This is a genomic window from Bacillus sp. REN16 (assembly GCF_020731355.1).
Lineage (GTDB): Bacteria > Bacillota > Bacilli > Bacillales > Bacillaceae_L > Ferdinandcohnia.
In genome coordinates, this window is sequence record NZ_JAJFZK010000009.1 from 1 (window position 1) to 57,671 (window position 57,671).

The following is a 57,671-nucleotide window of genomic DNA, read 5'->3' on the forward strand; positions in this document are numbered from 1 at the left end:
ATACTTATCTCAAGTATTGCCATTTTGGAGGTGTTTTATATTGTCTCACTATTTTAGGTTAGTCCAGCTCCCTGTGGAAACACCCTCATTTTTTAGTATTTAATCAAGAAGTATTTTTTCTTGCCGCGACGGATTACTGTAAATTGACCTTCGATTCGATGCTGCTCTGCAAGAACTGCATCTGCCTCTTGGATTCTCTCACCATTTACAGAAATGGCTCCATTGCCAATATCCTCACGCGCCTGGCGCTTTGATGGTGATATTTTACTCATGACTAGTAAATCAACTAAGCTAATCTCAGCTTCCCCATTAAATTCATAAGAAGGGACATCTTTAAACCCTTGCTTAATCTCCTCAACACTTAATTCACTAATCGAACCACTGAATAATGCCGCAGAAATCTTCACCGCTTGCTCCAGGGCAGCCTCTCCGTGAACTAGTTTTGTTACCTCTTCTGCCAACGTCTTTTGTGCTATGCGTTTTTCAGGCGCATTTTGGATTTCTACTTCAAGATTTTCAATTTCCTCTTGTGAAAGGAATGTAAAATATTTTAAATAACGAACAACATCACGGTCATCTGTGTTAATCCAGAATTGATAAAACTCATATGGTGACGTTTTTTCCTTATCTAACCAAATGGTTCCACCTTCTGTTTTACCAAATTTCGTTCCATCTGACTTTGTAACAAGCGGAATGGTTAGACCAAATGCTTTTGCATCCTCGACTGACTTACGAATTAATTCTAGTCCTGCTGTGATATTTCCCCATTGATCACTTCCGCCGATTTGAAGTCGACACCCTTCATTTTCATAAAGTTTTAGAAAGTCGTAGGATTGCAAAATCATATAGCTAAACTCTGTAAATGAGATGCCAGCATCTATACGTGATTGGACAGAGTCTTTAGCAAGCATATAATTTAATCCAAAACTCTTACCGATATCGCGTAAGAAAGTGATTAAGTCTAAGCTCCCGATCCAATCATAGTTATTTGCAATTTCTGCTGGATTCCCTTCCGCTTCAAAATCTAAAAAGCGAGAAAGCTGTTCCTTGATGCTATTGCTGTATTGCACAACAACCTCTTTCGGATTCAGCGTTCTTTCCGCTTTTTTTCCACTTGGGTCACCGATTAGCCCGGTTGCGCCTCCAACTAAAGCAATTGGTTGATGTCCAGCTAACTGAAATCTTCTCAAAGTCAAAATCCCCACTAGATGTCCAATATGTAAGCTATCTGCGGTCGGATCAAATCCACAATATAATTTTATCTTTTCATTTGCTAAAACATGCTGTAAACCCTCTTCATCGGTTACTTGATTGATAAGGCCCCTATATGTCAAATCCTGAATAACATCCATTAAATTTCAATTCTCCTTTTTAGCATATAATAAGGTTTTTCTATCACACTTTGTCTAATATTGTCAAATTAAAAACTGGAAATTCATAAAATAATACTAAATCCGCCATGGTATATGCTATAATAAACTTGGATTTTTAGGGGGATGATTATGAATTTTAATAGATCACAGATATTTGAAAAAATTAGCTCTTTTTGGCAAAGAGTCACTTCGAATAAAGTAGTTAAAGCAATGGCAGGAAAGAAAACCCGTAAAAGTGTAAGAGTTACTTACGGTGTTGTATGGAATTTATTATTGATTTTCTTTATCATTGCGATACTTGGAATTGGCTTTGCCGGAGGGGCAGGTGCTGGATACTTTGCCTCCCTAGTAAAGGACGAACCAGTTCGAAGCTATGATAGTTTGCAGAAAGACATCTATAATTACGAAGAAAATACAGAAGTATACTTTTCAAACGAAGTCTACCTTGGTCAGTTGCGGGCAGACCTTCAACGTGAAGAGGTATCACTTAATGATATATCTCAATATATCAAGGATGCTGTAATTGCAACCGAAGATCAGTACTTTTATAAGCATGATGGTGTTGTTCCTAAATCAATTTTACGTGCGATTGTCCAGGATGTAACAAGTTCACCAATTCAAACTGGAGGAAGTACACTTACACAACAATTGATTAAGAATCAAATTCTAACAAATGAAGTTTCGTTCGATCGTAAGGCAAAGGAAATCTTAATTGCATTACGACTTGAAAAGTTTTTTGATAAGGATGAAATACTAGAAGCATATCTAAACATCATACCTTATGGCCGTAATTCATCAGGTCGAAATATTGCTGGTGTACAAACCGCAGCAAAAGGGATTTTTGGAGTAGATGCGAAAGATTTAAACCTGCCGCAAGCAGCTTATATTGCTGGTCTGCCTCAAAACCCATATGTATATACTCCTTTCTCCAATCAGGGAGGAAAGGTAAAAGAAAACTTAGAACCAGGACTTAATCGAATGAAAACGGTCTTGGAGCGCATGCTTACAGGTGGCTTCATCACTCAGCAACAATATGAGGAAGCACTCGCGTATGACATTCCGGCAAACTTTGCACCACCTAAGTCTGAACCTACTGAGAAATATCCTTGGCTGACTGCTGAAGTAGAAAAACGTGCCACTGATATTTTAATGAAAAAATTAGCTGAAGACGATGGCTACGAAGAAAAGGATCTTGAAGAAAACGAGGATCTAGAAAGTCATTACTGGGAACTAGCTGATAAAAACCTTCGTCAAAATGGCTATAAGATCCATACCACAATTGACAAAGAAATTTTTGACACCATGCAAGAGGTGGTAAAAAACTATCAATATTATGGTCCAGATCAACCTGAAACAAAGGTTATTGATACCGAAACAGGTGAAAAAGGAAAGGTAATGGAACCAGAAGAGACGGGTTCAGTTCTAATTGAAAATAGTACAGGAAAAATTATTAGTTTTACAGGTGGACGTGATTTCGAGCGTGAACAAACAAACCATGCTATAAGTCCTCGTCCAAATGGTTCGACCATGAAGCCTTTATTGGACTATGCCCCGGCAATGGAATTAGGATTAGTACAACCTGGAAGTGTCATAGCCGATGTAAAATTCACGTATGGGAATTACACTCCACAGAACGTTGGTGGTAAATACGACTTCGATGGGCTAATGACTGCTAGACACGCTTTAAAGATTTCAAAAAATATACCGGCAATCAAAACTTATTTAAAAGCGTTTGATCAACGTCCAATTACGTTTTTAGAGAAAATGGGATTCACTTCCTTAGATGAAAGGGATTATCACGCACCCTCACTCGCCATTGGCGGGATGACATATGGTGTTTCTGTTGAAGAGAATACGAATGCCTTTGCAACGTTTGCGAACGAGGGTAAATTTATAGATGCTTATATGATTGAAAAGATTGTTACAAATGACGGTGAAGTTGTATATGAACATGAAGCTAAGCCAGTGGAAGTATTTTCACCACAGACTGCATATTTAACGATTGATATGATGCGCGATGTTATTAATGGCGGTACTGCTGCATCCCTAAATGGTTATTTAAAGTTTAATGCAGACTGGGCAGGTAAAACAGGTACAACTAACTATGTTAATGATGTATGGTTTGTTGCGACGAACCCTAATGTAACATTCGGTATTTGGATGGGGTATGATACACCTAAGTCTATCCCACCATCTTATAAGGGATTATCTTATTCAAGAAGAAGTATTCTTCTATGGGCTCAACAAATGAACGCTGTCTATGATATTAAGCCAGAACTTGTTCAGCCAAATGAGAACTTTAAAATGCCAGGTGGTATCGTATCACGTTCGTACTGTGGTATTTCCGGCTTACTTCCATCTGATTTATGTCGTGAAGCTGGTCTAGTACAATCTGACATTTATAATGCAAAATATGTTCCTACAAAGGTTGATGACAATCTTGTCAAAGGTAAGTATATAGAAGTAGACGGCAAAGCCTATCGTGTTCCAGCAAGTGCCCCTCAGGAATTTGTCCAGGAAGGCATTATGATCAAGAAGGAATTTCTGGAGGAGCATGACTTGAAAGATTCTAGTGCTATTGCGCAGTTACTTCCAAAAAATAGTCGTTGGAGCAATCTAGTCATTACGGAAACAGCAGAACTTAATGACAATGGCTCGGTTCCTTCCCAGGTTCAAGGTGCTTCGATTTCTTCAGGCATATTGAAATGGGCAAAACATGAACACAACGATGTGATTGGTTATCGAATTTATAGTGCGGCTAATTTCACCACAGATTTCAAGAAGATTGGAAGTATACCTGCTACAAAGGATTTACAATTTAATGTTGGAAATGCCGTAGCAGCCTATTATGTCACTGCTGTTGATGTCACTGGTAAAGAAACACCTCTTGGAAATTCAACATTAATTAAGAGTGGCGACTATAAACCAGAGAAGGAAGTTGTTACTCCTCCACCACCAGCTCCTCCAGCAGATGGAGGAAATGAAAATGGAAATAATGGTAACAATGGGAATAACGGAAATGGTAAGGACAAAGAAAACGGTGGAAATTAGAGGAAAGAAAAAGAGGTGGTCCATTTGGATCACCTCTTTTCTTTATGTCTAGCTCCAGGCACCATCGGCTCGAGGTCACATGCCAATCGCTTCTGAAGGCAAAGAGCGCCTTCTGTCAGCGCTTTTCTTGTGCTTGACTTGCACAGGAAGTGCTGACATCGACGTTCGCCACAGGACGTGGCGGTAGTTAGTCGATGTTCCTCAATCCGGGCGCCTTGCACTTTTCTTGTTAGGTTTTAATTTTCCATTGTGGAAAGGTCACCGGTTGGCAAATCAAGCTCCCATGCTTTAAGAACACGTCTCATGATTTTCCCGCTGCGAGTTTTTGGAAGTTTATCCTTAAACTCAATTTCACGAGGTGCAGCATGTGCAGCTAATCCCTTTTTCACAAAATCTCGAATTTCTTCTTTTAATTCTTCAGTCGCTTCATAGCCGTCGATTAACGCCACGAAAGCCTTGATGATTTCTCCTCGTACAGGGTCCGGCTTTCCGATCACACCTGCTTCAGCGATGGCTGGGTGCTCTACGAGTTTACTTTCCACTTCAAATGGACCAACACGCTCACCAGACGTCATAATCACATCATCCACACGGCCTTGGAACCAGAAATAACCTTCTTCGTCCATATAGGCTGAATCCCCTGATACATACCAATCACCAGGCATAAAATAAGATTCATATTTAGCTGGATTATTCCAAATTTGATACATCATGGACGGCCAGCCTTTTTTAATCGCCAAGTTCCCCATTCGATTAGGAGGTAATTCATTGCCCTGATCGTCAACAATGGCTGCTTGGATTCCTGGGAATGGTTTACCCATTGATCCTGGCTTAATTTCCATACATGGATAATTACTAATCAGTTGTGCTCCAGTTTCCGTCATCCACCAGTTATCATGAATACGTAAATTGAAGACCTTTACGCCCCAACGGACAACTTCAGGGTTCAGAGGCTCACCAACACTTAATACATGGCGTAAAGAACGTAAATCAAATTGTTTTACTAATTCGTCTCCAGCACCCATTAACATTCTAAATGCAGTTGGCGCGCTATACCATACGGTGATTCCATAATCCTCAATTGTTTGATACCAGTTTTCCGGTCTAAAACGCCCTCCTACGATGACGTTAGAAGCTCCATTTAGCCAAGGACCGAAAATACCATACGAGGTTCCTGTTACCCAACCAGGGTCAGCCGTACACCAATAAATGTCATCCTCTTTTAAATCGAGAATCCATTTTGCTGTTTGATATTGTTGTATCATCGCATTATGAACATGCAAGACTCCCTTTGGCTTACCAGTAGAACCAGAAGTATAGTGTAAGAGCATGCCATCCGTTCTTTCGACCCACTCAATTTCTAGTTCCTTACTTGCTGTTTTTAATCGACTGAGAAAATCAATAAACGTGCCATCCTCTGTTACATTTTCCCCAACTAAGACAATATGCTTTAGTGCAGGTAATTCATTAAAAGGAATGCGGTCTACTAAGTCTGGTGTTGTGACAATCACTTTCGCTTCACTATCCTCCAGACGATCACGTACAGCTCCTTCCATGAATGCTTCAAATAATGGGCCAACAATTGCCCCTAATTTAATCGCTCCTAATACTGTAAAATACAATTCAGGAGAACGAGGCATAAACACAAATACGCGGTCCCCTTTTTCAACATCAGCAGCCTGCTTTAGGACGTTAGCTGCACGGTTTGTATATTCTTTCATTTCCTTAAATGTATACTTCTCATCACGTTCCGGATCACGATAATAAAGGGCAATTTTATTTTTCCTTACACCCTCAGCATGGCGGTCAATCGCTTCATAGGCAATATTTACTCTACCTGTTTCGGACCAAGAAAAATTCGTTTCTACCTCCGCCCAATCAAAATTCGCATATGCTTCATCATAATCTTTTAAATTATAATTACCTTTTGTTGCTGGCAGCGCTTCCACTTTCACTCTACATTTCCCCTTTATGTAAGTTATTTACTATTCTATTATAAAATAAAACTCATCTATTCTCAATTTTTTAAATTTTATTTATATATTATTTTTCTGTAAAATTGTATAATAAGTGTAACAATAGCTGAAAACGCTTCATTTTTCCTAGATTCATGTATAATAAATGATAGTGAATTTAAGTATGGTGGTGACATTGTGGAGCATAAGAAAACGTATAACGCTAAGGAACTTAAAACCCCTTATGGTACGCTCATTATCGAAGGTCCCATAACTGGAGAGGCCATTAAAAGCCATGAATTTCACGAGGACCTAGTCGCTTTTCGTACCCCAAACCAGCAACATAAGGCATTGATTGAAATTGCCGATCTGCCAGAAGGAAGAATTATTATTGCAAGAGAGCATAACACGATTGTTGGGTATGTTACATATCTTTATCCAGATCCACTTGAACGCTGGTCTGAGGGAAAAATAGATAATTTAATAGAGTTAGGTGCAATAGAAGTGATTCCAAAGTTTCGGGGCAGCCGAGTAGGTAAAAATCTATTACTTGTCTCAATGATGGATGAGTGGATGGAAAACTATCTGATCATTACCACTGAATATTATTGGCATTGGGACTTAAAAGGAACAGGATTGAATGTTTGGGAATATCGAAAGGTCATGGAAAAAATGATGAGTGCTGGCGGACTTGAATGGTTTGCAACTGATGATCCTGAAATTAGTTCACATCCCGCCAATTGTTTAATGGCACGAATTGGAAAAGGAGTTAACCAGGATACGATTGAAAGGTTTGACAGGCTGCGCTTTATGAATCGTTTCATGTATTAAGTGGACTAGGGGGATCTACATGATTGTTGAAGAGATAATGAAAAGAACTGTAACCACTTTATCGGCTGATGATACCATTTCAACTGCGATAAAACTAATGGACGAAAAAAAGATTCGTCATATTCCCATCATAGATTCAAGTCAACGAGTGATTGGGCTTATAAGTGACCGTGATATTCGTGATGCAAAGCCCTCTATCCTAGACTTTACCAACGAAGATAAAACCCTTGAGTCACCGATTAAAAAGATTATGGTACAAGATGTGATAACCGGTCATCCTCTAGATTTTGTTGAAGAAATCACTGCTGTCTTTTCTCAGCATCGGATTGGCTGCATGCCGATAGAATCAAATGGAAAATTGGTAGGAATCATTACCGAAACGGATCTGCTTCACACCTTTGCACAATTAACCGGTGCCAATCAACCTGGCTCCCAGCTTGAAATTAAGGTACAAAATCGGGCAGGTACGCTTGCAGAAGTTGTCAACGTCATTAAAAACCATAAAGTTAATATTCACAGTATTCTCGTGTATCCTGATAAGGATGACCAATATAAAATACTTGTATTGCGAGTTCAAACAATGAATCCGAATAAAATCATTACAAATCTAAAAAATGAAGGCTACACTGTGCTGTGGCCAACACTACCAGGGCTGTTATCATGACGAAAGAATCAGTTTTTGTCTATTCAGATCAATTGTTAAACTATCGTTTTAGTCATGACCATCCCTTTAATCAAACAAGGGTAAAGCTTACATACGATCTACTTAAAAGTTTGAACTCGTTAGATGACTCGGATATCATACCACCTAGAATTGCAACCGACGAAGAATTGGAACTTGTCCATGACCCCAGATTCATCGAGGCGGTTAGATTAGCTGGGGAAGGAAAGCTCTCCGAAGAAGTGGGACAGAGTTATGGTATCGGCACTGAGGACACCCCTATTTTTCCAGGGATGCACGAGGCAAGTGCCTTATTAGTTGGTGCTACTCTTTCTGCGGTTGACCATGTCATGTCTGGTAAGTCAAAGCATGCTCTTAATCTTGGTGGCGGTTTACATCATGGATTCCGTGGGAAAGCCTCCGGTTTTTGTGTGTATAATGACAGTGCTGTTGCAATTCGCTATATGCAAAAGAAATATAATGTAAAAGTACTTTATGTTGATACAGATGCACATCATGGTGATGGTGTTCAATGGACGTTTTATGATGATCCTGATGTATGCACACTTTCCATTCATGAGACAGGAAGATATCTGTTTCCTGGTACAGGAAACGTGACTGAGAGGGGCTCAGGCAAAGGCTATGGCTTTTCCTTTAATGTACCCTTAGATGCATTCACCGAGGATGAATCATGGTTACACGCCTATACTGCTGCTTTTACAGAGGTAACAGAATTTTTCAAGCCGGATGTCATCTTAACACAAAACGGGGTCGACTCCCATTACTATGATCCATTAACCCACTTGTCTGCAACAATGAAAATCTATCGGGAAATTCCCAAGCTTGCCCACAAGCTCGCTCATCAATTTTGTAATGGTCGGTGGATTGCAGTTGGCGGCGGTGGATATGATATTTGGAGAGTTGTACCAAGGGCATGGTCTTTGATTTGGCTTGAAATGATTGAAAAATCGGAGATAAATGGTCCTCTTCCAATCGATTGGATTAATAAATGGCAGCCGAAGGCAAAATTGACACTGCCTGCATTTTGGGATGATGAACCTGCTATTTATCCGCCGATTCCTAGAAAATCAGAAATTGAGGAAAAAAATGCACTAACCGTTAAAAAAGCCCTTTATCCGATTCGGAATCAATAGAAAAACACGGCAGACGCCGTGTTTTTTACCCTATTGTTTCGTTGAGTTTCTAAATTCAATACGATGTGGTAATACAACGATTTGTTCATCTACATTTTCTTTGTTCATGAACTTCGTTAATAATCTCATTGCAACAGCACCAATGTCATACATTGGCTGAACTACTGACGTAAGCTGTGGACGTACCATCAGAGCTAAACGTGTATTATCAAAGCCAATTACTTCAATATCATCAGGAATTGAATAGCCCAAATCTTGTGCACTATGGATAACACCTAATGCCATTTCATCTGAACCAACAAAAACAGCTGTTGGCTTATCAGCTAATTCATGTATTTTCTCGAAACCTTCAATACCTGAATCATATGAGTAATCACCTTCGATTACATATTCTTCATTGAACGAAAGTTCTGCATCTTCAATTGCACGTTTATAGCCAGCTAATTTCTTTTCACCATTGATTGGTTCAGTTAATAGCCCGCTGATAAAGGCAATTTTCTTATGGCCCTTTTTCGTTAATTCAGTCACCGCATCATAGGATGCCTGTTCAACATCAATTGTAACAGCTGGGACCGAATTTGTGTTTTCCACTGAGGCAGCTAAAACAATTGGCACAGGAGATTTTTCGAACTCCTGAACATGTTCATCTGTTATATTTCCGCTCATAAAAACGATACCGTCAACCTGCTTACCAAGCATTGTATTTAAAAGATGAAATTCTTTTTCCTTATTTTGGTCCGAGTTGCTAAGGATAATATTATATTTATACATTGTCGCAATATCTTCAATCCCACGAGCTAGCTCCGAATAAAAAATATTTGAGATATCTGGAATAATAACTCCGACTGTTGTCGTTTTTTTACTAGCTAGTCCACGAGCCACAGCATTTGGGCGATAGCCTAACCGTTCAATTGCTTCTTGTACTTTTTTTCTGGTAGTTGGTTTTACATTTGGGTTACCATTTACAACACGGGATACCGTTGCCATGGACACATTGGCTTCCCTTGCTACATCATAAATTGTCACATTCATTGACAGCACTCCTTATTTCAAGTTACCACTTATATGTAGTATGAACTTTTTTATACAAACAAATGTCAAATTTGCTTACTTTATGTAGATTATCATACGCTACTTAGTTTATTAGGGCAATTACTTTGTGTAATTATTAACAAATTCGCAACAAAAAGCCTTCAAAAAACCTCCCACTATATTAGTAGGAGGTTTTTATGAAAACTATACACGAACAGCTTGAGATGCTTTTAGTTCTGTAATCCATTTTTCAAATTGATCAAAATCCATTTGCTGTGCTGAGTCAGATAAAGCAACTGCAGGATCTGGATGTACCTCCGCCATGACACCATCTGCTCCAATAGCAAGAGCGGCTTTTGCACATGGCAATAATAAATCACGACGTCCAGTTGAGTGTGTTACGTCAACAAATACTGGTAAGTGTGTTTCCTGTTTTAAGATTGGAACTGCAGAAATATCTAAAGTATTACGAGTTGCTCTTTCGTAAGTACGGATACCTCTTTCGCAAAGAATGATCTGGTCATTCCCTTGTGATATGATATACTCAGCTGCATTTACAAACTCATCAAGCGTAGCAGCCAAACCACGTTTTAATAATACAGGCTTCTTAACTGAACCTGCTGCTTTTAATAATTCAAAGTTCTGCATGTTACGTGCACCGATTTGAATCACGTCGATGTATTCACAAGCAACATCAATATCAGCTGGGTTGACAATTTCACTGATAACAGCCATGTCAAACTCATCAGCAACACGTTTTAAAATTTGTAATCCTTCAAGTCCTAAACCTTGGAAGTCATAAGGTGAAGTTCTTGGTTTGAAGGCACCGCCGCGAAGTAAACGTAATCCATATTTCTTCGCCTCTGCCGCAACGGCAGCCGTTTGCTCATAGCTTTCAACTGCGCATGGCCCAACGATAAATTGCTGTGCGCCATTTCCAATTTTAACACCTTTCACATCTACAATTGTATCTTCAGGCTTTTTCTTACGTGAAACAAGCAGAGCTTTACGATGATCATCCTCTTGAATCTCAAGACCTGCTTTAAAGATTTCTTTAAAGATATGTTGAATAGTTGATGTTTCAAAAGGTCCTTCATTATGTTCTAAAATGTTATTTAACATTGTTCTCTCACGTACTGGATCATAGCGATTAACACCTTGTGTTTCTTTTACTTTTCCAATTTCTTGAACCAATTTACCGCGTTCACTAATAAGTTTAAGAATTTCAAGATTAATTTCTTCCACTCTGTCGCGAAGGTTATCTAATTCTACTGCTTTACTCATCTCTCTCTTCCTTTCCTACTATAAGCTTTAAGTTGTCGCAATTTAACCGAAAATATGATACATTTCAAGTAATTAGAATTCATTATAAACGAATTTATTTAATATGTCACTAAATTTTTTATTACTTAAACGCTTTTAAGCAATAAAGTAATCTTTTATTCCTGAAAACATAGGTGAATAACACAATGGAAAAAAATCCAACAATTTTTGCACTTGATATTGGTACACGTTCTGTCGTCGGACTTATTGTAAGACAAACGGGTTCTTCTTATAAAATAATCGACATCGTCATTCGTGAACATAAGGAAAGAGCCATGGTCGATGGTCAAATTCACGATGTTATTGCTGTCTCTAATGTAATACGTGAAATAAAGGAAACGCTAGAGGAAAAGCATGGTAAATTAACTAAAGCCGCTGTTGCCGCTGCAGGAAGAGCCTTAAAAACGGAACGTTCAAATGAAACCATTCAGATCTCCTCAAAGCCCCTGATTCAAAAAGAGGACATTTTACATTTAGAATTAAGCGCTGTTCAAAAAGCTCAATATGCATTAGCTGAAAAAAATCAATCAGAAAAAAGCTATGATTACTACTGTGTGGGCTATTCTGTTATCCATTACTACTTAGACAATCAAGAAATAGGCAATCTAATCGAACAACAAGGAAATGAAGTCAGTGTTGAGATTATCTCGACTTTCCTTCCAAAGGTTGTCGTCGAATCATTAATTTCTGCTTTGCACCGAGCCGGCCTTGAAATGCAGGCCTTAACCCTTGAGCCAATTGCCGCAATCAATGTCCTCATTCCACAATCAATGCGGAGATTAAACGTGGCATTAGTTGATATTGGGGCAGGGACTTCTGACATCGCTATTACAGATGAAGGAACTGTTGTTGCATATGGCATGGTACCTATTGCGGGGGACGAAATTACGGAAGCAATTAGTGACCATCTTCTCCTTGACTTTCCACTGGCCGAGCAAGCAAAGCGTGATTTATTAGCAAATGATACCATTCAGGTTGTCGATATTCTTGGCTTTGAAACTGAAATAGGCAAGCAAGAAGTAATAGACAATATTTGTGACTCAATTGATAGATTAGCAGAATCGATTCGAGATGAAATTCTAAGTTTAAATAAAAATAAATCACCAAAAGCTGTTATGCTCGTTGGTGGGGGCAGTTTAACTCCCCAACTTCCAAAACGGCTCGCAGCCTTACTGGATTTACCTGAAAACCGTGTTGCGATTCGCGGAATTGATGCAATTAATCAAGTTGAAATGACCGAAGATATTCAAAGCGGGCCTGAACTCGTTACACCAATTGGTATTGCCATTGCATCAAGTCAATCACCTGTTCATTACGTCAATGTAACAGTCAATCAAAAATCAGTGAGACTTTTCGAAATGAAGCGTCTTACTGTTGGAGATAGTTTACTTGCAGCTGGTATTAAAATGTACAAGCTTTATGGAAAACCAGGGATGGCGATGATTGTGAAGGTGAACAATCAATCCATCACAATACCTGGTGGACAAGGGGAATCCCCTATTCTATTAAGAAATGGCGAGCCATGTTCATTTGAAACTGAAATTACAAATGGGGATGAGATCATTGTTAGCAAAGGAAGAGACGGTGCCAAAGCAACTGTGAGAGTTAAAGAACTAATTGATGATATCCCTCAAAAAAAGATTTACGTAAACGGCGAAGAAATGGTTATAACTGCCATTATCAAGCAAAATCATCAACTGGCTGACCTAGAAAATTTTGTTCATGATCATGATGAAATCACATTTTATTTTCCTGAAAGAATCGACGAAATCATTCAAACGAGCACTTTTCCATTACGTGATGAGATCATAAACGAATTTACCCTTTCTTTAAATGAGCAAACCTTTCAACTAGAACAGTTTTCTGCCAAATTACTGAAAAATGGAGCTAAGGTTTCCAAACATACACCTATTCAAGATCAGGATTCCTTTGAAATTGTTCTGGGGACTGCTCCTACTTTACGTCTGTTTGCAGACTCTCAAAAACTTAAGCTGGACTATTCAATCCAGGTATTCTTTCAGGAGAAAATGATATCCCTCAATAAGCCATTATATGAATTTTATCGAAATGGTGAAATACTTCATGAGGATGATCATCTTAAACATGGAGATAAGCTTCAACTGAAAAGAAATGAAGTGGAGCCGTTTATTTTTCAGGATTTATTTCGCTTTGTCGATATTCAATTACCTACCGCTTCAGCTGGCAGATTCATGCTCTTGAAAAATGGTGAGGAATGCACATTTTTTGATGTCCTTTCACCAGGGGATCATTTAGATATTATTTGGCCAAAAAGGTAATATCATAGATCGAAAAAGTCCATGGTGGGTTGCCATGGACTAATTTTTTATTTACCTGCTGTAACTAATGATTCTTTTGTAATGCTTCTATGTGAGGCATTCCATTTGACCTTACCATCGTCAAACAGAAGTGCCTGTGGTGATTCATGTTTAATTTCGAAGTGTTCCGCAATATGGTTAGAGAGTTCCCTCGCCTCTTGAACATAAAGATAGTAAGTTGGTACATCTTGATGTTCCGCTACAAATTGCTCATATTCATCAAATGCAGCTTTACTGATTGGACATGTTAAACTGTGTTTAATTAATATAAAGTGATTCTCTTTTTCAAGAACTTGGTTAAATTCTTCAATTGTTTCAACTTTTACTTTCCCCATGTTTTCCATCTCTCCTATGAATTCGTTGTTTGTGTACTTTTTTCTGCTTCTGTTAAAGCTTGCTGTGCTTCGGCTAGCTTTTCCTGGAATAATTCTTTATTTTCAGCATGGTCCTCAAGATTAGTTTCTGTAGGTGCGGCAGTAGAATCATCGGCTTCTAGTTCTTGGTTGACTTGTCCTAAATCAGGCTCATTTTGACCAGCAGGAGCTTTAAAATCTTTTACTTTTGTTAAAATTTGATTAGACTGGTCAGAAATAGTTTTAGTTAACGTATTTGTTTTTTCCTTTACAACAGAAGCTTGATCATTAATCTGCTTACGTAAATCCTGACCTGTTTTTGGTGCTAGAAATAGTGCTGTTGCAGCTCCTACCGCAGCACCTACGATTGTACCAAGTATAAAATTTGATCCGCTATTTTTTCCCATTGTAATCCCCTTTCATTAATTAGAAATTTCTTTGTCATGCTTTTGTTTCTTATCTTTCCATTTATCCCACATCTCTATTACAGCATTGCCTACTTGAACTACCTGTGAGATTTTGGTTTTGTTTTTCTCCAATTGTACAGCAACCTCTTCTGTCACATTTCCTACTGATTGATTAAAGCGTTGCAATGATGTTCCAACATCCTTAACAGCGTAAACGACTGTATTCAAACTTTCGGACTTCTGCTGAATATCTTCTGCAAGCTTATTTGTTTTATGCAAAAGTGCCGTCGTTTCACTTGTTACACCCTCCATCTGTTTTTCTAACCCAGATAAAGTTCCCGCCACATTGTCCAATGTTATTTGAAGAGAACGAAGTGTTCTTGAGAGATAAATTACTAAAATTAAAAATGCCACGGCAATGACTGCAACGCTTATGTATACGATAAGAATCATCGTGATGCACCTCCTTCTATCTTTCTTACCCGATTTTACCATTATTAATCATATACCCCTATTGTTTTACTTTCGACATTTTCTATTGAATTCCTTCACAGAATTTGACTCATATATAATTAGTAAACAATTTTCTTGTATTAGGTTACAATAAGATTGTACATAAGCAAAGGATATGGAGGCAATAAATCATGAAAGATCAGCGTATTGAAACACTTGCTCGAAATTTAATTAATTATTCTGTACGCCTTCAAGAAGGTGAAAAAGTACTAATTGAAAACTTTGGTTTACAGCGTGAACTTGTCATCGCGTTAGTTAATGAAGCATATAAAGCGGGTGGGTATCCATTTGTATCGTTAAAGGACCATCAGGTTGACCGCGCCCTCTTGCTTGGGGCACAGGAAAAGCAATTTGAAATGAAAGCGGATTTCGAAGCAAAAGTCATGAGTAAGATGGATGCTTATATCGGCTTACGTTCAGGTGATAATATCAATGAATTTGCAGATATACCAGACGATAAAATGAAGATTGAAGGAAATACAGTCGGTAAAAAGGTTCATCGTGAAATTCGTGTTCCAAAGACAAAATGGGTCGTACTACGTTATCCAAATTCTTCAATGGCCCAGCTTGCAAAAATGAGCACAGAAGCATTTGAAGATTTTTATTTTGATGTTTGTAATTTAGACTATGGAAAAATGAGCAACGCTATGGATGCTCTAGTTGAACTAATGGATAAGACAGATAAGGTTCGCCTTACTGGTCAAGGTACTGACCTTACTTTTTCGATTAAAGGAATCAAAGCAATTAAATGTGCTGGTGAGATGAATATACCAGACGGTGAGGTATATACAGCACCTGTTCGTGATTCAATCAATGGTACCTTAACCTATAATACACCTTCACCATATCAAGGCTTTACGTTTGAAAATGTTTCACTTACCTTTAAGGATGGAAAAATTGTGGAAGCGACTTCGAACGATAATGAGCGTATTAATAAGATTCTTGATACAGATGAAGGGGCACGTTATATCGGTGAGTTTGCAATTGGTGTAAACCCATATATCCAGCATCCAATGCAGGATATACTATTTGATGAAAAAATCGATGGCAGCTTCCACTTTACACCTGGGCAAGCATATGATGATGCCTACAACGGAAATAATTCAAATATCCACTGGGATATGGTGAATATCCAACGACCGGAATATGGCGGTGGAGAAATCTATTTTGATGATGTGCTGATTCGGAAAGATGGCCGTTTCGTCATCACTGAACTTGAGCCATTAAATCCGGAAAACCTAAAATGATTGAAAAAGGACCTTTGCGAGTTATTCGCAAGGTCCCTTTTGACTCTTAAACTAAAGCTTCTTCGTATGCTTTTTGAAATTTTTGAATGTCTCCTGCTCCCATAAAGATCAACACACTGTTCTCATGTTTTTTAAGTACAGACGTATTGTCCTCCTTAATTAATTCGGCTCCAGGGATTTTACCTTGCAGGTCAACGATGGAAAGTTCCCCTTTATTCTCACGCGCTGAGCCAAAAATATCACAAAGGTATACTTGATCCGCTTTTGCCAAGCTTGCAGCAAAGTCATCTAAAAATGTTTGTGTTCTTGTAAACGTATGTGGTTGGAAAATCGCGACGATTTCACGGTCAGGGTATTTTTGCCGTGCTGCTTCAATGGTTGCATTGATTTCGGTTGGATGATGTGCATAATCATCAATAATTATTTGATCTCCAACCCGCTTCTCAGAGAATCTGCGCTTCACACCTTGGAAGCTTAATAAACGATCTTGAATGATGGACACATCAATATTTTCATAATGGCAAAGTGTAATCACACCCAATGCATTTAACACATTATGATTTCCGTATCCATGGATAGAAAAAGTTGCAAAAAAAGTATTACGTACAAACACATCGAAGGTCGTACCTTCCGTGCTTTTTTGAATATTACGTGCCTGGAAATCATTTTCTTCACCGAATCCATAGAAAACAACAGGAACCTTTGCCTGAATACTTTGAAGATACTCATCATCTCCGCAAGCAATAATTCCCTTTTTCACCTGAAGGGCCATTTCCTGGAAGGCATTGAAGACATCGTCAACATTTGCAAAATAATCCGGATGATCAAAATCGATATTTGTCATAACGCAATAGTCAGGGTGATAACTTAGGAAATGACGTCGGTATTCACATGCCTCAAACACAAAGTTCTTATTATTCTCAGAACCCCTCCCACTTCCATCCCCGATTAAATAGGAAGTAGGCTCAGCTCCCTGCAGGACATGTGCAAGTAAGCCTGTCGTCGACGTTTTTCCGTGGGAGCCTGTTACGGCAACACTCGTATATTTCTTCATAAATTCACCTAAGAAACGGTGATATCGAATAACAGGTAGCCCCATTTCATTCGCTTTTGCTATTTCTTCATGAGTATCAGGATAGGCGTTCCCGGCAATTACAGTCAGACCTTCATGAATATTGTCCTTATCAAAGGGCAAAATCTTTATTCCTCTTTCCTCTAAGGGCTTTTGTGTGAAATAAAATTTTTCATGATCAGACCCTTGAACTTCATAATTCATATCATGAAGTATCTGTGCCAATGAACTCATGCCAGTACCTTTGATTCCAACGAAGTGGTAAACTGTCATATAAAGAACCTCCAACAATGTCTATCTGTAAGACAGTATATGAAATTCATCTAGTTTTGATAATTGTACCCATGATTTTGAGATTGGTGCCAATGAATTTTTATGTATATATACAATCATCTCACATTTTTTCATTATAGCACTAATCATTGGTGAAGACCATTACGAAAAAATGACTAGAGTTTTCTTGAAAGTTATGTAGTATGTCCCAGAATCTAAAGAATTGAAATGGGATGAGTTATCCTTATTATGAACGTAGGACCATAGAAATAACCTTTGCTAAGTTGATTTTGTCCCGTTTAACCGTGATAGGTCTTTTTGACTATCTATATAAAAAAGCCGATAACAAATGTTATCAGCCTTCATGCAGATCTGCTAAGTCTTCTTCGGTTATTAGAACTTCACGTGGTTTACTTCCACGTGATTCAGAAATAATCCCCTGTTCCTCCATCATATCAATAAGGCGAGCTGCACGATTATAGCCAATTCTAAAACGTCGTTGAACACTTGAGGTAGACGCTCCTCCATGCCCTAAAACAAACTCACATGCCTCTAAAAATAACTCATCCTCATCATTTGAAATGGAAGATTTCTTTAAAAGCTCTTCTTGTTCAAACATATAGCTTGGTTTCATTTCATCTTTTACAAAATCAACAACAGCTTCGATTTCATCATCCGAAACAAAATTTCCTTGAACACGGAATGGCTTTGAAGAGCCATTTTCAAGGAAAAGCATATCCCCTTTACCAAGCAGCTTCTCTGCTCCACTTGAATCGATGATTGTTCTGGAATCAACCTGTGATGACACTGAAAATGCAATACGAGTAGGAATATTGGCCTTGATTAATCCTGTGATGACATCAACCGATGGTCGTTGAGTTGCTAGAATTAAGTGGATTCCGCACGCTCTTGCTTTCTGTGCAATTCGACAGATTGAATCCTCCACATCACCTGGTGCAACCATCATCAAGTCAGCTAACTCATCAATGATAATGACGAGATATGGAAGCTTACCACTTTTTTCATCATGCTTTTTCACCATTTCATTATATCTGCCAATATCACGAACTCCGGTATGGGCAAATAATTCATATCGTCTTTCCATTTCCTCAACTGCCCACTTAAGAGCAGCCGTTGCAGCCTTCACGTCTGTTATAACAGGACTTACAAGATGCGGGATATGATTATATGGCGCAAGCTCTACCATTTTTGGATCAATCAACAGTAACTTCACTTCATCTGGAGAAGCCTTATAAAGTAAACTAACTAGCATTGCATTAATACATACACTTTTACCTGAGCCAGTAGCACCGGCGATCAATCCATGTGGCATCTTTTGCAAATCCGTTACAATTGGCTTTCCTGAAATATCAAGACCCATTGCCACAGTTAGAGGTGATTTATTCGATATAAATTCTGAACTTTTGATAATTTCCTTTAAAAGTACAGGCTTGCTTTGTTTATTTGGCACTTCGATTCCAATTGTGTTTTTACCGGGAATTGGCGCTTCAATTCGAATATCCTTAGCAGCCAAACTTAATTTTATATCATCTGATAAGTTGGTAATTTTATTTACTTTCACTCCAGGTTCGGGATGCACTTCAAATCTAGTAACTGCAGGCCCCTGGGTTACATTCACAACTTTTGCACGCACTTTAAAATTCCGTAAGGTTTGGTCTAATATATGTCGCTGTTCTATAAGCCACTGACTATCATCAAGCTGCTCATCGGGTGGTGCATTTAAAAATGATAGACCGGGGAACGTATATCCTGGGAGCAGCTTTTCTTCATCGATAAGCAATTCTAATTCCTGCTTCTTTGGTTGTTCCTGTTGTTTAGTTGTTTCCTGGGGTAGCATTTGTTCCTGTTTTTCCTCAGATTTAACCGGTATTGTAGAAGCTGGTTGACTTAATTGTTTCGTATCCTTTTGTGACAATTTCTGTTTATCCTTTTTAAACATTAATACATTAAAAGGAATATTTGATCTTCTCGGCTTCGGCCTTGTCTCTTCTGGTTTTTGTGTCTGTTCAACCTGAGGAGCGAGATTTTTAACGGAGTCTTCATTGATTTCCGCCACCGAATCCACATTTACTTCAACATTATCAATTTCATCAGTCGATTGTTGGAGTGATTCTGCAATCACATTTTCTGGCTGTTTTGTATCCTGTTCTATCAAATTTGGTTCTGGTTCAATCGAAACCACGGGCTCTTCTATCCTAATAACTTGTATAGGCATTTCCTCAGTAGTAGAGTCTAAGGAAAATGGCTCAGTAATAACGGGTTCTTCCTTAGGTGATTCTTCTTCCCAGATTAACTGATTTACGAAGCTAGCAACCTTTTCCTGGCTTTCTTCATCAGAAATTCCCTGAAGTTTCAGTTCAACTTCCTCATTTAGTAGAATTGCAGGGGCAACCTCTTCATGCGCTTCTTTCCATGCCCTAGCAATTGATTCTGTATCCGTGATAGGTGTTGCAGGAAGTTCAAACTCAATAATTTCATGAGGCTTCGGCTTACTTAAACCATATACGGGAGATGGCGTTTCTGTCGGGCGAAAAGGTTGTTTCTCTTGTAACTTAACAACAGGTTTTGGATTTGAACTCTTTTTTGGTTGTGAAGTTCTTGTAGGCTGCGTAATTCTTGTTTCCTGAGTAGATCTCGTTTGCCGAGTACGCCCCGTTTTTATATTTTCCTTTTTTCTGATTTCCTTATCCTGATCTGGAATGACTGGAAATCGGAAATTCCCTTTTGGGTACTCATATGTAACTCTCGCCTCAATATGTTTTTGTTGTCGGATTTGAGTCGTTTTTATTTCAATTGGATCATCCTCGTCCGTCTGTAAAAAATGCAGTAATTTTTTTATCCAATTCACAACTATCACTCTTCCATTTTGATTCTAAACCTTATTGTAACAAAAAAGCCGCTAGATTTCCTAGCGACTTTTGGGTAAAGTATATTTAATTTCGTGGTCGATTTTTCCCAAGGATAAAAATAGGTTCAAGTTTACCATCTTCATAAAGAAATGATAATGCTGTAATCGGTACACGTCCACTTGCAAAAAAGCTCATTGTCATCTGTGCAAGAATGTCATACCCTGTGTCATTCTGAATATCAACTAAAATCAGGACATCCTGATGTGGAACAGCCACTGCCATAGTCCCTTTCATTTGCTGGCTCATTTTTTGTAAAAATGAATCATTCAGAATACGGCTAGCATCATACCCATCATTTTTATTGATAAAATAAAAAGTATTTCCTGCAACCTCGTCCGTTTTATATGTAACATCTAATGAACGAAGATTGAATCTTGCAATTTCACGGATTCGTTCAAACTTCCATTTTTCTTTTTCAAGCAATTTCTGATCAATCAATCGGTACGTTGTTCCTAAATCAAGCGCATAATAAATTCTTGTTTCTGCCGTATGATCATCGTATACTAAATCATTTCCATCATTTGATTGAGTCGGAAACGATGTTGAACGAATAACAGGAAAAATATTCTTTTCTTTTCCTTCAAGTTCAAGTTCACTATTCATTACCATTAAGGATTCTTCAATATAGTAGATGACTTCATCAATACTAGCTGGACCCTCTTCCTGATATTTCGCAACAATTCCCGGAAGTGTCACTGTCATTCCTTTTTTCGTTTCCTTATCCTCAATACGCAGTGTATCCTTTTTGGGATCGAAGGAAAAATGCCAATTATGCTTTGAAAGTTTATCTTGAATAATTTTCTTTATTTTTTTCGAGTCCATTTTCCTGCTATTTTTTGAGTCCATACGATCATTCTCCTCTCTTTTCTTTGTTCTTAAGAGAGCCCATTAATGAATTTTTCAATTTCTTCCTTTGTTTTACGGTCTTTACTTACAAATCGGCCCGATTCTTTTCCATCCTTATATGCCACAAAGCTAGGAATACCAAAAACACTTAGAGTCGAACATAAATCGATAAATTCATCTCGGTCTACATAGTAAAATGTAAAGTCAGGGAATGAGCTTTCAATTTCGGGTAAGAATGGGTCGATAAAACGACAATCTGGACACCAATCGGCCGAAAACATTAGAATGTTCTTTCCGTTTTGGATAATCTCTTGGTATTGATCTATATGTTCAAGTTTCTTCATGTTCATAACCTCCAAATTTCGTATGCACTCATTATCATATATTCTCATTCGAAAAACAAATAAAAGCCCCTAGTATGTAGCAGGGCTTTGGTTTACGTTTAATATTGAACGGATGAAACGATTTTCATCATTTCTGAAGCACTTTCTGACATCTCGGCTAACTTCACTTCTGTTGTCATTTTTATGCCGCCAATTCCAACCGTTACAAGGTAAAGCTTGTCCTCGATTTCAAATGCTTTCACATATCCATACCGCTCGTTGTCAGTATAGGTTTCGTCGACCGCAAACTTTTCTGCTGCTATTGACTTATACTCGACATCACTACTGCGTTCTTCAATTGGATTCACAAATAAAATAAAGGTTTGATTCCCTTTTTGAAGGATTACGTTATTTTCATCCTTCTTCTCTATTTTCATAGTAGATGGAAGATAAAAGGATACTTCTCCATTTTCACTATTTGTTTTTTCTGGTTGGGCCTTAAATGCTGTTTCTACAGATGTAACCGTTTCCTTAGATACATCTTCAACAGACGCACAACCAGTCAAAAGTCCTACTGTTAACAGTAAGGTTAGAAAAAGGATCTTCCCTAGTTTCATTTTCTCTCACCCCTTATTAAGAAGGTTGAATCTACTTCTATTACTCTATTTTCTATAATAAACCTATTAATTTCTAGGTTGCAAGACTTATCTTTTAAAATTAGTAAATATGAAATAAGTACCATTTTATTTCAGGTGTTTTTTCTTGTATGTATATTGACCGACAAGAAGCTTTACAACATGTGTAAACATGTCATTTCGGTTCACATAATGATTGGTGAAGATTCCGATTGCTCCCTCAGCCTTGCCAATGTTTTTTTGTTTTGTGAATTCCTCCATTACGTCCCCAAGCTCAATTCCTTTTTTTAATTCCATAGTAATTTCATCTGGTAACAAAATTCTGGCTCCACCTGCTATGACCGTCTCATTGTCCCTGTCAAGGATTGCACCCCAATTACATAAAAACATCCCATATTCAGTTTCCGCGACCCCACCCTCAAGTCCAATCCCAAGGTCTGCAACAACATGTTCAAGAGCAGATTTAGCACGATTGATTGCACCTCGAATCGTTTCCTCGTCTGAAAAAGGCTGTGCAGATACACCCGAGGATACGGATAAAGGCAAAAAGTTTGCTTCAACACCAGCAAAACCATTTATGATTGCATCTACTTTTGCAGGATTTTTCGTACCAATTGCGATATGTAACATGTAAAACCACCCTCTTATGCAAAATGAATGCTCGGCAAATGCCGAGCACGTTTATTAATCAAATACACCGAGGCGTTTTTACGCCCGTTTTTTTTCGAGCTTGCCTCGTAAAATTTTAATTACCCATTTTGACGAATGGAATCTACTGTTGTCCGGTCAGAGGACTTTACAAGTTTAACAAGTAATTCTTTTGCAGCCGCATAGTCGTCAACATGAATAATGGAAGCATGTGTATGAATATAACGAGAACAAATACCAATAACTGCTGATGGTACCCCTTCATTTGAAAGATGAACTTGACCAGCATCTGTTCCACCTTGAGAAACAAAATATTGATACTTAATGTTATTGGATTCTGCAGTATCTAGAACGAATTCACGCATGCCACGATGCGTAACCATAGAACGGTCAAAAATTCGAAGTAAAGCGCCGTGTCCAAGTTTTCCAAATGCATTTTTATCACCTGACATGTCATTAGCTGGACTTGCATCAAGCGCATAGAAAATATCCGGTTTGATCATAGTCGCGGAAGTTCGCGCTCCTCTTAGACCAACCTCTTCTTGGACTGTTGCTCCGGAATAAAGAGTATTCGGCAGTGCAGTACCTTGTAATTCCTTTAATAGTTCAATTGATAGTCCACAGCCATACCGGTTATCCCATGCTTTGGCTAAAATTTTCTTTTCATTTGCCATTGGTGTAAATGGACAAATCGGCACAACTTGCTGACCAGGTTTGACTCCAATACGGATTGCATCTTCACGGTCATCAGCGCCAATATCAATTAACATGTTCTTAATATCCATTGGTTTATTCCGTTGGCTTTCTTCTAAAAGATGGGGCGGGATGGAACCAATTACCCCGATTACAGGTCCATTATCTGTAATAATTTGTACTCGTTGCGCTAGAAGCACTTGACTCCACCAGCCACCAATTGTTTGAAAACGCAGCATTCCATTGTCAGTGATGGAAGTGATCATGAATCCAACTTCGTCCATGTGGCCAGCGACCATAACAGTTGGACCATTAACGTCACCCTGGCGTACTCCAAAAATACTGCCTAATCCATCTTGTACAACCTCATCTGAGTATTTTTCAAGCTGTGAGCGCATAAACTTTCTTACCTGGTGTTCGTTCCCTGAAGTTCCAGGGAGCTCGGTTAATGTTTTAAAAAGTTCAAGTGTATCCTGTTTCAATGTCATTCTCCTTCCAAGTTAAAAACACGCCGTTTTTTTAATACTATTTATGTACATTATTTAGTATATCGAAATTGTTTTTTTGTTACCATAGCGAATATAGCGATTTTTTAAAAATCAGTTATACTTGTAAATAGGAATTAAGTTCGTTTAGGAGGGATAATATGAGCTGGAATAAGTTTTTACTTGGTTTTGGTGTCGGTTTTGCAAGTGCTCTTCTCTTAAAAGAAGCATTAAGTGACAGTACGATTCCCGGTGATAAGGCCTTAAAATTAGCAAAAGACGCTTTTAAAAAAAATGGACCCATTGATGGTTCCTGGATTCAAATGAATCCTGAAGATTACTCAAAATCAGGAATTCAGTATCAAGTATACAAAGGTGGCATTTCCCGTAAAATAAATCAGGAAAGCCACCAATACGAATTCGTAATGGATGCAAAAACAGGTTCCATATTAGAGGTGAACCCGTTATAAGGAATTCAGCTTATAAGATAATTCTTATAGGCTATTTTTTTATTCACGTACCTTTTTTAAGGAATCAATCATTTCTCCGGCTTGATTCCATTTAATTGCTCGATAATAGGCATCATGATAAAAAACATACCACGCTTCTTTTTCAAGTCCTTCACCCATCCATTTCTGCTTTTGTTCAATGGATGTCATCGGATAATCATCATACGCCATTACCCACAACACATTTTGATGTGCATGTGTTGGCATGATATCGGCCATATGGATGGCCCGTTCATTTTGGCTTTCAACTAATAGGATGGAATGTCCTGCACTATGCCCACCTGTATGTATCATCGTAATTCCTTCGGTAACTTCAAGCTTTTCCTCGAAAGTCTTCACTTGATGTTCGATTGCTTCCCAATTTTCCTTCCAGTATGTGGATTTTGAACGGATATTTGGATTTCTCATTTCTTCCCATTCAACATTAGATGCATAAATGACAGCATTCTCAAATGTAGGAACCAACTGATCATGATCCCATTTCGTAAGACCACAAGCATGATCAAAATGAAGATGAGTCATTAGGACCATGTCAATATCGCGTGTTGTAAGTCCTAGTTCCGCCAGTGATTGATCAATAGAAGATTCCTCTTGAACCCCAAAATTTCGTTTTAGTTTATCCGTTAGTTTCCCATTGCCAATCCCAGATTCAATTAGAATATTTTTTGTGCCTGCTTTGACAAGGATTGGATCTGTTCGAAGCTCGATTTGATTTTTTTCATTATGCGGATATTTTCTTGACCATAATGGTTTTGGGACAACGCCAAACATAGCTCCTCCATCTAAATTTGTAACTCCCCCATTAAGCCAAGTAAGGGTAATATCACCAATTGTAAGCTGCTCCATTCTTTTCCCACCCCTCACTCAATATGGATTCATTTTATCATTATTAAGAATATTTATAAAACAAAAAAACCATAAACCCAATGGCTTATGGAAAAATACAGCTTTACTTATTCTGATAGCGAACTTCAGAGCGATAAATGGGATGACCCATTTCAGAAAACTTTTCTTCATACTCCGTCATGATATTTCCTTCGAAATCAGATTTATGCAAGTCAAGACTTACAAATGTTAACAGGAGACCATATTCAGAAAAACTTCTTAGGGAATATTCAAATAACCCGCGATTATCAGTTTTAAAATGGATTTCTCCCCCATCAACCAGAATGTCTTCATACATTTTAAGAAACGTTTTGTAGGTTAATCGGCGTTTATCATGTCTTGTTTTTGGCCAAGGATCGCTAAAATTCAGATATACCCTGTCTATTTCACCTTTTTCAAAAAAGTCCCTAAGGTTAACGGCATTTTGATTTAATAATTTGATATTGGGAATTTCTGCCTCAATCACAAGGTCTAAAGCTGAGACGATTACACTCTCATATACTTCGATCCCTATATAATTAATTTCAGGATGAGCTTTTGCCATTTCCGTTACAAATCTGCCTTTTCCGGTACCTACTTCTATATGAATCGGATTATTGTTTCCAAAAATTTGATTCCAGTTTCCTTTTTGTTCAACTGGATTTTCAATTACGTATTGTGGGTATGACGCTAATTTTTCCTTTGCCCACGGTTTATTGCGTAAACGCATGATTGCCACCTCATTTACATTGTATCGCACAAAAGAATAACATGTCCTTACCATTCGTGCAAGGCTCTATTTGATTTATATTCCATAAAAGAAACCCACCAATTGGTGAGTTTCCAGTTTTACGCCGTATAAAAAGAAGTGTTTCATGGAAATGTAGTATATAGACAACATCAAAAAGGAAGTGTTTTAAAATGCCTCTAGATCATACACACCAAATGGATATTTTAAAGGATATATTGTCCAATCATCAGATGGATTGCTGTGGTACCGTTTCTGAATGTGAGCAATTAGGCAGATTAATTCAATCTCTAATTGCAAATCCAAATATTGACCAAAGTGTAAAACAGGTATTAACCGACGTCTATTCTTATAGTCAACAAGGTCAATATACCCAGCATCTTGATAACCATATTGAATCCCACCAAAATCAAATCAGTCAGTGGATATCTGATATTGATCAATACTCATAATAACTTCTCTAAATATTGAAGCCAATGAAGAACTTCTTTATCCTTCTTTTTTAACTGGTACAAAGCTAAGAGATTCAAGGATTGTGCAACCACATACCATTTCATACGGAGAAGTAAATGATCCGTTAATTCCATTCCGTAAAGACTGATCCATTTTGGCCAGTCTTCTTTTTTTATGTACCAATGCAGGAGCATCCCGATATCAACAGCCGGATCTGCAATCATTGCTCCATCCCAATCAATTAAGTAGAGCTCGTCATCATCGTCTGATAATAACCAATTATTATGATTGACATCTGAATGGCAAACAACGGTATGGTCTGTTTTAATATAATCCTGTTCTTGCTCTAAGAACTTGATTGCTCTGTTTACAATATTGATTTTTAATAGATCAGGATGTAATTTCTGGACAACATCTTGCAAAACATCCCTAGCTTCTATGGGCTTCTTTCCTAAACGTCTTAGCATTTCTAAAAGTTCATTTGACTGGTGAATTTTTTTTAGCAAACCTGCTACATTTTCACCATTCATGTCCGCTGGTTTGAGTTCTCTGCCACTTAACCATTGTTGTGCAGTCACAACATCGCCATTTTCCAGGCGTTTTGTCCAAATTAACTTCGGTACAATACCCTCTGCCGAAAGAACAGCCAGAAAAGGGGATGAATTTCTCTTTAGAAATATCTTTTTATCATTTAATTGGGCAAAATACGCGTCTCCCGTTGCACCACCCGCCGGGGAGAATTCCCACTCGTTGCCTAATACGTATGTAAGCCAGTTTATCTCCAATTTCAACACAACATTTCCTATATTATAGACAATAAAAAAGACAGCTATTGATGATCTATATAACAATAGCTATCTTACTAAATTTTAGCGTTCATTTACAATTAAAGTCAAGAAAAAGTAGCAATTAGGGTTTAAAAAATAGGTAAAATAACTCTAGAAAGTATTACCAACTGGACTATTTTACCAAAAGGAGGAGTTTTCGATGTTGGACCTCCACCTGTACAGGGTTTTGGCCAATTAATTCACCATCAACATGCACTAACATTTTCTGATCCGACTCAACCTTAATGCTTGCCCCTTTATGCTGGGCAATTTCCTTAAACTTTGTATGAGCTCCTAAAAACACCGTTACAAATATGAATAAAAGTTTGATCCTTGAAAGATTATAAACGACGGTTATATCAAAGAAACCGTCCGTTGTGTTAGCTTTTGGGGCTATTTTCATCCCCCCGCCATAATAAGGTTGATTCGATATTGTAACAAACCAAACATTCTCATATTGAAAGTCTTTTCCATCTATGTGTAACGATACATTTGTAAGGCGATAGGTAAATAGAAGGCGGACTAGAGCACCCACATAGGCTAAGGAACCCAAATGAATTTTATTTAAATACTTCTTCATTTTCGATTCATTTGTTAGCTTCGAAACTGCTGCATCAAAGCCAGTGCCTAAGCTGCTCACAAAATATGAGCTACTCGATTTACCTCCAACTTTGCATTTTCCCATATCAAACAATTTTCCCTTACTTGCCCTGTTTCGAAGGATAAAGGAAAGTGCGTCTATTGGCGACTTTGCAACTTTAAATCCTCTTGAAAAATCATTTCCAGAACCGGCAGGGATATAGGCGACTTTTACGTTTGGATAATGTACCATGCCGCTCACAACCTCATTGATCGTTCCATCCCCACCAACCGCGACAACGGCATCAATTTTCTCATCAAACATAGAACCTATTTGACGCGCCAATTCCTGCGCATGATTTGGGTATTTTGTGAAGAATGAGCGATAATAGATTTTTTTCTTTTCAAGCTCTTCCTTAAGCTTGTTCCAAACCTTTAACCCATTTCCATTCCCTGCCTTTTGATTAACAATAAAAATTAATAGTTTCATAGTTTATCCTCTAGACAATTCGACATTCATGCTTTAATAGTATTTTATTTTATAGAAGTTAGCAATAACTAAAAAAGGGCACAACTTGCACCCTAATCCATTCTGCGAACACAGATTGTCTGACAGTATTGCAGTAACGCATTGCCTGCCTTTAATTGCATATGTTTTAATGGAGAACTCATATTTCTTAAAGAAGAAAACCACTCTTCATAATTTCTCTTTTCAACTAATTCTACATCATAAGGAACGAGTGGAAAGTCAAAGTAACCAGTTCGATTCAAAATCACCTTTCGGATAGGCAGGTCGATCCCATATAAAGAATAAATCGTTCGGATAATTCCATCCATTCGATCAAGTTCAATCAACGGTGATAACACTTTTTTATCATGACTCCCGCTTTTTTCAGTCCAAAACCGTTCATTTGAGCCTAAAAACACACTGTTTTCTTTGCCCTCCAAGATCGTAATAAGCCAGGTTGCTGTCGGGCTAATGATTATGATTTCCGCCTCAATAGGTGCATTTTTCAATTTAAAGATTGGTCTATATAGGACAAGGTAGGTATCTGGAAATCGTTGAAGAAAATATTTTAAATTCGGATCACGATAAAACACCTTGTCTACATACGATTTTTCGCGAACCGTTGAACTTGCCCACTTCATCTGAAATTCAAATATATAGTCAAGAAATTGCTGCTTGCTTTCATCTCTAGTGTCTGGTCTTTTTTCTATTGTCTTATCCCATTGTCGTTTTTTTTGGCGGATAAACTGTCCGGGATACCGAAACATATCAACCTCATATCGAGAAACATAATCCTGCAGTTTTATTAATTGTCCCAACTCTATAACACCCCATTATAAAAAAAGAGAAACCAACACCGGCAACATGATCGACGTATAAACGGCGCTTAAGATCATTGCGATTGAGCTTATTGCCCCTTCATGTGTTCCTATTTCCAGCGCTCTAGAAGTACCAATTCCATGTGACGCAGTCCCAAAGCCTAAACCAACTCCTACAAAATGATCGACCTTCACCATTTTTAAAAGCAATGGACCAAACATGGCACCTGATATTCCAGCTATCATCACATACACAGCTGCAAGCGCTGGAACTCCACCTGTGACACTTGCGATATCCATTGCAACCGGTGTCGTCACAGATTTTGGGGCAATTGAAAGGATAATTTTAGGATCGATTGCTAATACCTTTGAAAAATAAAACCCCGTCGCAATCCCGATCGTTGAACCTGCAAAGACACCTATGATAATTGGCATGAAAAACTCTTGTAACGATTTGCGATTTTGATATAAAGGATAGGCTAATGCGACAACAGCAGGACCAAGTAGCTCATCAATCCATTTGCCGCCAAACATATATGTTTCATATGGTATCGAGAAAATGAGTAAGAAGACTAGTATGACAAATGTTGTTGTCGCAATCGGCACTAGTAACGGGTGAGTAATTCGTTTATACAACCTTGTCATCATAAGGAAAATAACAATCGTACAAACGATGGAAGCTATTGTAAAAACAATATTCATGCTCCGTATTCCTCCCCCATATTCTTGCTTTGCTTTTTCCTGGTCGCCATTTTTTCACCAACTATACCTGAAATAAACATGACAAGAAATGTACTCACTAACACAATGGCTACCGTAATAATGCCCCCCCCATTAAAATAGGGCAGGTAGTCTATAATCCCAACAGTTGCCGGCACAAAGAGAAGTGCTAAATAGGTGAGTAAAAATTGTGCCCCCTCCCCTAACCATTTTTCTTTGATCATTTTTGTTTGTAATAATAAAAACAATAAAATCATTCCGATAATACTTCCCGGTATGGATGTGTGTAAAAGCCCCTTTATCAAGGTTCCCACCCAATAGATTAGATATAAGATTGCGATTTGAATACAAATCTTAACAGATCTCATTGACTATTCCCCTTCTTAACTCAGTGAAAAAATAGAAAGCGGCTGATACTTTGGTGTTCGGTTCAGGTGGGTTTGATATAACACAAAGTGCTCAGCTTTAAAAACAGATTTATCTTCATTAGGCTGTACGATATCCGTTAATTGTGACGGCAAAAATGGGCGATCCGATTTCCATTTCCTCGCCATTGTGATATGCGGAGAAAACGGCCGCTTATCAAGTGAAAAGCCAAAGTCTGTGCACGCTTCATAAACATCGTTTCTTAGCGCATGTAAAGATTCGCTAACCTCTACTCCCGCCCATAAAATACGTGGAGAATCTGATTTTCCAAACGTTCCTAGTCCATTTAATTGCAGCGTAAATTTTTCGTGCTGCTTGGCAATGTCAGGCATTTGCCTTTTGATTGCAGTTATCTGATTAAAAGATGCCTGCCCTCCTAAAAAAGCAAGCGTTATATGCAAATCCTCTGGATGAATCCAAGACTTAAACGGCAGCCTTGGTTCCAGCAATTCTCTCCATTTTGATAACAGCTCTTTTGTTTCGGCAGGAAGTGCCAGCGCCAGAAAATAATGGGTTTGATGCTCCATGTGAAAGCCCCTTTTAACTTTATTAGTAGTAGTTCTCAAATACACCATGGCGAGTTTGATTGACATTTGTTATTCAATTATTTTAGCAAACTTTATTGGAAAGGGAAACTTAGGCTGGAACTAGCGTTAGCAAAATCCAGCAGAAAAGCCCGCCATCCTTGGCAGGCCACTAACTTCCTATTTTATTTTGCTAATTCATATATGGCTTGAGCGTAGATGGCGGTTGCTTTCACTAGGTCATCCACTAATATAAATTCGTCCTTTTGGTGGGCAACATCAGGTCGGCCTGGGAACAATGGTCCAAAGGCAACACCTGCTTCTAATGATCTTGCATAAGTACCTCCACCAATTGACACTAAAGTCGCTTCTTCGCCTGTCTGTTCTTCATATACTTTTTGCAGTGTTTGAATCAGTGGATGATGCTTATCCACATGATGTGGTGCCGAATTGCTGTAATTCACAAGTTCGAAACCAGTTCCCTCACATATATCTTCAATTTTCTTTTTTGTACCATCCATTTCATTTGTTACTGGGTAACGCAGGTTTAACCCAAGTCGCCCACCTTCTTCTATGGTATAAGAAAGCTTTCCAACATTGATGGTTAAATCTCCAGTAATATCATCGCTGTAAGCCACACCAAGATTTTTCCCCCTTGAATCACCTACAAAATATTCATTTACAAAACTTAAATAATGCTTTGCTTTTTCATCTAATGAATAACCTAGTAAAAAGGTTGCCAAATACAGGCCTGCATTTTTCCCATGATCTGGCTCCATTCCATGTGCGGATACCCCTTCTAGTTGAAAAATTACAGTATCCTCATCACAAATGCCGCGACCCATTAATGAGTTTTTGTCTATAAACTCCTGAAAATCATTGACCATTGCTAGAAGATTACCATTCCCTTCAAGCTTAGCCTCGGCAAAATCCGGAACCATGTTATAGCGTCTGCCAGAAGTAAATGACTCTAAGCGAAGCACGCCATCTGAAGTGGCTTGAGATTTTTGAACAAGATCAAAATCCGCAATTCCTTTTTCAGCATAAATGATTGGAAAATCTGCATCTGGCGCAAAGCCCATTGTTGGCATTTCTTCATGTTTGAAATAATGGTCAACACAACGCCAATCACTTTCTTCATCCGTTCCAATTATCATTCGAACACGCTTGGAAAGAGGAAGATTTAATTCCTTAATGATTTTCATCGCGTAATATGCAGCCATTGTTGGTCCTTTATCGTCTAATGAACCCCTTGCAATGAGTTTCCCGTCATGAATTTCTGCACCATATGGATCACTGGACCAGCCATCTCCTTCTGGTACAACATCGATGTGACATAATATCCCGATTAATTCCTCGCCGGAGCCCATTTCGAGATGCCCCGCATACCCATCAAGGTTTTTAGAGGTAAAACCATCCTCACTTCCTTTGTCCAATAAATAGTGAAGTGCCTCATCAATTCCTGCTCCAAAAGGTGCAGTCGGAGTACCGTTTTCTTCATCAAGGACACTTTTTATTTTCAAGAAATCCTGAGTATCTTTTATTAATTGATCTTTACGTTTTTCTATTTCTTCTATCCAGTTGATCTGTTCCATCTGAATTCTCCTTACAAAATAATCACTAAATCAAATACGCCTTGGCGTATTTGCGCCCGATTTTTTTCGAGCTTGACTCGAAAAACTACCTTTGAAAAATCGTGGCATCCGCCGGAGGCTTTAATTTTATTCAGCCAAGGGTGACCTTCACTTTTAATACATTCAACAAACCACCATAAAAGTAACGGACTTCAGCTGAATAAAATTAGTACTAGTCCCACTATTGATATTACAGGAAACGAAATGAAATTCACAATATAGTGTTCCGCCTGAATCCGAATAATATCATCTTTTCTTACGTTCACGATAAAATGGTTTGACAACATCCGATTACAAACATTCTTTACCCACATTCTAAGTATGATTATAAAGCCAAAAAAGATTAGACATTTGATCCAAATCGGGGGAATGACCAGCAATGCTACCGTTGTAATACTTGTGATTTGAAAACATTGAAACAAATACGTTCTGTTGCGGAAAAATACTTTCATACATAATTCTTGCAAACTCTTCTTACGATTGCGTTTTTTATAGATTCGTTTAGAGTTTCGATAAAAGAGAGGACTTCTTTTCTTTTGGCTCGGTACTTTTTCCACGTATTCGGAAAAGGCAAAAATACTTTTTACATATACAAGCTTTGCCTGTTTCTCTATCTCCACATCGGTTGAAAATGTTGTAAGCCTATTTATTCTTTTAGAAGAGTTCAATAAAAATAAAAGCCATTGTAAGATACTGATGATCAATAGAAATAGGACAGAGGTATCAAGAGCCCAAATGACTAATGTTATGGAGAAAGCCCAAAATCCAATAAAAAGCAGAATTGTGTAAAACCCCTTTTTCCACGTTGAAACAATGCCATCTAAGTACTGTTTCCAGCCAAGAATAAGTGCCTTTAAGCTGATAAAATAAATCGATAATCCAAGAATTTCACTCAAGGTCAAATTGTATTGATTTAAGAAAAAGGGTATCAAAATGGCTATTAGAAATAGGATTCCAGCACTATATCCAGTCACATAAAGATTTCTAGTCCATTTCTTTAAAGCTACAATAAAAGAACGTTTTTGCAATAAAAATAATTGGTCCGCTTCCTCTAAAAACGTCCGAATCCTGCCTTGCCAGCAAAACAAATATAGTAAACCAAATATAAATGAAAGTGGAAAGCCATTAAACCAACCCGGAATGTCGGACCACCATGTATAGTAATGGTAACCGCCAATCACAATGACAGGAATAAATAAATATAGAAAAATCGTCCAGTCTACTACACTTCTAAATACTCCCCACTGATAGGCTACTTCCTTACGAAAACGAGTTTTAAAAAGACTTTTATTCATGTAAAGACACACCCTGAACAATTTGATTAAAACAATGGAGGAGTGAGCCTTCATGGAGATTTGCCTTCACTTGGATGTCCTGAAGATTTCCCTGAGCTTTAAGCTTACCTCCTGCTACCAGCAGGAAACGATCACATACTTTTTCTGCTGTATCAAGCACATGTGTACTCATTAAGATTCCCGCACCACGCTGTTTTTCCAACTCAATAAGCGTTAAAAAATCCTGCATGGCCATCGGGTCTAAACCAACAAATGGTTCATCAATAATATATATATCCGGTTTTATGAGAAAAGCCGTAATAAGCATAACCTTCTGCTGCATCCCTTTAGAAAACGTACTTGGAAGCTTATGAATCACTTTTTCCATATGGAAAAGGTTAACTAATTTCATCGCCCTTTCATTAAAGTGAGCATCATCAATCTCCATTACCCCAGCTGCCAAATCGAGGTGCTCCCATAAAGTCAATTCATCGTAAAATATCGGTCTCTCCGGAATATACGCATATGTATGGTTATTGATAAAATCAATTTTTCCATTGGTGTTTTCTAATAATCCAAGAATTGTTTTGATCGTTGTACTTTTCCCAGCACCATTTGGTCCAATAAGTCCAACGATTTCCCCTTGGTTAATTGAAAACGAAAGGTCTTCTATAATTTTATTATTTTCTTCATAGCCTGAATTCTGTATTAAGACTTCCAATAATGTCTGCTGCATAAATAATCCCTCCACCACTACATACGAATATTCCAGAAAAAGGTTTCCGTATTTTGGGCAAGCTTTATGAAAATGTAATAAAAATGTAAAAAACAGAATAGTAGAAATAATTTATGATTATAATAGAAGTATAATGTTGATTTTTGAAATTTTATGTAGAAATAGTCATACTATTCAGATACAACTATATATATATATAGCAAACGCACCTAGACAAAATAATGAGGTGATATGGACATATATATACGATTATTTGCTTGAAATATGAAAACCCGTTACAAATAGTTATTTTTGGATATCAATTAAAAGGTACGACTGAGGCATGTTGATCATGTACAAAAATGATAAGGAGTGGTTTTTTGAAGCCTTCAACAAACCGTATGTTAACTCGTATCAAATCAGTCTACATGTTTATTAACGAAAAAGGGACTGTAACGACACAGGAGCTTGTGGATGAATTTGGAATTACATCAAGAACCATTCAACGTGATTTGAATGTGTTAGCATATAATGATTTGGTTCGCAGCCCGAGCCGAGGAAAATGGACCATTACAAAGAAGAAAGTCAAAATATCGTAGCAACATACATTTGGGGCTTATTTAGAAGGCAACAGATAACTTTACAATAGAAGGCCTATTCATACAGATACATATGGAGAAATTAGATTTCGATAAAAAAGGGGCTGTTACACCAAGACAGCCCTTGTTAATTTTTTGTATGATTTTTTAATAGCATTATTTCTTCATTGGTGAGCTCGCGATATTCACCAAGCTCGAGTGTTTCATCTAGTGGCAATGGTCCCATTTTCATTCTTTTCAAATAGATAACTCGCTTACCGACTGCTTCAAACATTCGTTTTACTTGATGGAATTTTCCCTCTTCGATTATGACTTCAATTTCAGAACGTAAGCCACTGCTTATAATTGTAAGCTCAGCTGGCATCGTTTCATAACCATCATCAAGAGTTACCCCGTTTCGAAATGCTTCTACATCCGTGGCAGTTACCTCGCCTTCAATAATGGCTAAATACGTTTTTGGAACATGTTTTTTGGGAGAAAGCAATTGATGTGCAAGTTGCCCATCATTCGTTAAAAGCAGCAACCCTTCCGTATCCTTGTCCAAGCGCCCCACAGGAAAAGGCTTGTAGACCGTATCTTCCATTTCCAGCAGATCCAAGACTGTATCATGAAGATTATCCTCCGTTGCGGAAATGACCCCTTGAGGTTTATTCAACATTAAGTAGATGAATTCCTTATAATCAATCACTTCACCATGAACGGTGACCGTATCTGATTCGACTTTTACATGCTTACTCGAATCCTTAACCGGAACCCCATTGATTTGAACGGCTCCTGATTTTAATAAGCTTTTAACCTCTTTACGACTTCCGAAGCCCCGATTAGCAAGTAATTTATCAATTCGCATTGCAATTCCTCCTTTACCTATGCCAACACCCATCTTTATAAGAATAGGCGTTTTATTCATTGCACAAACGCCCTTATTACATAGACTGTTACTGTAATTTAAAAAGATAAGGAGCGATACCACTATGTATTATTATGATTATCGTCAACAACCACAGGGCTTTTTCCCTGGATTTCCTGGGTTTCCAGGAGGTGGCGGCGGAAACGTAGACCGTCGTATTGAGCGCCTCGAGCGCCAAATGCAAAGACTAGAAAATCAGATTGATCGTTTAGACCGCCGTGTAGACCGCATTGAGCGCCGTTTAGGATTTGGCACTTTCCAAGGCTAACACATTAATTACCTTCTAACTCCCGGGAATGAATAACCGAACCTCTCACATTAGAAAAAAAAAGGCTGGCACTTATTGCTCAGCCTTTTGTCTATTCCTTGATAAAAATCCAAACCGATTGCCAATTAGAACCTCCAACAGGCGCGAACGATATGCTAAAAATAGGTACGTAACAGCACCAAAAGCCACCCCAACTAATAAAACAAAGACCGACTGAACCCTGCCATTCTCGTAACCAACAATAAAGGATAATAGCCATTCAATCAAGAAAATCGCCAATGCCATCACTGTCGCAAAAATAGCCATTAATAGCGACCTTCTTGCAAACAACGAATAACTGTATCCGGCATGTCTTGAAATCATCCAGAAGCAATACGCAATGGCTACTGTGTAACCTAAAGCAGTTGCAAGAACCGAACCAATCTCACCAAACCAGGTAATAAACAGACTGTTGAAACTCATTTTAAGAATAAGTCCCATAAACAAGCTCACAACCGCAAATTTCTGCTTATTAATACCTTGTAAAATAGCTGCTGAAATCGAATAAAATGAAAAGAGAATCGCAACCGGCGCATACCATCGTAAAATTCTGCCACCCGCTTCACTCATTTCAAATAACGCATTGAAGGCAGGATAAGCTAAGGCTGATAAACCAACAACTGCCGGTAAAACTAACAGGACACAAATTTGAAAAGTCTTATCGATTTGGCTTCTTAGCAATTTAAAATCACCAGATGTAAACGAATTTGTAATCGTTGGAACAAGTGTTAAGCTAAATGCCGTGGCTAAAGACACAGGAATCATAACCAATTTTGGAACCATAAATGTTACATATGAGAATAAACCTTCTGATACATCCTTACCGATTCCGTTTTCCATCATCGTTCGGTTAAAAGTTAATTGATCAACGTATTGATAAAGAGGAATCGCTAATCCCACTAAGACAAATGGACCTGCATAGGAAAAGAGCTCTTTGAACATTTCTGTTGTGGTCATTTCCGTTTGCGGACGACTTTTTGCAAGCATTTCGTTTAAATATGGTTTTCGTTTAAACCAATACCAAAGAAGTATCACGAGTCCGCCAAGTGCTCCGATAAATGCCCCGAATGTGGCTAATCCGACCGCAAAGACTCTTTCACCATTAATAACATTCATCACAATAAAGGTAGCAGCAAGAACAAATAGAATTCGGACAACCTGTTCCACCACCTGTGAAACAGCAGTCGGTCCCATTGATTGATGCCCTTGGAAAAATCCTCGTTGAATACTCATAATTGGAACAACGAGTAACGCAAAACTTACCATTCGAATGACATATGTAACATCTTCAACCGTATTTCCTGCCTCTCCTCCTCCACCGAGAACAATTGGTGCAATAATCGGTGCAAGTAAATTGAGGATTGTAAAGCCTAATAGACCGGTAAGTCCCATTACAATAAGCCCAGATCTATACATTCTCATCCCAGTATGATAATCACCCAGTGAATTATATTTCGAAACAAATTTAGATACAGCAGCTGGAATTCCCGCTGTTGATATAAATAAAAAGATTGTATATTGCGCATATCCGTATGAATAAAGGGCAGAACCAATTTTTCCAACTAAATAAACGAAAGGAAAAACATAGATCATTCCAAGTATTCTAGAAGTATATGTAGCAAGAGTTAAGACAAACGTCCCGCGCAGTAATTTCGAATTCGAATCTGACATATTAAATCCCCAATCTTAATTTTTGAAGACTAACTAATCAAGTTTATCACATTTATAAAAATTATTAACCTGCAATTTTTTGTCTATTTCATGACACATTGTCATTATCCGCTTTGTCATGTATAGTTTAGACTTGTTGGATTTGAAATTCAATGATATTCCGTGCACCATTCCCATGATATGATATAGATAAGGAAACAATAGGAGTGTGTAAGCCATGACTCATATAATCTTGTTTGATGGCGTTTGTAATTTTTGCAACAGCAGTGTGCAATTTATTCTGAAACGAGATTCTCAACAAATATACCGTTTTGCATCTCTTCAAGGAGAAGCTGGAAAGGCATTGTTGAAAAGATACAGTATTCCCGAGAACATGAACAGTTTTGTATTAATTGAAGATGATCGTTATTTCACAAAATCAAGTGCTGCGCTTAGGGTTTGTCGGAATCTGAAAGGCCCCTACCGCATACTTTATCTATTTAGATTTATTCCAGCACCAATTCGGGATATATTTTATCATGTAATTGCCAATAATCGTTATAAATGGTTTGGAAAGCAGGAAAGCTGTGTGCTTCCTCCTCCAGAGGTTCGTAAACGATTTTTAGATTGACGTAAGGAGTGTTTTATTTGCAGTATGATGTAGTTGTAATTGGAGGGGGGCCTTCGGGCTTAATGGCTGCGATTGCCGCTGGTGAGCAAGGGGCGAAGGTTCTTCTTTTAGATAAAGGGAATAAGCTTGGAAGAAAGCTTGCGATTTCAGGCGGAGGGCGCTGTAATGTCACAAACCGGCTCCCAATTGATGAAATCATTAAGCATATTCCAGGAAACGGACGCTTTTTATATAGTGCATTTTCTGTTTTTAATAATGAAGACATAATTTCTTTCTTTGAAAAATTAGGGATTCAACTTAAGGAAGAGGATCACGGCAGAATGTTTCCAACAACCAATAAAGCCCAATCTGTCGTTGATGCTTTGTTAACGAGACTCAACGCTTTAGATGTTCATATCGAATCAAACACGCCTGTTGCGAAGCTTGAATATAAAGATGGGCATGTTGCAGGTGTTCATTTAAGAAATGGTCAATACGCAGAAGCGAACTGTATCGTGGTTGCAGTCGGCGGGAAATCTGTTCCGCAAACAGGATCGACCGGTGATGGGTATGCTTGGGCAGAAGCGGCCGGTCATACCATCACAGATCTTTTTCCAACAGAAGTTCCAGTTACATCTGACGAGGAATTCATCAAAAATAAAACCTTACAGGGTTTAGCATTACGTGACGTTGCAGTTAGTGTCTTAAATCCAAAAGGAAAAACAGTAATCACCCATCAAATGGACATGCTGTTTACGCATTTTGGCATTTCAGGTCCCGCTGTTTTGCGTTGTAGTCAATTTGTTGTAAAAACAATGAAGAAGTTTAAAGTAGACCGTGTAGTTATAAGTATTGATGCCATTCCATCAATGAACGAGGAACAAATCTTTCAGCAAATAGTAAAACTAACAAAAGAAGAGCCAAAGAAAGCTTTTAAAAATATCGTTAAAGGGTTTTTACCAGAACGGTATCTCCTATTTCTAGTAGAGAAAAATGAGATCGACCCGCAGGTTACAAATGCAAATTTGTCTCATGACAGCATACGTGCGTTCGCTAAGGATTGCAAACAATTTCAGTTCACAGTTAATGGGACACTGCCAATCGAAAAAGCATTTGTAACAGGTGGCGGCGTTTCAATAAAAGAAATTCACCCAAAGGAAATGGAATCAAAGTTCATGAAGGGACTCTTTTTCTGCGGGGAAATCCTTGATATTCACGGATATACGGGGGGCTATAATATCACATCAGCCTTAGTGACAGGAAGATTAGCCGGAGAAAACGCAGGAATACAAGCAACCCTATAAAAGTGCAGAGCCTAACCCCCTAGAAATTGTGGGCTAGGCTCTATATATAATCATCGCAGAGAAACAAAAAATTTGCTCATCGTCTTGGTCACAGGAAACCCCAACTTGGAATTTTACCTCTACAACATCATGTTCATCCACTTTTTCAAAAAATCGATTCATCTTATGCTCTAAATCTTCTTCATGTTCTTCATCAAAAATCTTCACTTTTAACGCCATACACTCCACCTCCATCACTAGTATTGACAGAGTTTTAGAATGTTAAGCTTATAATCTAGGTTTTTTAATTCTTTTGTGGATCATGAATCCTAAAGGTTGCAGTGAAGGAATCAATAATGAACTTCTTTTCTTTCAAACAATCCTGTAAATAAGAAGCAAGTTATAAAAGCTACTAATGTAACTGTAATGCCCATGACGAGACCGATAAATGCCATAAATGTATCGTCTCCTAGAAATTGTGGTTCAAGCGTTACAATCATGTAGGTAAAAACAAGCGTGAGTATTAAATAAAAGCTGCTCCCGATAAACCCTCTTATAATCCGCCCCTTCTTACCACCATACCATGCATTTAAAAAAATAAACCATAAAACCAAACTTAAAATAACAGCCCCCACCATAATCAATAAATGGATGTAAGGAATCATTAAAAAACCTGATCCATAAAGTATGAGTAAAGTTGTTCCAAATAAAACTGCATTTAATACAAATAAAAATAACCCGCTAAGCCATGGGTTTTGGAACCACCAATAGCTTGATAGCTTTTTGACTAGCCGATTATTGGGACCGCTAAAATTCATTAATTTATTTCGATTCATCCCTACAATAATTAATAACAAAATGCCGAGCAGTAAAAAAAGTGTCATTTTTTCCTCCTTAACCCTTTCATTTATAACATGATAATATTTTACCTGAAATTTTATTGTTATTCAATAAATTATTATTCATCTTTAATACATAATTGTTGTTTAACAAAATAAAAAACGTGAATTCGTATGAGAATTCACGCTAAGGTTCTGTTATGTTATTCCGTTTCACCCGTCCAATTCATCATGCCACCGACCATGTTACGGACTTTGTAGCCTTGGTCATCCAGATACGCGCAGACATTGAAGCTTCTGCCACCGGACCGGCAAATAATGATGTATTCTGTATCTTTATCAAAATAATCAAGGTTATTAGGAATTTCCATCATTTTTATATGCTTTGCACCAGGAATCATGCCCCCTGCTACTTCCTCATCTTCACGAACATCGACAAGCTCTAATTTTTCACCATTCTCAAGCTTTTGTTTCAGTTCGTCTGTTGTGATTTCTTCAATCATTAGCTTCATCCTTTCACGTTCGTCTCGACCATTATAACAAAGACAAAATACGGAATACAATTTTGCAAACCTTGATTTTTCATGTTTTGTGAAACTAGAATTTCACTATAAAAAGGAGTATGCTATAACTAGCTTAAAATCAAGGGGGAAATGAAGTTGGCATATCCGAATACTGACGAAACCATTCAACTTATAAAAGAACTCGTTTCGATTCCAAGTCCATCTGGAAACACAAATGAAGTCATTACATATGTAGAAAAGCTTCTTGCAGAAGCAAACGTGGATACATACAGAAATCGCAAAGGTGGTTTAATCGCTACACTTCCTGGAAAAGACACACAAAAGCACCGTATGCTCACTGCCCATGTTGATACATTAGGAGCTATTGTGAAAGAAATCAAGCCAAGTGGCCGCTTAAAGCTCGATCTTATCGGCGGTTTTAAGTATAACTCCATCGAAGGCGAATATTGCCGAATCGAGACTTCAACCGGAAGTTTCTATACGGGTACAATCCTGATGCATCAGCAATCTGTTCATGTATACAAGGATGCAGGTAAAGCTGAGCGTAACCAAGAAAATATGGAAGTCCGTATCGATGAAAAAGTCAAAAATGCGGACGAGGTTCGAGCGCTTGGAATTGAGGTTGGTGACTTTGTTTCATTTGATCCACGCGTAGAGGTTACCGGAAACGGTTTTATTAAGTCACGCCATTTGGATGACAAAGCAAGTGTGGGGATTCTGCTACAATTAATCAAACAAGTCAAAGCTGAAAAAATTGAACTTCCATATACAACTCATTTTCTTATTTCAAATAATGAGGAAATCGGCTATGGTGGTAACTCCAATATCACCCCTGAAACTGTAGAGTATCTAGCGGTTGATATGGGGGCAATGGGTGATGGTCAATCAACGGATGAATATACGGTTTCAATCTGCGTAAAAGACGCAAGTGGGCCCTATCATTATGCATTACGCAAAAAGCTGTTCCAGCTAGCTGAAAAGCATGAGATCGGGTATAAGTTAGACATCTACCCTTATTATGGCTCTGATGCATCTGCTGCGATTCGTTCTGGACATGATATTATCCATGGATTAATCGGTCCTGGAATCGACTCTTCTCACGCATTTGAACGTACACATAAGGATTCAATTGAAAATACGACAAAACTCATTTATCATTACCTGCAGTCTGAAATGGTTGAATGAATTAAGTAGGATACTCCAAAGGGGTATCCTCTTTTTGTGAAAAAAAGATGTCAATTTTTTTGTTAGTGATAGTATTTTTAAAATAACGACAGTAAATTTGAGTTATTGACTGTATTTCTGATTTAGTGACAGTATTTCCGGATTAGTGACAGTATTCTAAGAATGTTGGAAATAACTAACCAAAAAAATAGCCCCCACAAAATGTGAGGGACTACACTTATTAATTCGCTACAATATTTACAAGCTTTCCTGGTACCGCAATGACTTTACGAACTGTTTTGCCTTCGATTTGTTCTTTGATTGGGTCTGCACCCATTGCGATTTGTTCAAGTACTTCTTTCGAAGCGTCTGCTGGAACATGAAGCTTCGCTTTTACTTTTCCGTTCACTTGAATAACAATCTCAATTTCAGACTCCACTAATTTAGCTTCATCAAATGCCGGCCATGATTCATAAGCAATTGACCCTGTATTTCCAAGCTTCTCCCAAAGCTCTTCAGCAAGATGCGGAACTACTGGAGAAAGAAGTTTTACAAATCCTTCAATGAATGGCTTTGGTAATTCAGATGCCTTATATGCATCATTGATGAACACCATTAATTGTGAGATCGCAGTGTTAAAATGTAGAGCTTCGTAATCCTCTGTCACTTTTTTCACTGTTTGGTGATACACACGCTCAAGTGAAGTATCGTTTGAATCGGCTTTTACTTTTGGTGAGATTTTGCCATTGTCATCGACAAGTAAGCGCCAAATTCGATCCAAGAAACGACGAGAACCATCAAGGCCATTTGTTGACCAAGCGATGGAAGCATCTAATGGTCCCATGAACATTTCATACAAGCGAAGAGTATCTGCACCATGAGAATCAATAATGTCATCAGGATTTACAACATTTCCTTTAGACTTACTCATTTTTTCGTTGCCTTCCCCAAGAATCATTCCTTGGTTGAAAAGCTTTTGGAATGGTTCCTTTGTTGTAACGACGCCAATATCGTATAATACCTTGTGCCAGAATCTTGCGTATAACAAGTGAAGTACCGCATGCTCTGCCCCACCGATATAAATATCAACTGGCAACCATTCTTTTAATTTTTCCGGATCTGCTAAAGCTTCTTCATTATGCGGATCGATATAACGTAAATAGTACCAGCAGCTGCCTGCCCATTGTGGCATTGTGTTTGTCTCACGACGACCTTTTTTACCCGTCTTCTCGTCAACCACATTTACCCATTCCGTTATATTTGCTAGTGGTGATTCACCAGTGCCTGAAGGCTTAATTTCAGTTGTTTTTGGAAGCATAAGTGGAAGCTCCTCCACTGGAACGGTAGTCATTGTTCCATCTTCCCATTGAATGACTGGGATCGGTTCTCCCCAATAACGCTGACGGCTGAATAACCAGTCACGCAGCTTGTAGGTAATTTCTTTTTTACCAAGCTTATTTTCTTCGAGCCAAGCAATCATTTTCGTAATGGCTTCTTCTTTATTTAATCCATCTAGGAAATCTGAATTAACATGCTCTCCATCGCCAGTATATGCTTCTTTAGAAACATCTCCGCCAGCAACGACTTCTTTAATCGGTAATTCAAATTTCACGGCAAATTCATAGTCACGCTCATCATGGGCTGGAACTGCCATAATCGCACCTGTTCCATAACTCATTAGGACATAATCGGCAATCCAGATTGGCATTTTTTCCTGGTTCACAGGATTAATCGCGTATGCCCCTGTAAATACTCCTGTTTTATCTTTTGCTAGATCTGTACGCTCAAGATCACTCTTACTCTTGATTTTATCTAAGTAAGCAGCAACTGCTTCTTTTTGTTCAGGAGTTGTGATTTTATCAACAAATGGATGCTCAGGAGCAAGTACTGCATAAGTAGCACCAAATAACGTATCCGGACGAGTTGTGAAAACAGTGAACGTTTCATCATGGCCATCAATGGCAAATGTGACATGTGCTCCTTCAGAACGGCCAATCCAGTTACGCTGCATCTCCTTTAAGCTCTCTGGCCAATCTAGTTCTTCTAAATCTTCAAGTAAACGCTCAGCATATGCCGTAATTTTGAGTACCCATTGTCTCATTGGGCGTCTTTCGACAGGATGGCCTCCACGTTCACTTTTTCCATCGATTACTTCTTCGTTTGCAAGTACTGTTCCTAATGCGGGACACCAGTTTACAGGGATTTCATCAACATATGCTAACCCTTTTTCAAATAGCTTTGTGAAAATCCATTGTGTCCATTTATAGTAAGATGGGTCAGTTGTGTTCACTTCACGATCCCAATCATATGAAAATCCAAGTTCCTTAATTTGACGGCGGAAAGTATTGATATTTTTCTCAGTGAATTCAGCAGGGTCGTTTCCAGTATCCAGCGCGTATTGCTCAGCTGGTAACCCGAAAGCATCCCATCCCATTGGATGTAGAACATTGTACCCTTGCATTCTCTTCATTCTTGCTAAAATATCCGTAGCCGTATATCCTTCCGGGTGACCAACATGTAGTCCTGCACCCGAAGGATATGGAAACATGTCTAGCGCATAAAATTTACGCTTCCCTTTGTCTTCAGTTGTCTTAAATGTCTTGTTCTGTTCCCAGTGCTGCTGCCATTTTTTCTCGATCTGTTGGTGATTAAAACTCATAAGACTGCCTCCTTAAATAATCCTTATAAACTTATAAAAAAACAAAAAACCCCTCATCCCAAAAGGGACGAGAGGATATGTATTCTTCCCGCGGTACCACCCACATTAGTGACAAAATTCTGCACTCACTTCATTCATCCTTAACGCGGACCAGACGATAAGCACTAATTTGCTGCTTAGCATTTCATGCTTATTGCTCAAAGGCGAGTTCATGTTCATCAACGATTGACTTGCACCACCCGTCAACTCTCTAAAACGTATATAGAACATTACTATTCCTTCTCATCGCTTCACTTTTTATTGATTATATTCAGTATTGTATAGAATTTGTGAAAGAACTGCAAGTAAAATAGGAAAAATTGGGCTTTTCCTCCACCATTATTCCCGCATTAGCTTACTCTATACAATTGAAGTTAATTTTTTCTGGATTAGCTAGCATACCCTTCTAATGTCTAAAGAATGATTCATTAAAGACAAACATTCTTCAGGAAAAACCGGCCAACATTATGGCAAATTTTTGACCAAAAACATCGCTTAGAAAGCGTTTAAACCCTTATCACTATTGAAACCATGTTAATATGCTCACCATTTCACAAAGTATACACAGATTATGCTGAAAAACGTGATTTATATCACGTTTGTAGTACCTCCCCCCGAATATGATGAAGGTGTAGAAAGTAATTAAAAAATTATCCAAGGGGGTAATATTCATGAACAAAAAAATCAAATTGCTAATTGCTTCATTAGTTGGAACTTCAATCGTTTTATCTGGATGTGGAAGTCAAGAAAAAGTATCTGAGAAAAAAGTAGAGACTCAAACAGCACCAGCAGAGTCAAACAGTGGTGAAGTCATTGCACCGCACAAAGACCTTAACCAAGAGCCTGTACCTTTAAAAATTGAAAGAATATCAGAAAATGAAGTAAACGTTGAAATGACATCTCAAATCACAGATATTGAAATTGACAAAGGTTTCATTTACAAGGCTTGGACCTTTAATGGTGAAGCACCTGGGCCACTTATCATAGTAAATGAAGGAGACACTATTAACTTTACAATGAAAAATATGGATCCTGCAATCCCACACAGCATGGACTTTCATGCAGTACATGCAGCACCTTCAAAGGATTTCATTGATGTAATGCCTAACGAAACTGGAACATTCACATATCCAGCAAACAAGCCAGGAGTATTCATGTATCACTGTGCTACACCACCAGTTCTTACGCATATTGCGAACGGTATGCATGGAACAATTATTGTAAAACCAAAAAATGGGTATCCAAATGACAATGAGATCGACAGAGAATTCGTTATTATACAAAACGAATGGTATAAATACAATGATCTAGATGACATGACGAACGGAGTACCTAGCCAAGTCGTATTCTCTACAAAAGCTCTTAAAGAAGGGGACAGAAATACAAATGGAGATACCTTCACCCTAAAGGATGAGCCATTACTTGCTAAAGTCGGTGACCGTATAAGACTTTATGTAAACAATGTCGGGCCAAATGAAGTTAGCTCATTCCATGTGATAGGAACTATATTTGACGATGTGTACATCGACGGTAACCCCTACAATCATATGCAAGGCCTGCAAACTGTGATGCTTCCTGCAAGCGGCGGAGTAGTTGTTGAATTTACTGTAACAAAAGAAGGAACATACCCTTTCGTTACTCACCAATTTAACCATGCAACAAAAGGAGCAGTTGGTAATATTAAGGTAACGGCAGATGGAAAAGATGACGGCAGTGCAGTCGGAGGACACTAGAAAAAAAAGAATCCTTGTTTAATGGGGTGATCATAATGAGGAGAAAAGTACTATTCTTTCTCCTTTTCTTCTTGTTATTGGGGCAAAATGATGTTTGGGCAAATGAACGAATCGTTACTTCTTCCCTTGAGCTAAAGGATGCGATTCAGTTATCACAGCCTGGAGATACGATTATTCTAGAAGAAGGAACCTATGAAGATGCGTTTGTTATCAATAAATCTATCATACTACGGGGGAAACCCGGAGCCATAATAAACGGGCCAACAAGTGGATACCCCATAACAATTGAAGCGGAAAATGTCACAATTGAAAACCTCCAAATCGAGGGCGGTGGCTCTCAAAATGCGGGAATATATATAAAAACAAACCACGCACAAATCACCAATAACATTATAAAAAACGTGTTTCATGGAGTTTATATTAAAGATGGCTACGGTAATGTAATTGAAAATAATGAGATCACAAGTGTTGAGGGTGTAGAAAACAATAAAGGATTTGGAGTCTATCTAGTAGATGCTCCATATACAAGAATTAGTGGTAACTATTTTCATCATTTACAAGATGGCATTTATGTATCTTTCTCAGATTACTGTGCCGTCAGCAACAATCTAATTGAACATGCTAGATATGGCATCCACACGATGGATTCAAAAACGGTTACAATTGCAAAAAATGAGATCAATAACAGTCATAATGGCTTAATGATTATGCAAAGTGATGAATTATATATTACAGAAAATTATTTACATTCAAATACGACAATTGATGGTGCTGGCATGTTTATCTTTGACACGTTTGACTCAGTCATTAAAGCAAATGTGGTGAAAGAGAATTTTAAAGGAATCTATTTTGAAAATGCAAAACGAAACATCGTTGAATTTAATGCTTTCATCCAAAATGACATTGGCTTTGATCTTGCAAAGGATACAACCAATAATGTTATATCATTAAATAATTTTATTAAAAATACAAAACAAGTAATTTCAAGACCGGAAAACATGAATTTATTTACCAAAGACGGATATGGAAACTATTGGGATGACCAACGTATGATCAATTTAGATGAAGATTCATTTATTGATTTTCCTTATAAGGGTGGAGATATTTTCTTCAATATGACAGCAGATGAACCACTTTTACAAATTTTCTTCCAAAGTCCAGCCGTTTACTTATGGAATCAAATTGAAGCATTTACACCAATACCAACAAAACATTTCATTGTTGATGAACATCCACTTATCAAAGCAGCACCGATTTCATTAGGGAATACAGACCCAGCTGAATCTAATGAAGAGAATAAGAAAGACCATCACTCTTTTCAAATTTTTTTACTTGTATTTTTTGTATCGGGTAGTGGTTTCATCCTATGGAAAACAAGGAGGGGCAAGGATGAAGTTTAAGATACTTATTACAATATTATTGATTTTTATATTAGGAGCATGTGGAAATGATCATTTTGAGCCAGCAAAGATCAACGTTAATGTTGATTCCTGTTTTACTTGTAGCATGGGAATCCAGGATGAGCAAGCATCTGCACAGACAATAGATACAGATGGTACACCAAATAAATTTGATGACATCGGTTGTATGATGACCTATTTTCAGGAAAATAAAGATCAAATCAAAATAGGATATGTGCACGATCATGATACGAAAGAATGGATTGAATTAGATACGGCTTTTTTTGTTCAGTCTTCAGAAAATGTAACGCCAATGAGCTATGGATTAATCGCATTCTCATCTGAATCAGCTGCAAAAGAATGGCAAGAGAAAAATGGTGGAGATCTGTATTCAACAGACCAACTCTTACAACAAGATGTGAAAAGCTTTAAGAAGAATATGAACGAATCACATCATCATTAATGGAGGAATAGGAGGTAAAGCGAATGAAGATAACTGTTCTTCCAAAAATGATAAAATACGAGCTCATTCTATTAGTAAGAAGTAAATGGTTGCTTAGTTTTACTGTTCTATTTATGCTCCTTGCATCATTACTCTATTTCTATGGTATCCAGTCTCTAAGTACTAATCCTACCGAGGTTACCTATGGTATTGATGGGGTATCGAATACAATTGCGAAGCCTGGACGAGGAATGGATCCATCTTATTTTGGTCTTAAACCGATTGAAAAAGACATCGCCAACGAAGATATTCAAGCTGGCTACAATCGTGCGATTGCAATGCTAATGAATTTAGCATTATGGATTTTACCTATCATTTGTTTAATTCTAGGTGTCACATCGATCGTTTCGGATAAGGAGAACAGCAGACTAGCCCTCTATAAGACCTATCAGATTCCATATACTCACTATCTAATTAGTAAATTTGTTGCTTTAGCTGTTTCTCTAACCGTCTCACTTGGACTTTCTTACGGAATCGGAGGACTCATTTTAGCTATCACTGGACATTCGTTTGAAGCAAATATTTATTCCATGTTTATCGTTTTACATCTCTTGGTAATCCTAGTCTTTACTGGGGCATCACTTGTTATTGGCTCATTGAGTTCAACAAGAATGCAGGGCTTGTCATTTTCATTCTTTTTTTGGAGCTTTGTCCTATTTATTTATGAGTTTCTCATTTTTTCAGTGATTGACTTGATTCCTTATGCTTATAAACTAAAAGGGTTACTCGCATTAATCTTGGTCAATCCAATTGAATCAATTCGTATCTGGGCGATCAGCCGTTTACAAGCTGGCTACGTCTTTGGACCCGAATATTTAATATTACAGGATGGAAATACTGCAAATCATTTAACCCTTTATCTGGTACTTTCAATCTTTATTATTTTAGGGCTTAACATTCTCTTTTCTAATCAAATTATGAAAAGGAAGGGATGATTTAAGTGAATACAGCTATTCTTGATGTTCGCGATATTTCAAAATCATATAAAAAGAAACAAGTTCTTCAGGAATCAAGTTTTGATGTAAAAAAAGGAGATTGTATCGTTTTATGTGGAGGTAATGGTGCTGGTAAAAGTACGATTATCAAAATGCTAACAGGAATTGAGAAACCGTCTACCGGAAAAATCACTTATCATACAACCAAAAAGAAAAACTTTGGATATATGCCAGACCAAATGGTATTTCCGAAAGAACAAACACCCATTGAGATTTTAAGCTATTATGGAAGTTTCTTAGGTTCAACAAAAGAAAAAATACACGAAGTCATAAAAATAGTGGGTCTCTGGAACGAACGAAATCAGAAAGTAGGATCCTTTTCAAAAGGGATGTCACAACGGGTTAATCTTGCCCAGTGTTTACTTGCTGATGCAGATATTTATATATTGGATGAGCCGACCAATGGTTTGGACCCCTATTGGGTTATAATTTTCAAAAAAATCATAAATGATCTCAAGCAAGAAGGCAAGACAGTTATACTAAGCAGTCATATTATGAGAGACATTGTTGATATTGCGGATGAGATCCTGCTAATTTTCAAAGGAAAAATATGTGGAAAAGGAAACCCCGATGAGCTATATGAGCATTTTGAATGTAAAAGTCTTGAGGAAATCTTTCTATTGCTTCATGAACAAAATACAAAACTACCGGTATCCATTTGAATCCGGTAGTTTTGTGTTTATATTATTGAGCAGTGTACCCCCCATCAATCACACAGGCCTGACCTGTAATTCCCTTTGCATGCTCACTAGCTAAAAATAGAGCGTAATTCGCAATCTCATCAACAGCTAACAGGCGTTTTTGCGGCACAAGCGGATAAATTACCTCTTCTAAAACCTTCTCCAAACCAACATTTCTCGTCTTCGCTAAATCTGCTAACTGGTTTCTAACAAGCGGGGTATCGACATATCCGGGACACACTGCATTTACCGTAATTCCATGTTCTGCTCCCTCTAATGCTGCAACCTTCGTTAAACCTATGACACCATGCTTTGCACTGTTATATGCTGCTTTTCCAGCAAAACCAATCAAACCATTAATCGATGCCATATTAATAATCCGGCCAAATTTCTGCTGTTTCATTATCGGAAACACATGTTTGATTGTAATAAATGGAGCGGTGAGCATAACGGATAATAACAGTTCATACTTTTCCTTTGGAAAATCTTCAATTGGAGACACATGCTGCAGCCCCGCATTATTAATTAAGCAATCAATTTTTCCGTATGTTGAAACAGTTTGGTGAATCACATCAATTATTTCATTCTCATTTGTGACATTACATTTTAAGCCAATTGCTTCATAACCAGATTGTTGGAGCTTGAATGCCGCATTTTTCACTCCAGCTTCATCCATATCCGTTAACACCACACGTCCGCCATTTTCTGCGAAACTTTTTCCAATTTCAAATCCGATTCCACGTGCTGCGCCAGTAATTAAGATTACCTGATTTGTAACCATAGATTCCTCCTTTTTCAATTGTTTTCAATACCTACTAATATCTTTCATCATACCATCTGTATAGAGGTTCATTAAAGAGGATAAAAAAAAGAAGACCCGATCCACAAACTGGGTATCAGGCCTTCGCACTTAGTACGATATTGCTTTTTTCTTTTAGTTTTTTATCATAGATGACAGTTGTAAAAATGGAGACGATTAATAGCACGGCTAGGACTGTAAATAACATGCTCATTCCCCATAAATCAACGAGTAATCCACCGAGTACTGGTCCAATCATTCTGCCTCCTGTTGCAGTACTGTTAACGATTCCTTGATAAAAACCTTCTCTTCCTTTAGGCGCGAGATCATTTGCAATCGTTGGAACAGCTGGCCAAACAAACATTTCACCAACTGTTAAAATAATCATAGCCACTAAAAATCCCCTAAATGATCCTGCTGTCGACACAATGAGAAAAGAACAAATAAATATAAGGATTCCAATGATAATTTGTTTTTTCAAGGATTTAGCAAAATATTTCACCGCCATGTTCAGTAAAGGCTGTCCGAGAACAATTAAGCCACCATTCACTGTCCATAATAGGCTATATTGTTTTAATGTAATTCCGATGTCCTGTGTATAGCTTGAAATCGTAGCCTGCCACTGTACATAGGCAACCCAACACAAAACATATCCGATACAAAGAATGAATAATGCAGTCAATTTTGAACGATTTTTTACGGTTTTAGATTGATCAAGCATGCTTGTTTGTGTTCCTTTTTCCGCATGAATGCCACGATAACCGAATAATGCCACTAGGAAGAACAAGACATACATGAATGTATTCGCCATAAATATATAATCAAATGAATATGAAGCAACAAATCCACCTAGGCCTGAGCCTATCGCTACACCAAGGTTCTGCGCGACATAAACAGCATTAAATGACCTTCTTCCACCCTCTGGCCATACAGCACCTGCCATCGCGAACATGGCTGGAAACACCATTCCAGTGCCCAGACCAATGATTGTAAGGAAGATAACATAATGTGGCCAGCCATGATAGAAGGTCAATCCTGTAAGTGCCACTAATGAAATGAGGATTCCTGTCAGGATTGATTTGTAGCCGCCAATTTTATCGAAAAGGGCGCCGCCCACTAAATTCCCAATAACGGTTGCACCCGCATTCACCATTAATATAAGACCTGCAACAGATAAAGATTTTCCTAAATGTCCATGAATATAAATGGCATTTAACGGCCATAAAAATGATGAACCAGTGACATTAATAACCATTCCAATGATGATCATCCAAAGCGTTCTCGGCATTACGGGCACCTCCTTTTTTACTTTTTAAATCCATATCAAAACAATTCTATTCCCTGCTGCACATTTAATCAATTTAAAAAAGTATTCCGAAAAGTGGACGAGTATAAATGCATAGAAAAATGGAAAGGGTGATATCTCCGCACGAGGTATCACCCTTTCTTTCTATTATTTCCTCATAACTTGTCTTCGCTTTTGTAAAACAATAAACACTACACCAAATAGAATTAACGCTGCACCTACTGCTAACCAATTATAAAAATCATTTGCCGTTGCAGGGAGTTTAGAGCCATTCTTCCCAGTTTTAGGATTTGTCACATCAGAGTTACCTGGCTTATCTCCTGGGTTTTGACTTGGATTTTTTCCAGGGGCGTCACTCGGATCTTTTCCGGGATCTTTCCCAGGTTCTTTTCCAGGATCTTTCCCTGGATCTTTTCCGGGATCTTTTCCTGGCTCTTCACCCGGATTTTCACCTGGGTCATCCTGAACCAATGCCAGGATAACAGCACCGCCATCATCCTTAGAAGGTATGTCAACATGTACTTGCTTGTTCTCATCAACAATAATCTCTTTATTATTATACAAGTCAGTTAATACCGTGTTTGGCTCGAAATTGACTGTAAATGTTACCTGTTTGCTCTTTGATGTTGTATTTAGACCTACTACTAGTCTCTCATCTTGATATTCTCTGGCAAATACCAAATACTGATCAGCGTCACCGCCTGCTATTTTCTCGCGACTGCCCTTTGAGAATACTAATGAGTAATCTTTACGAATATTTAGCAATGTCGAATAGTGTTTGTGTAAAGCAGTTGCTGTTGGATCATTATTATCTAGCAACTCCCATGGCATATCGCCACGATTTTGTCCAAATGCAACTACCGTTTCTCCATCTTTTTCCCAATCAGATTTTCCTGATTTCCCTAGTTCCTCACCGTAGTAAATAACAGGTTGACCTTTAGATGTAATTTGCAGTGCAGATGCCACTTTTAATTTACCAACATCACCGTTTACATACTCTGATAAGAACCCATTTTGGTCATGACTGCTTAGAAATTGACCTAATGTTGCTGTATTTGAAAGTTGATTATTACGATTTTGTAGGTATTCTTCAACACTATCAATGTTTCCATCCACGAATGACTTTGCCTTTTCCTTAAAATCAAAGTCTAAAAGTGAATCCATTTGTCCAGTACCTAAGTACCCACCATCGTCAATAACACTTGCGCCCCATAATTCACCAATCATCTTAAAATTAGGGTCTATCTTTGTAATCTCATTTTTAAGTGCCTGCCATGTCGCTGGTTCTACATGCTTTACAGTGTCAATACGGAAGAAGTCAATTGTATCTCCACGGTCTGTTCTCGCTCTTTCTAACCATGCCGTTTGCCATTCAATAATTTGCTTCCGAACTTCTGAATCCTCAGTCTTAAGGTCAGGAAGATGATCAAGCTCTCCCCTTACAGTTGGATCTTCATCAACGGTTCTGAACATACCATCAAATTTCGCTATTTCTTCTTCAGTTGGCAGGTTTGAAGAATCAGCCTTCCAGGCCTCATTAAATTCACCGTTCATCCCATAGCCCGCATGATTTACAACAACATCAAGCATAATCTTGATTCCACGATCATGCGCTTTTTCAATGAGCTTTTGGAATGTTTTTATATCACCCAAATGTTCATCAAGCTTAGTGAAATCCTTTGCCCAATAACCATGATAGCCATACTGCTTAGCTTTAAGTCCATCCACGGTTGTAAAGTCCAACCCTTTATTAAAATCAATATTATCTACAATTGGTGTAATCCAAATTGTGTTGATTCCTAGGTCTTCTATATAATCTAACTTATCAATGATTCCTTGGAAGTCACCACCATGATATGCTTCTGCATGATTTGGATCATACTCTTCTCCACCATTATTTGATGGATCTCCATCTTTAAAACGGTCAGTTAAAAGGAAATAAATACGCGCTTCATCCCAATCAAAGTCTAGTTTGTCGCCTACTATTTGTTCCGGTTTCACTGTAAGTGTAACTGTTTTTGTATGCGTATTTCCATACTCATCAATCGCTGTGATAACAATTTCCTTTTCCCCAGCTGTTACTGATTCATCAACAGAAAAACTTACTGCTCCCACGGATGGATCAATCACAGCCTTTTCCTTACCGCCTAAAGGTGAAAGATTAACAGAAAGTTCACGTATTGTAACGCCTTCCTCTGATGTTGCCTTGGCTGTAAGAACAGTACTCTCATCATAGGTAATCTCATTAGGTGACACCGAAGCTTCTATTGTTACATTTGGACGATTATACGTTATTGTTGATTTCCCATTTTTGGTATTCTTAGGGTCAGTCACTTCTACAGTTTCCCCATCCTTTGTTATTAAGAAGCTATATTCATGTGTACCTTCAGGAATATTTTCTAATTTATAAGAGAAATACTCATTTTGTTCACTATACTCCATCGGATATTCTTTATCATTGATTTTGACAGATACAGCATCAATTTTATGCATTTCATCTGTTGCAAACAACTCTTCGTCTCTATAGTAGAATGTGACATCTCCATTTTCTAAGACAGGTCCTTTCACGTTTGGAACGATTGTTTGCCCTGGAACACCTGTTAAAACTGTTACCTTAGTCAAAATGGCTTGACGATCCATTTTAATCGTATGATCATCGCTATCTGGTGAAATCTTTGCTGTATTCCAATCTGTACCTCGTCGGACTAAAAAGCCAATCGATTCCGTCTCAGGTGCAATTTCAACATTAGCAATTGCGGTATCTCCTTCAATCGATTCAAAATCGATTTGATCATTTTTCACACCTGTATTCCATACCCATAGATTCCAATCACCTTGTTCCGTTTTGAAATCACCTTCTGGCCGTACATATTTAATTCGAACATATCGTTTTACATTCTTTTTTATTTCCATGTCATGTTTTCCTACTGCACCTCCAGACTTCGCTGTAATTGTTACAAAGCCTGATTTAACACCAGTTACTTTACCAGCACTGTCCACTTTTGCAGTTGTTTGATCTGAGGATGACCAAGCAACCTTTGCACCAAGCATATCCTGACCATATTGGTCCTTAACTAGTGACGTTAACTGCGTAGAATATGTTTCAAATACAGACTCATAACCAGAAATTTGAATCGTATTTGGCACTAAGTTGTCAACTGTAACTTGGATTTCGGCTGTACTATTTCCTGCTTTTGCAGTTACTGTTGCTTTCCCTTTTGCAATACCAACTATTTTGCCATTATCAACAGTAGCAATTTCATCATTAGATGAAGACCATTCAATTTCTTCACCTAGCATCATTCTACCTTTTTGATCTCTTACATAAGCAGTGATCATTTTCGAATCACTTGGATTAATTGCAACGAAACTTGGATTAACTGCTATAGTTGTCGGAACTGGAGTGTATGCCTCCTCAGCGTCATCATATACGACCATCATTGATAGACCTTCAACAGAAACTTTATTTGAATGAATCGTGCGGATTGTTTCTGTTCCCGCAGTTGTGTGATCAACTACAATCTTCCATTCAGTCGTTGTTGGAAGGGTTACTTCCTGAGCAGTCTTATTGGCATTATATATCACGACAATGTTTTTCCAGGTATCATTATTTGCGTAATCTTTTAATTGATAGGCTACAACATTATCATTCTCTTTAAGAACTTCTAAATGATTCTCAATATCTGCTTTTTCATCCATTCTAAAAGCAGAGTGAGATTTTCTAAGGTCAATTAACCCTTTATAATAATTATAGACTGATTGATATTCATCTTTTAATTCCCAACGAATTTTATTAATTGAGTCAGAGCTCTTATAGCTGTTATGGACACCGTATTTACTTCTTAGCATCTCCTCTCCTGCATGGAGGAACGGAATACCTTGAGATGTTAGCACAATGCCATTTGCCAAAAGACTACGTTTAACCCATTCATTATCTAATACGTTTTCTTCTGTGATAACAGCATGTGGGTCATAGTCGGGGTTAGTATGGTTTGAATCTGTACCCGCTACCCTCATTAATTTGTCCCATAAATTCAAATTGTCATGAGCCGTAACATAGTTAATAGTCTCCGAGGAACGATTTGTAAAGTCATAAATTGCTCCCTGTACTCCTTTAATAATGTCAGCTTCCTTACCGGCTGCACCAGTAGCAAATCCTGTCCCTGCACCATCACTATCACCTTTAATTGCTCCACGAATATGATCGTTAAAAACAGCATACCCTTGGTCTTTTTGTGTACCCTTTACATGTTGAAGGGCTGCCGGTAAACTTGTAGAACCGCCTGTCCACGGCTCACCATAAATTAAAATATTTGGGTCGACCTTAGTTGTTAGTTCCTTTGTTATTTCTTGCATTGTTTGCTTATCAATTAAGCCCATTAAGTCAAATCTGAACCCATCAATTCCATATTCAGTTGCCCAATAATGCACGGAGTCTTTAATATACTTACGCACCATCGGTCTTTCAGATGCAACCTCGTTTCCTGTTCCAGAACCATTCGTAATTTTCCCTGTATCATCCGTACGATAATAGTAGCCGGGAATAATTAGGTCAAAAGGTGAACTTCCTTTAAGCTGCGTTGATTCATTCATATAAGTATGATTATATACAACATCCATTACAACGCGGATTCCTTGTTCGTGTAGTGCTTGGACCATTTGCTTATATTCTTTAATGCGATTTGTTGGATCTTGTGGATTAGTAGAATAAGAGCCTTCCGGTACATTAAAATGAACAGGATCATACCCCCAGTTAAACTTAGCTTCTGTAGAAGAAGGGTCATCGACTGTTAATTCATTCACTGAGCCAAAATCATAGGTTGGTAGTAGATGAACATAATTTACACCTAATTCCTTAAGTGAATCTATACCCGTTTTCACACCATTAGGTCCTTTTGTCCCTTTCTCTGTAAACGCAAGGTATTTTCCTTTGTT

At 38.0% G+C, this 57,671-nt stretch carries 52 protein-coding genes and 1 other annotated feature (1 of these 53 running past the window's edge); of the genes, 18 read left to right on the top strand and 34 right to left on the bottom strand.

What is annotated here, in order from left to right; all coding sequences use genetic code 11:
* Positions 1–92 precede the first annotated feature (92 nt).
* On the bottom strand, positions 93–1,352 hold the full coding sequence (gene tyrS, locus LKW28_RS13575; protein ID WP_229140915.1) for a tyrosine--tRNA ligase: 1,260 nt from the start codon (positions 1,350–1,352) through the stop codon (positions 93–95).
* 150 nt (positions 1,353–1,502) lie between these two features.
* Between tyrS and LKW28_RS13580 the strand changes: the two genes are divergently transcribed.
* Positions 1,503–4,424, top strand: a complete 2,922-nt coding sequence (locus tag LKW28_RS13580; protein ID WP_229140916.1) for a transglycosylase domain-containing protein — start codon at positions 1,503–1,505, stop codon at positions 4,422–4,424.
* A 236-nt stretch (positions 4,425–4,660) separates the two neighbouring features.
* On the opposite strand, the gene acsA is transcribed toward LKW28_RS13580, so the two are convergent.
* Positions 4,661–6,379 (bottom strand): acetate--CoA ligase, encoded by a 1,719-nt coding sequence (gene acsA, locus LKW28_RS13585; protein ID WP_229140917.1) that lies wholly within the window; start codon positions 6,377–6,379, stop codon positions 4,661–4,663.
* Positions 6,380–6,577: 198 nt separating this feature from the next.
* Here acsA and LKW28_RS13590 point away from each other — a divergent pair, with 198 nt between their 5' ends.
* Genes LKW28_RS13590 through LKW28_RS13600 form a run of 3 tightly spaced genes read left to right on the top strand, consistent with a single transcriptional unit; the run spans position 6,578 to position 9,025 of the window.
* On the top strand, positions 6,578–7,210 hold the full coding sequence (locus LKW28_RS13590; RefSeq protein WP_229140918.1) for a GNAT family N-acetyltransferase: 633 nt from the start codon (positions 6,578–6,580) through the stop codon (positions 7,208–7,210).
* Between the two features lie 19 nt (positions 7,211–7,229).
* Positions 7,230–7,874 carry an acetoin utilization AcuB family protein gene (locus LKW28_RS13595; protein WP_229140919.1) on the top strand — a complete coding sequence of 215 codons (645 nt, stop codon included), beginning with the start codon at positions 7,230–7,232 and terminating at the stop codon, positions 7,872–7,874.
* On the top strand, positions 7,871–9,025 hold the full coding sequence (locus LKW28_RS13600; RefSeq protein WP_229140920.1) for an acetoin utilization protein AcuC: 1,155 nt from the start codon (positions 7,871–7,873) through the stop codon (positions 9,023–9,025). Before LKW28_RS13595 ends, LKW28_RS13600 begins: the two co-directional genes overlap by 4 nt.
* A gap of 30 nt (positions 9,026–9,055) precedes the next feature.
* Here LKW28_RS13600 and ccpA read toward each other — a convergent pair whose 3' ends face one another.
* Both ccpA and LKW28_RS13610 read right to left on the bottom strand, forming a co-directional pair.
* Positions 9,056–10,057 (bottom strand): catabolite control protein A, encoded by a 1,002-nt coding sequence (ccpA, locus tag LKW28_RS13605; RefSeq protein ID WP_229140921.1) that lies wholly within the window; start codon positions 10,055–10,057, stop codon positions 9,056–9,058.
* Positions 10,058–10,261: 204 nt separating this feature from the next.
* Positions 10,262–11,341 (bottom strand): bifunctional 3-deoxy-7-phosphoheptulonate synthase/chorismate mutase, encoded by a 1,080-nt coding sequence (locus LKW28_RS13610; RefSeq protein ID WP_229140922.1) that lies wholly within the window; start codon positions 11,339–11,341, stop codon positions 10,262–10,264.
* Positions 11,342–11,526: 185 nt separating this feature from the next.
* Here LKW28_RS13610 and LKW28_RS13615 point away from each other — a divergent pair, with 185 nt between their 5' ends.
* Positions 11,527–13,677 (top strand): cell division protein FtsA, encoded by a 2,151-nt coding sequence (locus tag LKW28_RS13615; RefSeq protein WP_229140923.1) that lies wholly within the window; start codon positions 11,527–11,529, stop codon positions 13,675–13,677.
* Between the two features lie 47 nt (positions 13,678–13,724).
* On the opposite strand, the gene ytxJ is transcribed toward LKW28_RS13615, so the two are convergent.
* From ytxJ to LKW28_RS13630, 3 genes are read right to left on the bottom strand one after another with little or no spacing between them, the layout of a single operon-like run.
* Positions 13,725–14,051, bottom strand: a complete 327-nt coding sequence (ytxJ, locus tag LKW28_RS13620) for a bacillithiol system redox-active protein YtxJ (protein WP_229140924.1) — start codon at positions 14,049–14,051, stop codon at positions 13,725–13,727.
* Positions 14,052–14,065: 14 nt separating this feature from the next.
* Positions 14,066–14,476: a YtxH domain-containing protein gene (locus LKW28_RS13625; RefSeq protein ID WP_229140925.1), complete on the bottom strand. Its 411-nt coding sequence runs from the start codon at positions 14,474–14,476 to the stop codon at positions 14,066–14,068.
* Between the two features lie 15 nt (positions 14,477–14,491).
* A complete protein-coding gene (locus LKW28_RS13630; RefSeq protein WP_229140926.1) occupies positions 14,492–14,929 on the bottom strand; it encodes a DUF948 domain-containing protein in 438 nt (145 codons plus the stop codon).
* Positions 14,930–15,120: 191 nt separating this feature from the next.
* Here LKW28_RS13630 and LKW28_RS13635 point away from each other — a divergent pair, with 191 nt between their 5' ends.
* The gene (locus LKW28_RS13635; protein ID WP_229140927.1) at positions 15,121–16,236 is read left to right on the top strand and encodes an aminopeptidase; all 1,116 of its coding nucleotides are present in this window, start codon (positions 15,121–15,123) and stop codon (positions 16,234–16,236) included.
* Positions 16,237–16,282: 46 nt separating this feature from the next.
* Here the strand turns inward: LKW28_RS13635 and murC are convergent, their stop codons facing one another.
* The 7 genes from murC to LKW28_RS13670 form a co-directional block, all read right to left on the bottom strand.
* Positions 16,283–17,581, bottom strand: coding sequence for a UDP-N-acetylmuramate--L-alanine ligase (gene murC, locus LKW28_RS13640; protein ID WP_229140928.1), 1,299 nt, complete (start codon positions 17,579–17,581; stop codon positions 16,283–16,285).
* A gap of 355 nt (positions 17,582–17,936) precedes the next feature.
* Complete coding sequence (locus LKW28_RS13645; protein WP_229140929.1) at positions 17,937–20,450, bottom strand: DNA translocase FtsK; 2,514 nt, start codon at positions 20,448–20,450, stop codon at positions 17,937–17,939.
* 85 nt (positions 20,451–20,535) lie between these two features.
* Positions 20,536–21,333 (bottom strand): DUF1444 domain-containing protein, encoded by a 798-nt coding sequence (locus LKW28_RS13650; protein WP_229141110.1) that lies wholly within the window; start codon positions 21,331–21,333, stop codon positions 20,536–20,538.
* Between the two features lie 53 nt (positions 21,334–21,386).
* Complete coding sequence (locus tag LKW28_RS13655; protein ID WP_229140930.1) at positions 21,387–21,701, bottom strand: thioredoxin family protein; 315 nt, start codon at positions 21,699–21,701, stop codon at positions 21,387–21,389.
* A gap of 98 nt (positions 21,702–21,799) precedes the next feature.
* A complete protein-coding gene (locus tag LKW28_RS13660) occupies positions 21,800–22,297 on the bottom strand; it encodes a hypothetical protein (RefSeq protein WP_229140931.1) in 498 nt (165 codons plus the stop codon).
* Between the two features lie 126 nt (positions 22,298–22,423).
* Positions 22,424–22,945, bottom strand: coding sequence for a DUF84 family protein (locus tag LKW28_RS13665; RefSeq protein WP_229140932.1), 522 nt, complete (start codon positions 22,943–22,945; stop codon positions 22,424–22,426).
* Positions 22,946–23,064: 119 nt separating this feature from the next.
* Entirely contained in the window at positions 23,065–24,144 is a 1,080-nt protein-coding gene (locus tag LKW28_RS13670; RefSeq protein ID WP_420708876.1) for a M42 family metallopeptidase, read from the bottom strand.
* 158 nt (positions 24,145–24,302) lie between these two features.
* Between LKW28_RS13670 and LKW28_RS13675 the strand changes: the two genes are divergently transcribed.
* Positions 24,303–24,611 carry a PepSY domain-containing protein gene (locus LKW28_RS13675; protein ID WP_229140934.1) on the top strand — a complete coding sequence of 103 codons (309 nt, stop codon included), beginning with the start codon at positions 24,303–24,305 and terminating at the stop codon, positions 24,609–24,611.
* Positions 24,612–24,650: 39 nt separating this feature from the next.
* Here LKW28_RS13675 and LKW28_RS13680 read toward each other — a convergent pair whose 3' ends face one another.
* Both LKW28_RS13680 and trmB read right to left on the bottom strand, forming a co-directional pair.
* Positions 24,651–25,496 carry a YtnP family quorum-quenching lactonase gene (locus tag LKW28_RS13680; protein WP_229140935.1) on the bottom strand — a complete coding sequence of 282 codons (846 nt, stop codon included), beginning with the start codon at positions 25,494–25,496 and terminating at the stop codon, positions 24,651–24,653.
* A 103-nt stretch (positions 25,497–25,599) separates the two neighbouring features.
* Positions 25,600–26,244: a tRNA (guanosine(46)-N7)-methyltransferase TrmB gene (gene trmB, locus LKW28_RS13685; protein ID WP_229140936.1), complete on the bottom strand. Its 645-nt coding sequence runs from the start codon at positions 26,242–26,244 to the stop codon at positions 25,600–25,602.
* Between the two features lie 191 nt (positions 26,245–26,435).
* Between trmB and LKW28_RS13690 the strand changes: the two genes are divergently transcribed.
* Positions 26,436–26,714 carry a YtzH-like family protein gene (locus tag LKW28_RS13690; protein ID WP_229140937.1) on the top strand — a complete coding sequence of 93 codons (279 nt, stop codon included), beginning with the start codon at positions 26,436–26,438 and terminating at the stop codon, positions 26,712–26,714.
* Here the strand turns inward: LKW28_RS13690 and LKW28_RS13695 are convergent.
* From LKW28_RS13695 to LKW28_RS13735, 9 genes are all read right to left on the bottom strand, one after another.
* Positions 26,709–27,500 (bottom strand): phosphotransferase family protein, encoded by a 792-nt coding sequence (locus tag LKW28_RS13695; protein WP_229141111.1) that lies wholly within the window; start codon positions 27,498–27,500, stop codon positions 26,709–26,711. The genes LKW28_RS13690 and LKW28_RS13695 overlap by 6 nt on opposite strands.
* Positions 27,501–27,675: 175 nt before the next feature.
* Positions 27,676–28,611, bottom strand: a complete 936-nt coding sequence (locus LKW28_RS13700; RefSeq protein ID WP_229140938.1) for a diacylglycerol/lipid kinase family protein — start codon at positions 28,609–28,611, stop codon at positions 27,676–27,678.
* 92 nt (positions 28,612–28,703) lie between these two features.
* Positions 28,704–29,447 (bottom strand): NERD domain-containing protein, encoded by a 744-nt coding sequence (locus LKW28_RS13705; protein ID WP_229140939.1) that lies wholly within the window; start codon positions 29,445–29,447, stop codon positions 28,704–28,706.
* Between the two features lie 15 nt (positions 29,448–29,462).
* Entirely contained in the window at positions 29,463–30,149 is a 687-nt protein-coding gene (locus LKW28_RS13710; protein ID WP_229140940.1) for an LrgB family protein, read from the bottom strand.
* A complete protein-coding gene (locus tag LKW28_RS13715) occupies positions 30,146–30,535 on the bottom strand; it encodes a CidA/LrgA family protein (RefSeq protein ID WP_229140941.1) in 390 nt (129 codons plus the stop codon). Before LKW28_RS13715 ends, LKW28_RS13710 begins: the two co-directional genes overlap by 4 nt.
* 15 nt (positions 30,536–30,550) lie before the next feature.
* Entirely contained in the window at positions 30,551–31,120 is a 570-nt protein-coding gene (gene thpR / locus LKW28_RS13720; RefSeq protein WP_229140942.1) for an RNA 2',3'-cyclic phosphodiesterase, read from the bottom strand.
* A 182-nt stretch (positions 31,121–31,302) separates the two neighbouring features.
* Complete coding sequence (pepV, locus tag LKW28_RS13725) at positions 31,303–32,712, bottom strand: dipeptidase PepV (protein ID WP_229140943.1); 1,410 nt, start codon at positions 32,710–32,712, stop codon at positions 31,303–31,305.
* A gap of 191 nt (positions 32,713–32,903) precedes the next feature.
* On the bottom strand, positions 32,904–34,046 hold the full coding sequence (locus LKW28_RS13730; RefSeq protein WP_229140944.1) for an ABC transporter permease: 1,143 nt from the start codon (positions 34,044–34,046) through the stop codon (positions 32,904–32,906).
* Complete coding sequence (locus tag LKW28_RS13735; RefSeq protein WP_229140945.1) at positions 34,039–34,761, bottom strand: ABC transporter ATP-binding protein; 723 nt, start codon at positions 34,759–34,761, stop codon at positions 34,039–34,041. Before LKW28_RS13735 ends, LKW28_RS13730 begins: the two co-directional genes overlap by 8 nt.
* Before the next feature lie 359 nt (positions 34,762–35,120).
* Here LKW28_RS13735 and LKW28_RS13740 point away from each other — a divergent pair, with 359 nt between their 5' ends.
* Complete coding sequence (locus LKW28_RS13740) at positions 35,121–35,339, top strand: DeoR family transcriptional regulator (RefSeq protein WP_010678476.1); 219 nt, start codon at positions 35,121–35,123, stop codon at positions 35,337–35,339.
* Positions 35,340–35,466: 127 nt separating this feature from the next.
* Here the strand turns inward: LKW28_RS13740 and LKW28_RS13745 are convergent, their stop codons facing one another.
* Positions 35,467–36,186: a pseudouridine synthase gene (locus LKW28_RS13745; RefSeq protein WP_229140946.1), complete on the bottom strand. Its 720-nt coding sequence runs from the start codon at positions 36,184–36,186 to the stop codon at positions 35,467–35,469.
* A gap of 124 nt (positions 36,187–36,310) precedes the next feature.
* On the opposite strand from LKW28_RS13745, the gene LKW28_RS13750 reads away from it, so the two are divergent.
* The gene (locus LKW28_RS13750; protein ID WP_229140947.1) at positions 36,311–36,514 is read left to right on the top strand and encodes a hypothetical protein; all 204 of its coding nucleotides are present in this window, start codon (positions 36,311–36,313) and stop codon (positions 36,512–36,514) included.
* A 72-nt stretch (positions 36,515–36,586) separates the two neighbouring features.
* On the opposite strand, the gene LKW28_RS13755 is transcribed toward LKW28_RS13750, so the two are convergent.
* On the bottom strand, positions 36,587–38,224 hold the full coding sequence (locus LKW28_RS13755; protein ID WP_229140948.1) for a putative polysaccharide biosynthesis protein: 1,638 nt from the start codon (positions 38,222–38,224) through the stop codon (positions 36,587–36,589).
* A gap of 217 nt (positions 38,225–38,441) precedes the next feature.
* On the opposite strand from LKW28_RS13755, the gene LKW28_RS13760 reads away from it, so the two are divergent.
* A complete protein-coding gene (locus tag LKW28_RS13760; protein WP_229140949.1) occupies positions 38,442–38,834 on the top strand; it encodes a thiol-disulfide oxidoreductase DCC family protein in 393 nt (130 codons plus the stop codon).
* Between the two features lie 17 nt (positions 38,835–38,851).
* Positions 38,852–40,117: an NAD(P)/FAD-dependent oxidoreductase gene (locus LKW28_RS13765; RefSeq protein ID WP_229140950.1), complete on the top strand. Its 1,266-nt coding sequence runs from the start codon at positions 38,852–38,854 to the stop codon at positions 40,115–40,117.
* A gap of 33 nt (positions 40,118–40,150) precedes the next feature.
* Here the strand turns inward: LKW28_RS13765 and LKW28_RS13770 are convergent, their stop codons facing one another.
* The 3 genes from LKW28_RS13770 to LKW28_RS13780 form a co-directional block, all read right to left on the bottom strand.
* Positions 40,151–40,336 (bottom strand): sporulation protein Cse60, encoded by a 186-nt coding sequence (locus tag LKW28_RS13770; protein WP_229140951.1) that lies wholly within the window; start codon positions 40,334–40,336, stop codon positions 40,151–40,153.
* A 110-nt stretch (positions 40,337–40,446) separates the two neighbouring features.
* Positions 40,447–40,980 (bottom strand): hypothetical protein, encoded by a 534-nt coding sequence (locus LKW28_RS13775; protein ID WP_229140952.1) that lies wholly within the window; start codon positions 40,978–40,980, stop codon positions 40,447–40,449.
* 158 nt (positions 40,981–41,138) lie between these two features.
* A complete protein-coding gene (locus tag LKW28_RS13780; RefSeq protein ID WP_229140953.1) occupies positions 41,139–41,438 on the bottom strand; it encodes a rhodanese-like domain-containing protein in 300 nt (99 codons plus the stop codon).
* A gap of 150 nt (positions 41,439–41,588) precedes the next feature.
* On the opposite strand from LKW28_RS13780, the gene LKW28_RS13785 reads away from it, so the two are divergent.
* Positions 41,589–42,644, top strand: coding sequence for a M42 family metallopeptidase (locus LKW28_RS13785; RefSeq protein ID WP_229140954.1), 1,056 nt, complete (start codon positions 41,589–41,591; stop codon positions 42,642–42,644).
* Positions 42,645–42,864: 220 nt separating this feature from the next.
* On the opposite strand, the gene leuS is transcribed toward LKW28_RS13785, so the two are convergent.
* Complete coding sequence (gene leuS, locus LKW28_RS13790; RefSeq protein ID WP_229140955.1) at positions 42,865–45,282, bottom strand: leucine--tRNA ligase; 2,418 nt, start codon at positions 45,280–45,282, stop codon at positions 42,865–42,867.
* A 60-nt stretch (positions 45,283–45,342) separates the two neighbouring features.
* Positions 45,343–45,577, bottom strand: a binding site (T-box leader).
* A 415-nt stretch (positions 45,578–45,992) separates the two neighbouring features.
* Here leuS and LKW28_RS13795 point away from each other — a divergent pair.
* From LKW28_RS13795 to LKW28_RS13815, 5 genes are read left to right on the top strand one after another with little or no spacing between them, the layout of a single operon-like run.
* The gene (locus LKW28_RS13795) at positions 45,993–47,054 is read left to right on the top strand and encodes a multicopper oxidase domain-containing protein (RefSeq protein ID WP_229140956.1); all 1,062 of its coding nucleotides are present in this window, start codon (positions 45,993–45,995) and stop codon (positions 47,052–47,054) included.
* A gap of 35 nt (positions 47,055–47,089) precedes the next feature.
* Positions 47,090–48,454 (top strand): right-handed parallel beta-helix repeat-containing protein, encoded by a 1,365-nt coding sequence (locus LKW28_RS13800; protein WP_229140957.1) that lies wholly within the window; start codon positions 47,090–47,092, stop codon positions 48,452–48,454.
* Entirely contained in the window at positions 48,444–48,917 is a 474-nt protein-coding gene (locus tag LKW28_RS13805) for a nitrous oxide reductase accessory protein NosL (RefSeq protein ID WP_229140958.1), read from the top strand. The genes LKW28_RS13800 and LKW28_RS13805 overlap by 11 nt, the downstream gene beginning before the upstream one ends.
* A gap of 23 nt (positions 48,918–48,940) precedes the next feature.
* Positions 48,941–49,891 (top strand): ABC transporter permease, encoded by a 951-nt coding sequence (locus tag LKW28_RS13810; RefSeq protein WP_229140959.1) that lies wholly within the window; start codon positions 48,941–48,943, stop codon positions 49,889–49,891.
* Between the two features lie 5 nt (positions 49,892–49,896).
* The gene (locus LKW28_RS13815) at positions 49,897–50,613 is read left to right on the top strand and encodes an ABC transporter ATP-binding protein (protein WP_229140960.1); all 717 of its coding nucleotides are present in this window, start codon (positions 49,897–49,899) and stop codon (positions 50,611–50,613) included.
* Positions 50,614–50,635: 22 nt separating this feature from the next.
* Here the strand turns inward: LKW28_RS13815 and LKW28_RS13820 are convergent, their stop codons facing one another.
* The 3 genes from LKW28_RS13820 to pulA all read right to left on the bottom strand — a co-directional run.
* Positions 50,636–51,412 (bottom strand): 3-hydroxybutyrate dehydrogenase, encoded by a 777-nt coding sequence (locus LKW28_RS13820; protein ID WP_229140961.1) that lies wholly within the window; start codon positions 51,410–51,412, stop codon positions 50,636–50,638.
* A gap of 115 nt (positions 51,413–51,527) precedes the next feature.
* On the bottom strand, positions 51,528–52,718 hold the full coding sequence (locus LKW28_RS13825) for an MDR family MFS transporter (RefSeq protein ID WP_229140962.1): 1,191 nt from the start codon (positions 52,716–52,718) through the stop codon (positions 51,528–51,530).
* Positions 52,719–52,883: 165 nt separating this feature from the next.
* Positions 52,884–57,671, bottom strand: partial view of a type I pullulanase gene (gene pulA, locus LKW28_RS13830; protein WP_229140963.1) — the 3' portion only. 1,401 nt of this gene lie beyond the right edge of the window; the window shows 4,788 of its 6,189 coding nt (coding positions 1,402–6,189); its start codon lies beyond the right edge, outside the window; its stop codon occupies positions 52,884–52,886.

Bases quoted from the DNA above. Each gene is read 5' to 3' on its own strand.
- tyrS (WP_229140915.1), bottom strand. From the start codon at position 1,352: ATGGATGTTATTCAGGATTTGACATATAGGGGCCTTATCAATCAAGTA.
- LKW28_RS13580 (WP_229140916.1), top strand. From the start codon at position 1,503: ATGAATTTTAATAGATCACAGATATTTGAAAAAATTAGCTCTTTTTGG.
- LKW28_RS13595 (WP_229140919.1), top strand. From the start codon at position 7,230: ATGATTGTTGAAGAGATAATGAAAAGAACTGTAACCACTTTATCGGCT.
- LKW28_RS13600 (WP_229140920.1), top strand. From the start codon at position 7,871: ATGACGAAAGAATCAGTTTTTGTCTATTCAGATCAATTGTTAAACTAT.
- ccpA (WP_229140921.1), bottom strand. From the start codon at position 10,057: ATGAATGTGACAATTTATGATGTAGCAAGGGAAGCCAATGTGTCCATG.
- LKW28_RS13610 (WP_229140922.1), bottom strand. From the start codon at position 11,341: ATGAGTAAAGCAGTAGAATTAGATAACCTTCGCGACAGAGTGGAAGAA.
- LKW28_RS13615 (WP_229140923.1), top strand. From the start codon at position 11,527: ATGGAAAAAAATCCAACAATTTTTGCACTTGATATTGGTACACGTTCT.
- ytxJ (WP_229140924.1), bottom strand. From the start codon at position 14,051: ATGGGGAAAGTAAAAGTTGAAACAATTGAAGAATTTAACCAAGTTCTT.
- LKW28_RS13625 (WP_229140925.1), bottom strand. From the start codon at position 14,476: ATGGGAAAAAATAGCGGATCAAATTTTATACTTGGTACAATCGTAGGT.
- LKW28_RS13630 (WP_229140926.1), bottom strand. From the start codon at position 14,929: ATGATTCTTATCGTATACATAAGCGTTGCAGTCATTGCCGTGGCATTT.
- LKW28_RS13635 (WP_229140927.1), top strand. From the start codon at position 15,121: ATGAAAGATCAGCGTATTGAAACACTTGCTCGAAATTTAATTAATTAT.
- murC (WP_229140928.1), bottom strand. From the start codon at position 17,581: ATGACAGTTTACCACTTCGTTGGAATCAAAGGTACTGGCATGAGTTCA.
- LKW28_RS13650 (WP_229141110.1), bottom strand. From the start codon at position 21,333: ATGGACTCGAAAAAAATAAAGAAAATTATTCAAGATAAACTTTCAAAG.
- LKW28_RS13655 (WP_229140930.1), bottom strand. From the start codon at position 21,701: ATGAAGAAACTTGAACATATAGATCAATACCAAGAGATTATCCAAAAC.
- LKW28_RS13660 (WP_229140931.1), bottom strand. From the start codon at position 22,297: ATGAAACTAGGGAAGATCCTTTTTCTAACCTTACTGTTAACAGTAGGA.
- LKW28_RS13665 (WP_229140932.1), bottom strand. From the start codon at position 22,945: ATGTTACATATCGCAATTGGTACGAAAAATCCTGCAAAAGTAGATGCA.
- LKW28_RS13670 (WP_420708876.1), bottom strand. From the start codon at position 24,144: ATGACATTGAAACAGGATACACTTGAACTTTTTAAAACATTAACCGAG.
- LKW28_RS13675 (WP_229140934.1), top strand. From the start codon at position 24,303: ATGAGCTGGAATAAGTTTTTACTTGGTTTTGGTGTCGGTTTTGCAAGT.
- LKW28_RS13680 (WP_229140935.1), bottom strand. From the start codon at position 25,496: ATGGAGCAGCTTACAATTGGTGATATTACCCTTACTTGGCTTAATGGG.
- trmB (WP_229140936.1), bottom strand. From the start codon at position 26,244: ATGCGTTTACGCAATAAACCGTGGGCAAAGGAAAAATTAGCGTCATAC.
- LKW28_RS13690 (WP_229140937.1), top strand. From the start codon at position 26,436: ATGCCTCTAGATCATACACACCAAATGGATATTTTAAAGGATATATTG.
- LKW28_RS13700 (WP_229140938.1), bottom strand. From the start codon at position 28,611: ATGAAACTATTAATTTTTATTGTTAATCAAAAGGCAGGGAATGGAAAT.
- LKW28_RS13710 (WP_229140940.1), bottom strand. From the start codon at position 30,149: ATGAATATTGTTTTTACAATAGCTTCCATCGTTTGTACGATTGTTATT.
- LKW28_RS13715 (WP_229140941.1), bottom strand. From the start codon at position 30,535: ATGAGATCTGTTAAGATTTGTATTCAAATCGCAATCTTATATCTAATC.
- thpR (WP_229140942.1), bottom strand. From the start codon at position 31,120: ATGGAGCATCAAACCCATTATTTTCTGGCGCTGGCACTTCCTGCCGAA.
- pepV (WP_229140943.1), bottom strand. From the start codon at position 32,712: ATGGAACAGATCAACTGGATAGAAGAAATAGAAAAACGTAAAGATCAA.
- LKW28_RS13730 (WP_229140944.1), bottom strand. From the start codon at position 34,046: ATGAATAAAAGTCTTTTTAAAACTCGTTTTCGTAAGGAAGTAGCCTAT.
- LKW28_RS13735 (WP_229140945.1), bottom strand. From the start codon at position 34,761: ATGCAGCAGACATTATTGGAAGTCTTAATACAGAATTCAGGCTATGAA.
- LKW28_RS13745 (WP_229140946.1), bottom strand. From the start codon at position 36,186: ATGCGAATTGATAAATTACTTGCTAATCGGGGCTTCGGAAGTCGTAAA.
- LKW28_RS13750 (WP_229140947.1), top strand. From the start codon at position 36,311: ATGTATTATTATGATTATCGTCAACAACCACAGGGCTTTTTCCCTGGA.
- LKW28_RS13755 (WP_229140948.1), bottom strand. From the start codon at position 38,224: ATGTCAGATTCGAATTCGAAATTACTGCGCGGGACGTTTGTCTTAACT.
- LKW28_RS13760 (WP_229140949.1), top strand. From the start codon at position 38,442: ATGACTCATATAATCTTGTTTGATGGCGTTTGTAATTTTTGCAACAGC.
- LKW28_RS13770 (WP_229140951.1), bottom strand. From the start codon at position 40,336: ATGGCGTTAAAAGTGAAGATTTTTGATGAAGAACATGAAGAAGATTTA.
- LKW28_RS13775 (WP_229140952.1), bottom strand. From the start codon at position 40,980: ATGACACTTTTTTTACTGCTCGGCATTTTGTTATTAATTATTGTAGGG.
- LKW28_RS13780 (WP_229140953.1), bottom strand. From the start codon at position 41,438: ATGATTGAAGAAATCACAACAGACGAACTGAAACAAAAGCTTGAGAAT.
- LKW28_RS13785 (WP_229140954.1), top strand. From the start codon at position 41,589: ATGAAGTTGGCATATCCGAATACTGACGAAACCATTCAACTTATAAAA.
- leuS (WP_229140955.1), bottom strand. From the start codon at position 45,282: ATGAGTTTTAATCACCAACAGATCGAGAAAAAATGGCAGCAGCACTGG.
- LKW28_RS13795 (WP_229140956.1), top strand. From the start codon at position 45,993: ATGAACAAAAAAATCAAATTGCTAATTGCTTCATTAGTTGGAACTTCA.
- LKW28_RS13800 (WP_229140957.1), top strand. From the start codon at position 47,090: ATGAGGAGAAAAGTACTATTCTTTCTCCTTTTCTTCTTGTTATTGGGG.
- LKW28_RS13805 (WP_229140958.1), top strand. From the start codon at position 48,444: ATGAAGTTTAAGATACTTATTACAATATTATTGATTTTTATATTAGGA.
- LKW28_RS13810 (WP_229140959.1), top strand. From the start codon at position 48,941: ATGAAGATAACTGTTCTTCCAAAAATGATAAAATACGAGCTCATTCTA.
- LKW28_RS13820 (WP_229140961.1), bottom strand. From the start codon at position 51,412: ATGGTTACAAATCAGGTAATCTTAATTACTGGCGCAGCACGTGGAATC.
- LKW28_RS13825 (WP_229140962.1), bottom strand. From the start codon at position 52,718: ATGCCGAGAACGCTTTGGATGATCATCATTGGAATGGTTATTAATGTC.